At 74.6% G+C, this 53,793-nt stretch carries 63 protein-coding genes (2 of these 63 cut by a window edge); 34 read left to right on the forward strand and 29 right to left on the reverse strand.

What is annotated here, in order from left to right; genetic code table 11:
* The 5 genes in view from paaE to paaA are tightly spaced (at most 31 nt apart) and all read right to left on the reverse strand, a layout consistent with a single transcriptional unit that may run on beyond the window.
* Positions 1-808, reverse strand: partial view of a 1,2-phenylacetyl-CoA epoxidase subunit PaaE gene (gene paaE, locus WCD58_RS28210; RefSeq protein ID WP_337706443.1) — the 5' portion only. 296 nt of this gene lie to the left of the window's left edge; the window shows 808 of its 1,104 coding nt (coding positions 1-808); it begins with the start codon at positions 806-808; the stop codon falls past the left edge of the window.
* Positions 808-1,311: a 1,2-phenylacetyl-CoA epoxidase subunit PaaD gene (gene paaD / locus WCD58_RS28215; protein ID WP_337706444.1), complete on the reverse strand. Its 504-nt coding sequence runs from the start codon at positions 1,309-1,311 to the stop codon at positions 808-810. Before paaD ends, paaE begins: the two co-directional genes overlap by 1 nt.
* Positions 1,305-2,231: a 1,2-phenylacetyl-CoA epoxidase subunit PaaC gene (gene paaC, locus WCD58_RS28220; protein WP_337706445.1), complete on the reverse strand. Its 927-nt coding sequence runs from the start codon at positions 2,229-2,231 to the stop codon at positions 1,305-1,307. Before paaC ends, paaD begins: the two co-directional genes overlap by 7 nt.
* A complete protein-coding gene (paaB, locus tag WCD58_RS28225) occupies positions 2,231-2,584 on the reverse strand; it encodes a 1,2-phenylacetyl-CoA epoxidase subunit PaaB (RefSeq protein ID WP_337706446.1) in 354 nt (117 codons plus the stop codon). Before paaB ends, paaC begins: the two co-directional genes overlap by 1 nt.
* Before the next feature lie 31 nt (positions 2,585-2,615).
* Positions 2,616-3,590 (reverse strand): 1,2-phenylacetyl-CoA epoxidase subunit PaaA, encoded by a 975-nt coding sequence (gene paaA, locus WCD58_RS28230; RefSeq protein WP_337706447.1) that lies wholly within the window; start codon positions 3,588-3,590, stop codon positions 2,616-2,618.
* Positions 3,591-3,865: 275 nt separating this feature from the next.
* Between paaA and WCD58_RS28235 the strand changes: the two genes are divergently transcribed.
* Positions 3,866-4,402 carry a GNAT family N-acetyltransferase gene (locus WCD58_RS28235; RefSeq protein WP_337706448.1) on the forward strand — a complete coding sequence of 179 codons (537 nt, stop codon included), beginning with the start codon at positions 3,866-3,868 and terminating at the stop codon, positions 4,400-4,402.
* On the opposite strand, the gene WCD58_RS28240 is transcribed toward WCD58_RS28235, so the two are convergent.
* A complete protein-coding gene (locus tag WCD58_RS28240; protein ID WP_337706449.1) occupies positions 4,354-4,575 on the reverse strand; it encodes a hypothetical protein in 222 nt (73 codons plus the stop codon). The two genes, WCD58_RS28235 and WCD58_RS28240, sit on opposite strands and share 49 nt — an antisense overlap.
* A 10-nt stretch (positions 4,576-4,585) precedes the next feature.
* Entirely contained in the window at positions 4,586-5,248 is a 663-nt protein-coding gene (locus WCD58_RS28245) for a TetR/AcrR family transcriptional regulator (protein WP_337706450.1), read from the reverse strand.
* Positions 5,249-5,524: 276 nt separating this feature from the next.
* Here WCD58_RS28245 and WCD58_RS28250 point away from each other — a divergent pair, with 276 nt between their 5' ends.
* From WCD58_RS28250 to WCD58_RS28260, 3 genes are all read left to right on the forward strand, one after another.
* Entirely contained in the window at positions 5,525-7,102 is a 1,578-nt protein-coding gene (locus WCD58_RS28250; RefSeq protein WP_337706451.1) for a class I adenylate-forming enzyme family protein, read from the forward strand.
* 193 nt (positions 7,103-7,295) lie between these two features.
* Positions 7,296-8,024: an alpha/beta fold hydrolase gene (locus WCD58_RS28255; protein WP_337706452.1), complete on the forward strand. Its 729-nt coding sequence runs from the start codon at positions 7,296-7,298 to the stop codon at positions 8,022-8,024.
* A 164-nt stretch (positions 8,025-8,188) separates the two neighbouring features.
* Positions 8,189-8,356, forward strand: coding sequence for a hypothetical protein (locus tag WCD58_RS28260; protein WP_337706453.1), 168 nt, complete (start codon positions 8,189-8,191; stop codon positions 8,354-8,356).
* Between the two features lie 26 nt (positions 8,357-8,382).
* Here the strand turns inward: WCD58_RS28260 and WCD58_RS28265 are convergent, their stop codons facing one another.
* The gene (locus WCD58_RS28265; RefSeq protein ID WP_337706454.1) at positions 8,383-9,180 is read right to left on the reverse strand and encodes an enoyl-CoA hydratase/isomerase family protein; all 798 of its coding nucleotides are present in this window, start codon (positions 9,178-9,180) and stop codon (positions 8,383-8,385) included.
* 90 nt (positions 9,181-9,270) lie between these two features.
* Between WCD58_RS28265 and WCD58_RS28270 the strand changes: the two genes are divergently transcribed.
* Entirely contained in the window at positions 9,271-10,323 is a 1,053-nt protein-coding gene (locus tag WCD58_RS28270) for an NAD(P)H-dependent flavin oxidoreductase (RefSeq protein ID WP_337706455.1), read from the forward strand.
* A gap of 10 nt (positions 10,324-10,333) precedes the next feature.
* On the opposite strand, the gene WCD58_RS28275 is transcribed toward WCD58_RS28270, so the two are convergent.
* Positions 10,334-11,116 carry a class I SAM-dependent methyltransferase gene (locus WCD58_RS28275; protein ID WP_337706456.1) on the reverse strand — a complete coding sequence of 261 codons (783 nt, stop codon included), beginning with the start codon at positions 11,114-11,116 and terminating at the stop codon, positions 10,334-10,336.
* Positions 11,117-11,229: 113 nt separating this feature from the next.
* On the opposite strand from WCD58_RS28275, the gene WCD58_RS28280 reads away from it, so the two are divergent.
* From WCD58_RS28280 to WCD58_RS28290, 3 genes are read left to right on the forward strand one after another with little or no spacing between them, the layout of a single operon-like run.
* Positions 11,230-11,583 (forward strand): hypothetical protein, encoded by a 354-nt coding sequence (locus WCD58_RS28280; protein WP_337706457.1) that lies wholly within the window; start codon positions 11,230-11,232, stop codon positions 11,581-11,583.
* Positions 11,584-11,618: 35 nt separating this feature from the next.
* Positions 11,619-12,341 (forward strand): response regulator transcription factor, encoded by a 723-nt coding sequence (locus tag WCD58_RS28285; RefSeq protein WP_337706458.1) that lies wholly within the window; start codon positions 11,619-11,621, stop codon positions 12,339-12,341.
* Positions 12,338-13,687 (forward strand): sensor histidine kinase, encoded by a 1,350-nt coding sequence (locus WCD58_RS28290; protein WP_337706459.1) that lies wholly within the window; start codon positions 12,338-12,340, stop codon positions 13,685-13,687. Before WCD58_RS28285 ends, WCD58_RS28290 begins: the two co-directional genes overlap by 4 nt.
* On the opposite strand, the gene WCD58_RS28295 is transcribed toward WCD58_RS28290, so the two are convergent.
* Positions 13,653-13,934: a hypothetical protein gene (locus WCD58_RS28295; RefSeq protein WP_337706460.1), complete on the reverse strand. Its 282-nt coding sequence runs from the start codon at positions 13,932-13,934 to the stop codon at positions 13,653-13,655. The genes WCD58_RS28290 and WCD58_RS28295 overlap by 35 nt on opposite strands.
* A 117-nt stretch (positions 13,935-14,051) precedes the next feature.
* Between WCD58_RS28295 and WCD58_RS28300 the strand changes: the two genes are divergently transcribed.
* Both WCD58_RS28300 and WCD58_RS28305 read left to right on the forward strand, forming a co-directional pair.
* Positions 14,052-14,234, forward strand: a complete 183-nt coding sequence (locus WCD58_RS28300; RefSeq protein ID WP_337706461.1) for a MerR family DNA-binding transcriptional regulator — start codon at positions 14,052-14,054, stop codon at positions 14,232-14,234.
* Between the two features lie 94 nt (positions 14,235-14,328).
* Positions 14,329-14,631, forward strand: coding sequence for a hypothetical protein (locus WCD58_RS28305; RefSeq protein WP_337706462.1), 303 nt, complete (start codon positions 14,329-14,331; stop codon positions 14,629-14,631).
* On the opposite strand, the gene WCD58_RS28310 is transcribed toward WCD58_RS28305, so the two are convergent.
* The 3 genes from WCD58_RS28310 to WCD58_RS28320 all read right to left on the reverse strand — a co-directional run bounded on the left by WCD58_RS28310 (position 14,615) and on the right by WCD58_RS28320 (position 17,414).
* Positions 14,615-15,343 (reverse strand): HAD family hydrolase, encoded by a 729-nt coding sequence (locus WCD58_RS28310; protein ID WP_337706463.1) that lies wholly within the window; start codon positions 15,341-15,343, stop codon positions 14,615-14,617. The two genes, WCD58_RS28305 and WCD58_RS28310, sit on opposite strands and share 17 nt — an antisense overlap.
* A gap of 336 nt (positions 15,344-15,679) precedes the next feature.
* A complete protein-coding gene (locus WCD58_RS28315) occupies positions 15,680-16,594 on the reverse strand; it encodes a sulfite exporter TauE/SafE family protein (protein WP_337706464.1) in 915 nt (304 codons plus the stop codon).
* Between the two features lie 277 nt (positions 16,595-16,871).
* Positions 16,872-17,414, reverse strand: a complete 543-nt coding sequence (locus WCD58_RS28320; RefSeq protein WP_337706465.1) for a hypothetical protein — start codon at positions 17,412-17,414, stop codon at positions 16,872-16,874.
* A 127-nt stretch (positions 17,415-17,541) separates the two neighbouring features.
* On the opposite strand from WCD58_RS28320, the gene WCD58_RS28325 reads away from it, so the two are divergent.
* Both WCD58_RS28325 and WCD58_RS28330 read left to right on the forward strand, forming a co-directional pair.
* A complete protein-coding gene (locus tag WCD58_RS28325) occupies positions 17,542-18,234 on the forward strand; it encodes a response regulator transcription factor (RefSeq protein WP_337706466.1) in 693 nt (230 codons plus the stop codon).
* Entirely contained in the window at positions 18,231-19,679 is a 1,449-nt protein-coding gene (locus WCD58_RS28330; RefSeq protein WP_337706467.1) for a sensor histidine kinase, read from the forward strand. Before WCD58_RS28325 ends, WCD58_RS28330 begins: the two co-directional genes overlap by 4 nt.
* Here WCD58_RS28330 and WCD58_RS28335 read toward each other — a convergent pair.
* Positions 19,669-20,382 (reverse strand): PP2C family protein-serine/threonine phosphatase, encoded by a 714-nt coding sequence (locus WCD58_RS28335; RefSeq protein ID WP_337706468.1) that lies wholly within the window; start codon positions 20,380-20,382, stop codon positions 19,669-19,671. The two genes, WCD58_RS28330 and WCD58_RS28335, sit on opposite strands and share 11 nt — an antisense overlap.
* Before the next feature lie 234 nt (positions 20,383-20,616).
* On the opposite strand from WCD58_RS28335, the gene WCD58_RS28340 reads away from it, so the two are divergent.
* The 4 genes from WCD58_RS28340 to WCD58_RS28355 all read left to right on the forward strand — a co-directional run bounded on the left by WCD58_RS28340 (position 20,617) and on the right by WCD58_RS28355 (position 22,840).
* Positions 20,617-21,054, forward strand: coding sequence for a DUF4333 domain-containing protein (locus WCD58_RS28340; protein WP_337706469.1), 438 nt, complete (start codon positions 20,617-20,619; stop codon positions 21,052-21,054).
* 83 nt (positions 21,055-21,137) lie between these two features.
* Complete coding sequence (locus WCD58_RS28345) at positions 21,138-21,866, forward strand: TSUP family transporter (RefSeq protein ID WP_337706470.1); 729 nt, start codon at positions 21,138-21,140, stop codon at positions 21,864-21,866.
* A 141-nt stretch (positions 21,867-22,007) separates the two neighbouring features.
* A complete protein-coding gene (locus WCD58_RS28350; protein ID WP_337706471.1) occupies positions 22,008-22,511 on the forward strand; it encodes an STAS domain-containing protein in 504 nt (167 codons plus the stop codon).
* Positions 22,512-22,516: 5 nt separating this feature from the next.
* Complete coding sequence (locus WCD58_RS28355) at positions 22,517-22,840, forward strand: hypothetical protein (protein WP_337706472.1); 324 nt, start codon at positions 22,517-22,519, stop codon at positions 22,838-22,840.
* Positions 22,841-22,847: 7 nt separating this feature from the next.
* Here the strand turns inward: WCD58_RS28355 and WCD58_RS28360 are convergent, their stop codons facing one another.
* The gene (locus tag WCD58_RS28360; protein ID WP_337706473.1) at positions 22,848-23,480 is read right to left on the reverse strand and encodes an L-threonylcarbamoyladenylate synthase; all 633 of its coding nucleotides are present in this window, start codon (positions 23,478-23,480) and stop codon (positions 22,848-22,850) included.
* 193 nt (positions 23,481-23,673) lie between these two features.
* Between WCD58_RS28360 and WCD58_RS28365 the strand changes: the two genes are divergently transcribed.
* Positions 23,674-24,180 (forward strand): hypothetical protein, encoded by a 507-nt coding sequence (locus tag WCD58_RS28365; RefSeq protein WP_337706474.1) that lies wholly within the window; start codon positions 23,674-23,676, stop codon positions 24,178-24,180.
* 17 nt (positions 24,181-24,197) lie between these two features.
* Positions 24,198-25,391, forward strand: a complete 1,194-nt coding sequence (locus tag WCD58_RS28370) for an amidase (RefSeq protein WP_337706475.1) — start codon at positions 24,198-24,200, stop codon at positions 25,389-25,391.
* Here WCD58_RS28370 and WCD58_RS28375 read toward each other — a convergent pair.
* A complete protein-coding gene (locus WCD58_RS28375) occupies positions 25,325-25,609 on the reverse strand; it encodes a DUF202 domain-containing protein (RefSeq protein ID WP_337706476.1) in 285 nt (94 codons plus the stop codon). The two genes, WCD58_RS28370 and WCD58_RS28375, sit on opposite strands and share 67 nt — an antisense overlap.
* A gap of 60 nt (positions 25,610-25,669) precedes the next feature.
* Complete coding sequence (locus WCD58_RS33755; RefSeq protein ID WP_373696299.1) at positions 25,670-25,978, reverse strand: putative leader peptide; 309 nt, start codon at positions 25,976-25,978, stop codon at positions 25,670-25,672.
* On the opposite strand from WCD58_RS33755, the gene WCD58_RS28380 reads away from it, so the two are divergent.
* The 5 genes from WCD58_RS28380 (at position 25,865) to WCD58_RS28400 (ending at position 30,840) form a co-directional block, all read left to right on the forward strand.
* Complete coding sequence (locus WCD58_RS28380; RefSeq protein WP_337706477.1) at positions 25,865-27,709, forward strand: alpha/beta hydrolase; 1,845 nt, start codon at positions 25,865-25,867, stop codon at positions 27,707-27,709. The genes WCD58_RS33755 and WCD58_RS28380 overlap by 114 nt on opposite strands.
* On the forward strand, positions 27,706-28,482 hold the full coding sequence (locus WCD58_RS28385; protein WP_337706478.1) for a CPBP family intramembrane glutamic endopeptidase: 777 nt from the start codon (positions 27,706-27,708) through the stop codon (positions 28,480-28,482). Before WCD58_RS28380 ends, WCD58_RS28385 begins: the two co-directional genes overlap by 4 nt.
* Positions 28,483-28,508: 26 nt before the next feature.
* Complete coding sequence (locus tag WCD58_RS28390) at positions 28,509-29,549, forward strand: magnesium and cobalt transport protein CorA (RefSeq protein WP_337706479.1); 1,041 nt, start codon at positions 28,509-28,511, stop codon at positions 29,547-29,549.
* Positions 29,546-30,310, forward strand: coding sequence for a class I SAM-dependent methyltransferase (locus WCD58_RS28395; RefSeq protein WP_337706480.1), 765 nt, complete (start codon positions 29,546-29,548; stop codon positions 30,308-30,310). The genes WCD58_RS28390 and WCD58_RS28395 overlap by 4 nt, the downstream gene beginning before the upstream one ends.
* Before the next feature lie 110 nt (positions 30,311-30,420).
* Positions 30,421-30,840, forward strand: coding sequence for a hypothetical protein (locus tag WCD58_RS28400; protein WP_337706481.1), 420 nt, complete (start codon positions 30,421-30,423; stop codon positions 30,838-30,840).
* Here the strand turns inward: WCD58_RS28400 and WCD58_RS28405 are convergent.
* A complete protein-coding gene (locus WCD58_RS28405) occupies positions 30,825-31,115 on the reverse strand; it encodes a DUF1540 domain-containing protein (RefSeq protein ID WP_337706482.1) in 291 nt (96 codons plus the stop codon). The genes WCD58_RS28400 and WCD58_RS28405 overlap by 16 nt on opposite strands.
* 289 nt (positions 31,116-31,404) lie before the next feature.
* Between WCD58_RS28405 and WCD58_RS28410 the strand changes: the two genes are divergently transcribed.
* Genes WCD58_RS28410 through WCD58_RS28430 form a run of 5 tightly spaced genes read left to right on the forward strand, consistent with a single transcriptional unit; the run spans position 31,405 to position 37,259 of the window.
* The gene (locus WCD58_RS28410; protein WP_337706483.1) at positions 31,405-33,783 is read left to right on the forward strand and encodes a xanthine dehydrogenase family protein molybdopterin-binding subunit; all 2,379 of its coding nucleotides are present in this window, start codon (positions 31,405-31,407) and stop codon (positions 33,781-33,783) included.
* Entirely contained in the window at positions 33,780-34,688 is a 909-nt protein-coding gene (locus WCD58_RS28415) for a 5-oxoprolinase subunit B family protein (protein ID WP_337706484.1), read from the forward strand. The genes WCD58_RS28410 and WCD58_RS28415 overlap by 4 nt, the downstream gene beginning before the upstream one ends.
* On the forward strand, positions 34,685-35,659 hold the full coding sequence (locus tag WCD58_RS28420; RefSeq protein ID WP_337706485.1) for a 5-oxoprolinase subunit C family protein: 975 nt from the start codon (positions 34,685-34,687) through the stop codon (positions 35,657-35,659). The genes WCD58_RS28415 and WCD58_RS28420 overlap by 4 nt, the downstream gene beginning before the upstream one ends.
* An 11-nt stretch (positions 35,660-35,670) precedes the next feature.
* Positions 35,671-35,913, forward strand: coding sequence for an acetyl-CoA carboxylase (locus tag WCD58_RS28425; protein ID WP_337706486.1), 243 nt, complete (start codon positions 35,671-35,673; stop codon positions 35,911-35,913).
* A complete protein-coding gene (locus tag WCD58_RS28430; protein ID WP_337706487.1) occupies positions 35,910-37,259 on the forward strand; it encodes an acetyl-CoA carboxylase biotin carboxylase subunit in 1,350 nt (449 codons plus the stop codon). Before WCD58_RS28425 ends, WCD58_RS28430 begins: the two co-directional genes overlap by 4 nt.
* Here the strand turns inward: WCD58_RS28430 and WCD58_RS28435 are convergent.
* A complete protein-coding gene (locus WCD58_RS28435; protein WP_337706488.1) occupies positions 37,219-38,076 on the reverse strand; it encodes a methyltransferase domain-containing protein in 858 nt (285 codons plus the stop codon). The two genes, WCD58_RS28430 and WCD58_RS28435, sit on opposite strands and share 41 nt — an antisense overlap.
* Before the next feature lie 41 nt (positions 38,077-38,117).
* On the opposite strand from WCD58_RS28435, the gene WCD58_RS28440 reads away from it, so the two are divergent.
* Together WCD58_RS28440 and WCD58_RS28445 are read left to right on the forward strand one after the other, a co-directional pair.
* Positions 38,118-38,501: an MmcQ/YjbR family DNA-binding protein gene (locus WCD58_RS28440; protein ID WP_337706489.1), complete on the forward strand. Its 384-nt coding sequence runs from the start codon at positions 38,118-38,120 to the stop codon at positions 38,499-38,501.
* A gap of 112 nt (positions 38,502-38,613) precedes the next feature.
* Positions 38,614-39,039, forward strand: coding sequence for a hypothetical protein (locus WCD58_RS28445; RefSeq protein ID WP_337706490.1), 426 nt, complete (start codon positions 38,614-38,616; stop codon positions 39,037-39,039).
* On the opposite strand, the gene WCD58_RS28450 is transcribed toward WCD58_RS28445, so the two are convergent.
* Genes WCD58_RS28450 through WCD58_RS28465 form a run of 4 tightly spaced genes read right to left on the reverse strand, consistent with a single transcriptional unit; the run spans position 39,040 to position 42,283 of the window.
* Entirely contained in the window at positions 39,040-39,804 is a 765-nt protein-coding gene (locus tag WCD58_RS28450; RefSeq protein WP_337706491.1) for a LamB/YcsF family protein, read from the reverse strand. It abuts the gene before it with no gap.
* Positions 39,805-39,819: 15 nt separating this feature from the next.
* Positions 39,820-40,635, reverse strand: coding sequence for an SDR family oxidoreductase (locus WCD58_RS28455; RefSeq protein WP_337706492.1), 816 nt, complete (start codon positions 40,633-40,635; stop codon positions 39,820-39,822).
* Positions 40,636-40,676: 41 nt separating this feature from the next.
* Entirely contained in the window at positions 40,677-41,000 is a 324-nt protein-coding gene (locus tag WCD58_RS28460; RefSeq protein WP_337706493.1) for a winged helix-turn-helix transcriptional regulator, read from the reverse strand.
* Positions 40,997-42,283 (reverse strand): aminotransferase family protein, encoded by a 1,287-nt coding sequence (locus WCD58_RS28465; RefSeq protein ID WP_337706494.1) that lies wholly within the window; start codon positions 42,281-42,283, stop codon positions 40,997-40,999. The genes WCD58_RS28460 and WCD58_RS28465 overlap by 4 nt, the downstream gene beginning before the upstream one ends.
* A 295-nt stretch (positions 42,284-42,578) precedes the next feature.
* On the opposite strand from WCD58_RS28465, the gene WCD58_RS28470 reads away from it, so the two are divergent.
* Positions 42,579-42,983: a DUF7711 family protein gene (locus WCD58_RS28470; RefSeq protein ID WP_444876330.1), complete on the forward strand. Its 405-nt coding sequence runs from the start codon at positions 42,579-42,581 to the stop codon at positions 42,981-42,983.
* A gap of 114 nt (positions 42,984-43,097) precedes the next feature.
* Here WCD58_RS28470 and WCD58_RS28475 read toward each other — a convergent pair whose 3' ends face one another.
* From WCD58_RS28475 to WCD58_RS28485, 3 genes are read right to left on the reverse strand one after another with little or no spacing between them, the layout of a single operon-like run.
* Complete coding sequence (locus tag WCD58_RS28475; protein WP_337706496.1) at positions 43,098-44,321, reverse strand: metal-dependent hydrolase family protein; 1,224 nt, start codon at positions 44,319-44,321, stop codon at positions 43,098-43,100.
* A gap of 22 nt (positions 44,322-44,343) precedes the next feature.
* The gene (locus WCD58_RS28480; RefSeq protein ID WP_337706497.1) at positions 44,344-45,108 is read right to left on the reverse strand and encodes an alpha/beta fold hydrolase; all 765 of its coding nucleotides are present in this window, start codon (positions 45,106-45,108) and stop codon (positions 44,344-44,346) included.
* Between the two features lie 11 nt (positions 45,109-45,119).
* Positions 45,120-45,992 carry a fumarylacetoacetate hydrolase family protein gene (locus WCD58_RS28485; RefSeq protein WP_337706499.1) on the reverse strand — a complete coding sequence of 291 codons (873 nt, stop codon included), beginning with the start codon at positions 45,990-45,992 and terminating at the stop codon, positions 45,120-45,122.
* A 120-nt stretch (positions 45,993-46,112) separates the two neighbouring features.
* Between WCD58_RS28485 and WCD58_RS28490 the strand changes: the two genes are divergently transcribed.
* On the forward strand, positions 46,113-46,790 hold the full coding sequence (locus WCD58_RS28490) for a FadR/GntR family transcriptional regulator (protein WP_337706500.1): 678 nt from the start codon (positions 46,113-46,115) through the stop codon (positions 46,788-46,790).
* Between the two features lie 17 nt (positions 46,791-46,807).
* On the forward strand, positions 46,808-48,433 hold the full coding sequence (locus WCD58_RS28495) for a phytoene desaturase family protein (protein ID WP_337706501.1): 1,626 nt from the start codon (positions 46,808-46,810) through the stop codon (positions 48,431-48,433).
* A 97-nt stretch (positions 48,434-48,530) separates the two neighbouring features.
* On the opposite strand, the gene WCD58_RS28500 is transcribed toward WCD58_RS28495, so the two are convergent.
* A complete protein-coding gene (locus WCD58_RS28500) occupies positions 48,531-50,867 on the reverse strand; it encodes a thiamine pyrophosphate-binding protein (protein ID WP_337706502.1) in 2,337 nt (778 codons plus the stop codon).
* A gap of 127 nt (positions 50,868-50,994) precedes the next feature.
* On the opposite strand from WCD58_RS28500, the gene WCD58_RS28505 reads away from it, so the two are divergent.
* The gene (locus tag WCD58_RS28505) at positions 50,995-51,468 is read left to right on the forward strand and encodes an Lrp/AsnC family transcriptional regulator (protein WP_337706503.1); all 474 of its coding nucleotides are present in this window, start codon (positions 50,995-50,997) and stop codon (positions 51,466-51,468) included.
* Between the two features lie 46 nt (positions 51,469-51,514).
* On the opposite strand, the gene WCD58_RS28510 is transcribed toward WCD58_RS28505, so the two are convergent.
* Entirely contained in the window at positions 51,515-52,987 is a 1,473-nt protein-coding gene (locus tag WCD58_RS28510) for an aldehyde dehydrogenase (RefSeq protein WP_337706504.1), read from the reverse strand.
* 25 nt (positions 52,988-53,012) lie between these two features.
* A protein-coding gene (locus WCD58_RS28515; RefSeq protein ID WP_337706505.1) for a hydroxymethylglutaryl-CoA lyase crosses the window boundary here: on the reverse strand, positions 53,013-53,793 show its 3' portion. It continues 107 nt past the right edge of the window; the window shows 781 of its 888 coding nt (coding positions 108-888); the start codon falls outside the window, past its right edge; its stop codon occupies positions 53,013-53,015.

Here is a 53,793-nt window from a genome sequence, read left to right on the forward strand (position 1 = left end):
TGTCGTCCTCGGCGCGGTGCACCTCGGGCGGCGGCTCGTCGACGTAGAACAGCTCGCGGTGCACGCGCCGGCGCTCGACGTCGAAGCCGGTGATCACCTCGGTCGCCGCCTCGACCATGCCCAGCGGCCCGCACAGCCACCAGTGCGCGACCTCGCCGACGGGCACCAGCGCGCCGACCAGCGTGCGCAGCCGCTCGGCGTCGAGCCGGCCGTTGAACAGGTCGGCGGCGGTGGGCTCGCGGGACAGCACGTGCACGAGCTGCAGGCGCGGGCCGTGGCGGTCCTTGAGGTCGGCGAGGTCCTCGCCGAACATCACCGTGTCGCTGCGGCGATTGCCGTAGAGCAGCGTCACCCGGGTGTCGCGGTACGCGGCGAGCACGGTGGCGGCGATCGAGAGCACCGGCGTGATCCCGGAGCCCGCGGCCACGAGCACGTGGTGCTCGCCCGGTGCGACCTCCGGGCTGAAGCGGCCCTGCGGCGGCCCGACCTCGAGCTCGTCGCCGGCGGCGAGCCGGTCGACCAGCCAGGTGGAGAACAGCCCCTCGTCGACCCGGCGCACGCCGATGCGCGGCGCGGCGCCCTCGGGCGCGCAGATCGAGTACGAGCGCCGCTCCTCGCCGTCCTCGGTCGCCAGGCGCAGCGTGAGGTACTGGCCGGCGCGGAAGCGGTAGTCGTCGTCGAGGTGGTCGGGGACGTCGAAGCGCACCGCGACGGCGTCGTCGCAGAGGCGCTCGACGTCGGCGACGCGCAGGCGGTGGAAGCCCGGGACCGCGTCGGCGGTGACGGTGTCGGTCAGAGCGGCCGTCATCAGATCTCCTTGACGTGCTCGAACGGCTCGCCGCACGACCGGCAGCGGCGCAGCGCGGTGCAGGCGGTGGGCCCGAAGCGGGAGGTCTCCTCGGTGTCCGCGGCGCCGCACTGCGGGCACGCGACCGTGCGCGACGGGGCGACCAGCGTCAGCGGCACCGGGCCGCCCGCGGGGCGCGGCCCGAGCCGGCCGGGCGGGGCGACGCCCGCCTCGGCGAGCTTGCGGCGGCCCGCGTCGGAGATCCAGTCGGTGGACCACGGCGGGCTGAACGTGGTGCGGACGTCCACCCGCGCGTGCCCGGCGTCGCGCAGCGCCCGGCGCACGTCGGCGCGCATCTCGTCGAGCGCGGGGCAACCCGAGTAGGTCGGGGTCAGCGTGACGACGACCGTCCCGTCCGCGGTGGTCTCGACGCCGCGCAGCACGCCGAGGTCGGCGAGGGTCAGCATCGGCATCTCGGGGTCGACGACGTTCTCGGCGGCGTCCCGGGCCGTTGCCGTCACCATGTCGCCTCCGGGTGCGCGCGGGCCAGCGACTGCATGACGGCGAGGACGGTGCCGAGCGACTCGGTGTGCACGCCGTCCCGGCCCCCGCGCCCGCCGACGAGGCCCACGGCGGGGCGCTCGGGACGGGTCAGCGTCGCGGCCGGCAGGACCTGCTCGAGCACGGCGTCGACGTCGGCGCGCAGGGCGGCCGGGTCGACGGCGACGCCCGCGTCGGCGAGGCGGCGCTCGACGTCGTGGGCGAGGAACAGCTCCTCGACGAACGGCCACACCGCGTCGAGGCCGGCCTGCATGCGGGCGTGCGAGAGCTCGGTGCCGTCGCCGAGGCGCAGCGTCCACTGGGCGGCGTAGTCGCGGTGGTAGGTCAGCTCCTTGACGGCCTTGCCCGCGACGGCGGCGAGCACCGGGTCGCGGCTCCCCGCGAGACGCTGCATGAGCGCGAGACGCCAGCTCGAGAGCACGAGGATCCAGGCGATCGTGCGGCCGAAGTCGCCTGCGTCGCCGGCGTCGGACTCGACGAGCGTGACGTTGCGGAACGCGCGGTCGTCGCGGAAGTAGGTGAGGACGTCCTCGTCGTCCTGCGGGCCCGCGCGGAACGGGTCGGCGGCGCCGAGGTGCCCGGCGCGCGAGAGCAGCACGCGCGCCTGCCCGAGCAGGTCGAGCGCGATGTTCGCCAGCGCGACGTCCTCCTCGAGCTCGGGGGCCTTGGCGGTCCAGCCGGCGAGGCGCTGGGAGGCGATCAGCGCGTCGTCGGCGAGCATGAGGCAGTAGGCCGCGAGGTCGTCGCGGTCGACGCCGTCGGGCACCGGCGCGTCGATCTCCGCGGTGCCGGCGTCGAACCCGGTGCCGAAGGCCCAGCGGCCGTCGTCGTCGGCGGTCGCGAGGGCGTCGTAGACGTTCTCGTCGTGGTCGTCGCTGTGCATCAGAGGTGGGGGACGTCGTCGGGGATGTCGTAGAACGTCGGGTGGCGGTAGACCTTGTCGCCCGACGGCGCGAAGAACGGGTCCTTCTCGTCCGGGCTGGACGCGGTGATCGCGTCGCCGCGGACGACCCAGATGCTCACGCCCTCGTTGCGGCGCGTGTAGAGGTTCCGCGCGTTGTGCAGGGCCATCGTGTCGTCGGGCGCGTGCAGCGACCCGACGTGCACGTGGTTGAGCCCGCGCTTGCCGCGGACGAAGACCTCGTAGAGGGGCCAGGTGGCCTTCGGGGCGCCGCTTCCGAGGTCGCGGGCGGGGTCGCCCTCGACGTGCGCGGTGGTGTCGTCGGCCATACTCATGATCCAGCTCCGCTGCGCTCCGTGTCACGGCTCATGCTGCCGCCTCCTCCTTCGCGCGCCGTTCCTGCTTGGCGGCGTACGCCGCCGCGGCGTCGCGCACCCACTGGCCGCCCTCGTGGGCGGCGCGGCGGTTCTGCAGACGCTGGGCGTTGCACGGCCCCGCACCCTTGACGACCTGCATGAACTCGTCCCAGTCGATGTCGCCGAAGTCGTGCGCCCCGCGCTCGGCGTTCCACCGCAACGCCGGGTCCGGCAGCGTGACGCCGAGCGCCTCGGCCTGCGGGACGGTCATGTCGACGTAGCGCTGGCGCAGCTCGTCGTTGGTGTGGCGCTTGATCCGCCAGGCCATCGACTGCTGGGTGTTCGGGGAGTCGCCGTCGGCGGGGCCGAACATCATCAGCGACGGCCACCACCACCGGTCGACCGCGTCCTGGACCATCGCGCGCTGCGCCTGCGTGCCGGCCATCAGCGTCATCAGCAGCTCGTAGCCCTGGCGCTGGTGGAACGGCTCCTCCTTGCAGATGCGCACCATCGCCCGCGCGTACGGGCCGTAGCTCGAGCGGCACAGCGGGACCTGGTTGACGATCGCGGCGCCGTCGACCAGCCAGCCGATGACGCCGATGTCGGCGAACGTCAGCGTCGGGTAGTTGAAGATCGACGAGTACTTCTGCTTCGAGTCGATCAGCTTATCGGTGAGCTCGCCGCGGTCGACCCCGAGCGTCTCGGTCGCCGAGTACAGGTAGAGCCCGTGGCCGGCCTCGTCCTGGACCTTCGCGAGCAGGATGGCCTTCCGCCGCAGGCTGGGGGCGCGCAGGATCCAGTTGCCCTCGGGCTGCATCCCGATGATCTCGGAGTGCGCGTGCTGGGCGATCTGGCGGATGAGGGTCTTGCGATAGCCCTCGGGCATCCAGTCGCGCGGCTCGATCCGGCCCTCGGCGGCCACCGTGCGGTCGAACTCCGCCTCGAGGTCTGCCGTGTCGACGCGCTGGTCCTCGGTCACCGTCATCGGTGGCCACCTCCGTACCGAATGTTCGTTCGGTTGTGATGGTGACGCACGAGGGGCCGACTCCGCAACCGTCCGGCGGGGTGGACCGCTCGCCCGGGGGAGCGCGCGCGTGCGCCTCGGCGTCGAGCGAGGGACGCCCTGGGTGCGTGGCAGGCAGCGAGGGACGCCCTCGCGCCGCCGGGGCCTGCGCCTCGGCGTGGAGCGAGGGACGCCCCGGCTGCGTGGGACGCAGCGAGGGACGCCCTCGCTCCTCCCCGGCGGGCATGATCGCCGGCATGGACGTGCTCGCGAGGCTGGGGAACGGGCTCACCGTGCGCCGGGCGGGGGCCGACGACCTGCCCGCGCTGGTCGGGCTCATCGCCGCCGATCCCGTGAGCGCGGGTCGGGGCGACGCCGTCGACGACCTCGCGCCCTACGCCGCGGCGTTCGCCGAGATCGACGCCGACCCCGCCCACCTGCTCGTCTGCCTCGACGAGGCCGACGGCACGACCGTCGGCACCACCGTCGGCACGCTGCAGCTCACGGTGCTGCCGAACCTCGGGCGGCGGGGGACGCGGCGCGCGCAGCTCGAGTCGGTGCACGTCGACGCGCGGTGCCGGGGCCGCGGGTACGGCGGGCTGCTGGTGGGCTGGGCGGTCGAGGAGGCGCGGCGCCGCGGGTGCGGGCTCGTCCAGCTCACGAGCGATACCTCACGCGCCGACGCGCACCGGTTCTACGAGCGGCTCGGCTTCACCGCGAGCCACCAGGGCTACAAGATGGAGCTTCAAGCAGGACCTGACGTCCCGTCGATGAGCTCGTCGAGCGTGACGTAGAGGCCCGGCTCGCCGGTCCGTTCGCTGCGCTCCACCGCCGCGCGAGCCCGCGCCGCGATGCGCCCGATCTCGTCGGCCGCGACCACGCGGGTCTGCAGCACGGCGCCGTCGCCGTCGGTCAGGGTGACCGCGACGAGGCCGGTCTCAGGCTGCTCGGAGAACTCCAGCGGCACGTCGCCGAGCCTAGGTCGGCCGGCCGCCGGGCGCAGGGCTCTGGGCGAGCAGACCTTCGAAGGCCATGCGGTCGACCTCGGCGACCAGGTCGGACACGTCGACGCGTCCCGGGCGGTACCACTCGACGAGCGAGTTCACGAGACCCGAGAGCAGCCGGGCGCCGACGGCCGGGTCGATGCCGGCGCGCAGCTCGCCGGCGGACGAGGCCTCGCGCACCAGGGCGGCGATGGCGGCGTCGAACTCGCGGCGCCGGGCCAGCGCCCACCGCTCGGTCTCGGTGTTGCCGCGCAGGCGCAGCAGCAGCGTCACGTGCGGCAGCTCCGCGACCAGCACCTCGACCTGGCGGCGCACGATGTGGCGCAGGCGCGTCAGCGGGCTGCCCGTCGACGCCGCGGGCTCGTCGAGGATGCCGAACAGCCCGTCGAGCGCGCGCTCGAGCGCCGCGCGCAGCAGCGCCTCCTTGCCGCGGACGTGGTGGTAGAAGGACGACTTCGTGATGCCGGCGGCCGCGGAGAGGTCCTCCATGCTCGTGGCGTCGTAGCCGCGCTCGTTGAACACCCGCGCGGCGACCTCGACGAGGCTCGACGGGTCGTACGTCGGCCGGGACCGCCGCTCCCGCGCGGCGCCCGCCGGTCGCTCGTCCTCGCGGGCGGGGGGACGGGTGCCGGTCACGCGGGGGAATCTACGTCCCCGACCGCGTCGGAAGGCCAGAGGCAAGCCGGGTGATCGCGCGCCGTGGTGTCGACCGAAGGGTCCCTTCGGTCGGAGAGATCGGCGAGGGGCGCCCGTCGCCGGAACACCGGACCTGGCGCCGGAGGCTCCGCACGCCGCATCCTCGTTCCTGGCCGCGTGGGGCGGGTCACTGCTACCGTCGAGCCGACCGAACGATCGTTCGAGCCAATCCTGTTGATACTGCGCCACCACGCAGCGTGTTCCCCGGAGTGTTCGATGACGACGCCCGAGACCCTCCACGACCTCGCGCCGGCGGGCGACGCGGGCAACGCGACGCGCACCATGGGCGCGCCGCTGCGCCGCGCCCTCGCCACCGCCCGCGAGCGCACGGCCGTGGTGTGCGGCGAGCAGACGGTCACCTACGGCGAGCTCGCCGAGCGCATCGCGCGCCTCGGCGGGCTGCTCACGCGTCTGGGGCTCGGGCCCGGCGACCGCGTCGGCGTGCTCGGCGCGAACTGCCACCGCTACCTCGAGCTCTACCTGGGCCTGCCCAGCCACGGGCTCGTCATCGTCCCGCTGAACGTGCGTCACACCGCCGCCGAGCGCAGCTACGCGCTGCGCGACGCCGGCGCGCGCGTGCTGTTCGCCGACCGCGCGCTCGACGGCCTCGACCCCGACCTGCGCGTCGTCGACACGAGCACCGAGTACGACGCCCTGCTCGCCGACGCCGAGCCCACCCCGCCGCTGCGCGAGCCCCGCGAGCACGACCTCGCCGGCATCTTCTACACCGGCGGCACCACGGGCGCGGCGAAGGGCGTGATGCTCACGCACGGCAACCTCGTCGCCAACGCCTTCCACTTCATGGCGTGCTGGCCGTTCACCGCGGACACCCGCTGGCTCGTGGTCGCGCCGATGTTCCACGCGGCGGGCACGATCGCGGCGCTCTCGACGGTCTGGGCCGGCGGGACGCAGGTGATGTGCCCGGCGTTCACGCCCGACGGCGTCCTCGACCTCGTCGAGCGCCACGGCGTCACCGCGACGCTGGTGGTGCCGACGATGATGGACGCGCTCGCCGCCGAGCAGGCCGCCCGGCCCCGGACGGTGTCGAGCCTGCGGTGGCTCTCGCACGGGTCGTCGCCCGCCGCGGTCGAGCTGCTGCGCCGCACCCACACCGCGTTCCCGGACGCCGAGATGCTGCACATCTACGGGCTCACCGAGACCTCGCCGATCGTCACCCTGCTGCCCGGCGAGCAGCACCTGCTCGACGTCCCGCAGGCGCGCTCGTGCGGGCGGGCCGCGGTGGGCGTCGAGGTGGTCGTCGTCGACCCGGCCGACCGCATCCCGCTCCCGCCGGGGACGGTCGGCGAGGTGCTGATCCGAGGCGCCAACGTCACCGCGGGCTACTGGAACAAGCCCGAGGAGACCGCGACGGCGCTGCGGGACGGCTGGTTCGCGTCCGGGGACCTGGGCCTGCTCGACGACGGCGGGCACCTGTTCCTCGTCGACCGCGCCAAGGACATGATCGTCTCGGGCGGCGAGAACGTGTACAGCGCCGAGGTGGAGAACGCGCTGTTCGCGCACCCGTCGGTGGTCGAGGTGGCCGTGTTCGGCGTGCCGCACGAGCGCTTCGGGGAGTCGGTGCACGCCGTGGTCGTCCTGCGCTCGCAGCCCGACGACGCCGACGCCTTCGCCGAGGAGCTCGTGGCGCACTGCCGCCGGACGATCGCGGGCTACAAGGTCCCGCGCAGCATCGAGACCCGCGTGGAACCGCTGCCGAAGTCCGGTGCGGGGAAGATCCTCAAGCGGGAACTGCGCGCCGTGTTCTGGTCGGAACGGGAGTCGCAGCTGACGTAGGCCCGGCGTTCCTGCAGCGAACGGGCGGTTCGCTGCTTCTCCGCGCCCGACGTCCCTGTTCGTGCCTCGAAGTCGTTCGCGCGGGGGCTACGCGCCGTGTTCCGGACGCTACGGGAATCGGAGCAGACGTGAGATCACGTCGCTGCCTAGGCTCGATTCGCAGGAACGGTGACGACGAACTGCGGGAGCACAGATGCCGGAAGTGACGATTGTCCTGGTTCACGGAGCCTGGGCGGACGGTTCGAGCTGGAACCCGGTCGCGCGGGAACTGCGGAACCGCGGATTGTCGGTGCTCACGCCGCCGAATCTGTTGCGCGGGGTGAACACCGATGCGCCCTACGTGACCTCGTTCGTCAAGCAGCGCGTCAGTGGCCCCGTCGTCCTCGTGGGCCACTCGTACGGCGGCTTCGTCGTCACGAACGCCGCCGCCGGCGCCGGTGACGTGCGCGCCCTGGTCTACGTGGACGCGTTCATCCCCGACGCGGGGGAGACGGTGTTCCAGATCCTGGGTGGGTCGGGGTCCGCGCTCGACGTCCCGGATCCCACCACCGTCCTCGATCTCGCCGGATATCCGGGCGCGCCCGAGGGCGACGTCGAGGCCTTCCTCAAGCCCGCCACCGTCCACAACTCGTTCGCCCAGGATCTGCCCGAGGACGATCGGTGGCGGATCGTCGAGAGTCAGCGTCCGATCACGCTGGGTGCGAATGTCACGCCGGGAACGGAAACGGCGTGGAAATCGCTGCCGAGCTGGACCGTCGTGGGCACCGAGGACCTCGTCATCCCGCCCGGCACGCAGCGCCGGATGGCCGAGCGGGCGGGATCGACGATCACCGAGGCGCCCGGCTCGCACGTCTCGATGGTGTCGCACCCCCAGGTGACGATCGACGCGATCCTCGCCGCCGCGGAGAAGGCCGGCGGCTGAGCAGGACAGACAGCGCCCGGCTGTCCGGACGGAGACGATCGCCGTGCCGGTGAGCGGGGAGCGGGCCCGCTCGGCCGCCCGCGGGCGCCGTCCGGCGTCACGCTGATGAGCCGGGCCGCTCCGGCCCCGATACTGCGGGCTCCGACAGAAGGAGACCCGACACGATGCTCGCCATCGCCGCGGCGGTCCTGTTCCTCATCGCGCTGATCTTCGAGGTGTCCGGCTTCGTGATCAGCGTGTTCACCCCGACCGTGCTCCTCACGCTGGGAGCCATCTGCATCGCGCTGCACCTCGCCGGCATCGGCCACCGCCGGAGAGCGCCGTTGCGCTGACCCGGGGGCGGGCGCCCGCGGGCTGCTCACTTCCCGGTGAAGGTCGGCTTCTCCTTCGCCAGGAAGGCTTCGACGGCGTTGCGGTGGTCCTGCGTCTTCGCGAGGCGCGACTGGGCCGCCCCCTCGTGTTCGAGCACCGTCGGCAGCGACGACACCGTCCCCAGCGCGATCGCCGTCTTGATCTCCGCGTAGGCCGCGGTCGGGCCGGAGGCGAGCTTGCGGGCCAGGGCGAGCGCCTTGTCGTCGAGCTCCTCCGCGGCGACGACCTCGCGCACGACGCCCCAGTCGCGCGCGGACTCGGCGGTGAACGTGTCGCCGAGCATGAGCAGGTCGGTGGCCCGGGAGGCGCCGACGGCGTGGGCGAGCGTCGCGGAGAGCCCGGAGTCGCCGCCGAAGCCGATGCCGGCGAACGCCGTCGCGAACCGCACGCCGGCCGCGGCGAGGCGCAGGTCGCAGGCCAGCGCGAACCCGAGGCCGGCGCCGACGCAGGTGCCGCCGATCGCGGCGATCGCCGGCTTGGGCATCGTCGCGAGCGCCGAGGTGATGCGGTTGTAGTGCTCGGGCACGGTGCGCATGGCGTCCGGGTCGCCCGAGCGGAGGGTCTCGGCGTGCTCGCCGAGGTCCTGCCCGACGCAGAACGCGGGCCCGGCGGCGGCGAGCACCACGGCGCGCACGGCGTCGTCCTGGGCGACCTCCTCGAGGGCGTCGCGCAGCGCCACCTTGAGCTCGGTGGTCAGCGCGTTGCGACGGTCCGGGCGGTTCATCCGCACGACCGCCACGGCCGCCTGGTCGTCACGGGTCACCACGACCGCGTCGCTCGTCATCGAACGCACTCCTCTCCGGCCCCGGTTCCTCCGGGCGCGGGGATCATGCTGCCCTCCCTCCGGGGGTGGGGACAGGGGCAGGGTGTGGCCATGACGACGATCTCGACGCGGGTGACCGCGTTCTCCGAGCGCTACGGGCTCGAGGTCCCGATCCTCCAGGCGCCGATGGCGGGCGCGTGCCCGCCGGACCTGGCCGTGGCGGTCGCGGAGGCCGGTGGGATGGGTGCGTCCGGGGCGGTGCTCGACAGCCCGGCGAAGATCGGGGACTGGGTCCGGCGGTTCCGCGAGGGCTCGTCGGGCCCGCTGCAGATGAACCTGTGGATCCCCGACGCGCCGCCCGCCGGGGACGGCGGCGAGGCGGCCGCGCGCGGCTTCCTGGAGCGGTACGGCGCGCCCGGCGAGCCCGCCGGGCCGCCGCCGGTGTTCGCCGAGCAGGTCGACGCGCTGATCGCGGCCGGCCCGACCGTGATCTCGTCGATCATGGGCGTCTACGACGCGCCGACGGTCGAGCGCATTCACGCCGCGGGCATCGCCTGGTTCGCGTGCGCGACCGCGCTCGACGAGGCGCTGGCCGCGCAGGACGCGGGCGCGGACGTGGTGGTCGCCCAGGGCATCGAGGCCGGCGGGCACCGCGGGACGTTCGACCCCGTCGCCGCCGAGTCCACCGGTGTCGGGCTGCTCGCGCTCGTCCCGCAGCTCGCGGACGCGCTGACGGTGCCGGTCGTCGCCACCGGCGGGATCACCGACGGCCGCGGGGTCGCGGCCGCGCTGACCCTGGGGGCGAGCGCGGTGCAGGTCGGGTCGGCCTTCCTGCGCGCGCCGGAGACCGGGATCGACACGGACTGGTCGGCCGCGCTCGGCGCCGCCGCCCCCGAGAGCTCGGTCCTCACGCGGGCCTACTCGGGGCGACCCGGCCGCGCGCTGGCGACCCCGTACGTCCGGGCGTGGGTCGAGGCCGACGTGGCGCCGGCCCGGTACCCGGTGCAGCGCGCGCTGGTCGGGGAGTGGCGCCGCGGTCGGGCCGGCGGTGTCGACCCCGTGAACCAGTGGGCGGGGCAGGCCGCCCGGCTCGCGCGCCCGGAACCCGCCGGCGTGATCACCCGGGAGCTGTGGCACTCGGCGCGGGAGCTGCTCGGGCTCTGAAGCCGGACGGTCAGGGCACGCGGGCGACGAGCGTGATCACCGGCGGCCGGTAGGGCGCCATCACCGGGGCGACCGCGGCGACCGAGGCCCGTCGCAGCTCCGCCCGCTCGCCCTCGGGCAGCGCGGCCAGCCACGCGGCGACGTGGGCCTGGCCGAGGCGGTAGTCGACGAGGTCCTCCGCCCGCTCGACCCCGACGTCGGCGACGCGCTCGGTGACGACGACGTCGGCCAGACCGGCGGCATCGACGGCGTCGCGCATGGCCGTCACGTCCCCGAGCAGCGGCGCCTGCACCGTCGTGAGGTGCGCGTACCAATCGGGCGGCGTGAACCCGGCGTCGGCGACGACGGCGTCGATCCGGTCGCGCACCGAGCGATGCGTCGTCCCGGCCGCGGGCGACGTCGCGAGGACGGCGCCGCCGGGCCGCGTGACGCGGGCGAGCTCGCGCAGCGCGGCGGTCGGGTCGTCGACGTGGTTGAGCACGAACGCCGCGACCGCGTCGTCCACGCCGTCGTCACGCAGCGGGAGCGCCTCCAGGGCGCCGGCGGCCGAGGGCGGGCGGTGCGCGGCGTCCCAGGCGAGCATCGCGGGCGAGTAGTCGATCGCGACCGGGCGCGCCCCGGCCGCGCGCAGGGCCGTCGACGCCAGGCCCGTCCCGGCGCCGGCGTCGAGCACCCGACGGCCCGCCAGCGGGTGCGGGGCGGCGGCCACGAGCTGCGCCGCGAGCGGCCCGTAGACCCGCGCGGCCCCGGTCGCCCACCCCGGTGCCGCGTGCGCGTAGCGATCGACGGTCATGCCCTCACTGTTCCCTCAGAGACGCCACAGAGCTGCGTCACCCCCGGTCAGCAGAGTGATCTCCGTGAGGCGGCCGCCCCGATGGGCCGCCCGGACGCCGAGGAGATCGATCGATGGACTTCCGCCGCCTGCCGGTGCTCGCCGGACCGGTCCTGGCCGGGCTGCTGGTGCTCGGAGGGTGCGCCGGCGCCCCCGAGACGCCGGCCGCAGCACCCTCGCCCGCTGCCGTCTCCGCGCCCACCGGAGCCGGCGGGCAGGCGCCGTGCACCACGCGGCTGCGGCCCGGCGGCGCCACCGGTGGCGGCGGGCTGACCCTCACGCCCGAGGTCCAGGCCGAGATCGAGCGGCTGCGCCAGGTGCCGGGTGCGGGCGCGGAGGCGACGCCGCCGAACCCGGAGCTCGCGTCCCGCCTCGCGGAGGTCGGCGCCCGCGTCGAGCGCGCCGCCCAGCCCTGCGCGGACCGCTGACCGGGGCGAGGAGCCGCCCGGCAGAATCCGCGACCATGACCCACCCGTCCGCGCCGGACCTCCTGGTCGTCGACGACGACGCTGACGTCCGCGCGTCGCTCGAGCGCGGGCTGCGGCTGTCGGGCTTCGCGGTCCGCTCCGCGCAGGACGGCCCGGGCGCACTGCGGGCGGTGCACGAGCGTGTCCCGGACGCCGTGGTCCTCGACCTCGGGCTGCCGGGCATGGACGGGGTCGCCGTGGTGACCGCGCTGCGGGCCATGGACCACGACGTCCCCGTGTGCGTGCTCTCGGCGCGCGACACGGTCGACGATCGCGTCGTCGGGCTCGAGGCGGGTGCCGACGACTACATGGTCAAGCCGTTCGCGCTCACCGAGCTGGTCGCCCGGCTGCGGGCGCTCCTGCGGCGCGGGACCCGGGCGGCTCCCGCGGCGCCGACCGGGGGCAGCTCCGAGAGCGACGTCGTCGCGGCCGGGCCGCTGCGCATCGACCTCGCGCGCCGCACGGTGCACGTGGGCGAGCGGTCGGTCGAGCTGACCAAGCGCGAGTACGAGCTGCTCGTCGTGCTCGCCCGCAACGCCGACGTCGTGCTGACCCGCGAGCGGCTGCTCGAGCTGGTGTGGGGCTACGACTTCGCCACCGACACCAACGTCGTCGACGTCTTCGTCGGCTACCTGCGTCGCAAGCTGGAGGCCGACGGGACGCCCCGCCTCGTGCACACGGTGCGCGGGGTCGGGTTCGTGCTGCGGGAGAGCGGGTGAGACGCCGTTCGGCGGCGGGTGCACCCCGGCGCTCCGCGTCGCTGCGCCTGCGTGTCGCGCTCGCGTCGGGGCTCGCGTCCCTGGTGGTCGTCGTGCTCGTCGGCGTGCTGGCCTCGGTCCTGCTGACGCGCGAGCAGACCGACCGGCTCGACCGCAGCCTCGTGCTCGGCGCGCCCGAGGTGCTGGGGACGTTCGCGTCGACGCGTGCCGACGTGGCCGTCACCCTGCGCGGCCCGATGGGGACACGGCGGGTCAGTGGCCCCGAGCTGCCGGCCTCACCGCTGGGCATCCCGACCTCCGTGGAGGTCGGCGGCGTCCCGTACCGGATCCGCACCGCGCCCGGACCGACGCCCGGCGTGCTGGTCACGGTCGGGGCGACCGAGGACGACACCCGCGCGCGGGTGGCCGAACGCCGGCGACTGGTCACCGTGCTCGGTGTGGTGGCCGTGGCGCTCGCGGCGGGGCTCGGCTGGGTGTTCGCGGGACGCGCCGTGCGTCCCCTGGGCCGGCTGATCGCGCAGGCGGCGACGCTCGACCAGGCCGCGGCCGACCCGACCGAGCCGCCTCCGACCGTGCGCGCCGACGGGTCCCGCGAGTCCGAGGAGCTCGCCGAGGCGTTGTCGGCGATGCTCGCCCGCCTGCACGCCGAGCAGGAGCGCAGCACCGCCTCGTTGCACGCCGCCCGGGACTTCGCCGCGGCCGCCCGCCACGAGCTGCGCACACCGCTGACCGCGATGCGCACCGACCTCGAGGTGCTCCGGGCGCACCCCGACCTGCCCGAGCGCGACGAGGTGCTCGCCGACGTGCTGCGCGCCCAGGCCCGCGTCGAGGCGACGCTGTCCGCACTCGGCCAGCTCGCCGCCGGGGACCTGCCCGAGGCGACCGACCGGGACGCGATCGGGGTGGCCGACCTGCTGCGGCTGGCCGCCGAGGACGCACGGCGCGCGCACCCGGAGCTGGAGGTCGTGGTGGACGAGCCGGCGGCCGGGACGGCGGGTGCGGTCCGGGCCTCGCTCGAGGGGCTGCGGATGGCGCTGGCGAACACGGTGGTCAACGCCGTGCGGCACGGGGGTGCGGGGAGCGTGCGGCTCGGTGCGCACACCGGGGAGGACGGCGGGGTCGTGCTCACCGTGGACGACGACGGGCGGGGACTGCCCGCCGACGAGCGGGAGGCCGTGCTCGGGAGGTTCGTGCGGGGGAGCACCGCGGGCGCACCGGGCTCGGGGCTGGGTCTGGCGCTGGTCGCCCAGCAGGCGGCGCGGCACGGGGGGCAGGTACGTCTGGGGGAGTCGCCGACCGGGGGGCTGCACGTCAGCCTCGCGATCGGTCCGGATCGAGCTGGGTGACCAACCGGAGGTCCCACGCCTCGGGCCACGGCGTGGGCCGCCGGACCCGCTCGTAGATCCAGGCGGTGAACCCCTCAGCGACGAGGGCCCGCGCGAGCTCCACCAGCCCGGCCAGGTCGTCGGAATCGTGCTGCTCGTGGTCGTTGCGGGCCGGGGTGTGCAGCGGCCCGCGGAACCGCCGGGCGTCCAGCCGGTAGCGCCGGGGACCGCCCGGCCCGGGTAAGAGTCTGTCGTCGGTGTCGCGCATGTCGTCGACTGTAGCGGCGTCGGCGACATCAGCGACAGTGGTGTCAGCAAGGAAAGTGGCGGCACTGGCGTTGTCCACGTCTTTCGGACGACAGCGGCGACACCTAGGGTGACCGGCATGCCGCCGTCCGATCTGGTGTCGACGCCCGAGGCCGCCAAAGCGCTCGGGGTCAGCGCGCGCACCCTGCAGCGCTACGTGACGCAGGGCCTGGTCACCCCGGAGATCACGCTCCCGTCGGGGCAGTACCGGTGGAACGTGGCCAAGCTGCGCCGGCAGATCGGGATCGCCGAGGAGGGCTGAGCGAGCCGGCGGGCCGCTCCGCCGCCCCGAGCCGGCCGCCGATGTCGGTGGGCCCGTCTAGCGTCGACCCCGGTCACGACGAGGGGAAGACGCCATGATCGAGCGCGAAGCGGTGCCGTCCGGGCCGTTCCAGACCGAGCCGTTCGACCTCGGTCGGTTGCTCGGCGCCGGGGCCGCCGGCGACGAGGTCGTGCGCCGCAGCGAGCGCTGGCTCGTCGGCGTGCTCGGCGAGGCCGAGGTGGAGCTCGGCGCGGCCGACCGGGAGATCGCCGCGCTGCTCGCCGCCGACGGCTGGTCGGTGGCCCAGGTGGTCGGGGGCTGGGTGCGGCGTGCCGGGCGGGAGCCGGTGCCCGTCGCGCGCGAGCTGGTCGCGCCCGGCGTCACCCGCGTGGGCTGAGCAGCGCGAGCACGTCGCCGAGGCCGCGCTCGCGCTCCCGCTGCTCGCCGGCGAGCACGAACGCCCGCAGCCCGGCGGCCGCGGCGCCCCCGTCGCGGCGGGGGTTGTCGCCGACCATCAGCGTCCGGCGCGGGTCGACGCCCAGGCGCGCGCAGGCCGTGCGGAAGAGCTCCGGCGCGGGCTTCTCGAGCCCCTCCTCGCAGGAGAGCACCCAGGTGCCGACGAGCCCGTCGAGGCCGGCGGCCCGGGCGTGGCCGCGGATGTCCCAGCCGATGTCGCTGACGACGCCGACCGGGACGCCCCGGTCGGCGAGGGCCTGCAGGAAGGGGCCGGTGTCGGGGTAGGGCACCCACGAGTCCTCGGCGACCACGCGCGCCTGGGCGGCGGACTCGATGCCCTGCAGGTACGCCACCCGCGAGAACCACGCCAGCATCGCGCGGCGGTGGGCGTCGGCGTCGAGGTCGCGGCCCTCCTGCGCGGCGGCGACCTCGGGCTCGGCGGCCGCGGCGTCGAGGGCGGCGAGCACGGCCTCGGGGTCGTCGAGCGCGCGGCCGGTGTCGTCGGCGATCCGCCGCAGCCACTCGTCGGTCGGGATCATGCGGAACAGCGTGTTGCTGAAGTCGCAGAGCACCGCCTCGAGCGGCGGCATCGGCGCGGCCCGGTCCTCGGCGGACGGGCGGTAGGCGGCGGGGAGGTCGAACAGCGCGCGCACGCCGACATGATCGCCCTCGTCGGGGGCGGGGCTCGCGGGCGGGGCTCGCGGGCGGTTACGGCGTGCTGCGTGGAGATCAGGAGCGTCGTGGTGCACCGCCGGCGCGTGCGAGCGGTGGATGACGACGCCCGTGATCTTCGGGGCGGAGGCGGCGAGGCGCGCCGCGTCGGGTGGTGCCGGCGCGCCGGGACGAGCGAAGGGCCCCCTCGGTCGATCTAGTCGACCGAAGGGGCCCTTCGCTCAGTTCGGGGACGCGAGCCGTCCCCCCTTGCGGTTCCGGCGAAGGGCTCCCCTCGCCCGTCTACGCGAGCGAAGGGGCCCTTCGGTCGGGAACCGTCAGGCCGTCGACGCCGGGGTGCCGTCTTCCTCGACCACCGCGGGTTCGGCGAGGGCGCGCTCGCGGCGGGACGTGCGGACCGCGAACACGATGGCCCCGATCCAGAGCACCGCCAGCACGATCAGGATCGGGACCACGACGCTCGAGGGCACGTCGATGCCGTTCAGGAACGTGCGCGTGTTGGTGATGATGATCAGGCCGCCGGCGGCGGTGCCCAGGACCCGGGCGGGCAGCAGGCGGACGATGTAGGCCGCGAACGGGGCCGCGATGACGCCGCCGACCATCAGGGCCAGCACGACCGTGAAGTCGATCTCCTCCTGCCCCAGCGCGAACAGGAAGCCGATGCTGGCGGCGAGGGCGACGACGAACTCGGAGGTGTCGACGGAACCGACGACCTTGCGCGGCTCGAGACGCCCCGAGGCGAGCAGACTCGACGTCGCCACCGGGCCCCACCCGCCGCCACCGGAGGCGTCGAGGAAGCCGGCGACCAGCCCGAGCGGGCCGAGGAACTTGCCGCCGGGGCGCGGGCCCGACACCACACGCTTGGCGATCGCCCTGGAGCTGAACCGCAGCAGCACGTAGACGCCGAGCAGGAGCAGGACGAGCGCCATGTAGGGCTCGGCGTCCTCGGTGAGGTTGACGAGCACGTAGGCACCGAGCACCGCGCCGATCGCGCCGGGCAGCGCGAGGATGCCGACGACGCGCCAGTCGACGTTGCCGAAGCGCCAGTGCGACGCACCGGACGCCAGCGTGGTGCCGACCTCGGCGAGGTGGACGGAGGCGGAGGCGATGGCGGGCGCCGTGCCCGCCGCGAGCAGGACCGACGTCGAGGTGACGCCGTAGGCCATGCCCAGCGAGCCGTCGACCAGCTGGGCGATCAGGCCCGCGAGGGCGAAGAGCAGGAACGCGCGCACAGGGGATTCCTCGGGAGGTGGCGGGAGCGAGCCCGCGCGCCCGCGTTCCGGGGCACGTCAGGACCCGGCCGGGGTGCGGACCCGCGACCGGACGAGAGGTGGACGGTCAGCGGCGGGGCGTGCGACACCCGGCCGAGGAGACGCGGAGGAGATCCACGTGCGCACGGCGCACCAGGACGACCCCCGCCTCGGACATGGGACTCATGGTCACACGTCGGCGTGACAACCGACAGCGATCGTCCTCACCGCAGTGACGGTCGCCACACCGACGGGACGCTCAGCCGGGTACGCCGGGCTGGGCCGGCTGCGCCGGCGCGGGCTGTGCCGGCTGTGCGGGCTGACCCGGCTGTGCGGGCTGACCCGGCTGGCCCGGCGCCTGGGCCGCCCCGGGCACCGTCTGCACCGTCGCCCCCGGCGCCACCTGCACCGTCGCGCCGGGCTGGACCTGCACGACGATCGGGCCGGATGCGCCGCGCCCACCCCGCTCCTCACCGCGCGGCGGCCCACCAGGCCCACCAGGCCCACCGGGCCCCCCGGGTCCACCGTGCGGGCCGCGCCCCTCGGCGCTCGTCCCCGGCCCACCCCGGGGCCCGTCACCGCGCGGACCGCCGCCCACCGTGGCCGCCAGCACCGCGCCCGTGAGCAGCACGCCGATCACCAGACCGACGACGCCGGCCACGACGACCGCGGTGCGCCGCGTCCAGCCGGACGGGCGGGTGGTCCGCTGCCACCGGGTGGGAGGCCCCGAGGGGTTCCCGGACGTCGGCCGGGTCGGGGGGTCCTGCTCGGGCACGCCGGACTGCGGGTCCTGATCGCTCATCGTCGGTGTCTCCACTCCTGGTCGGGGACCACCGACGATGGGCACGGCGCCTGAACCGGACCTGAATCCCGTGAGAGCCGGCCGGGTCTTCAGCGACGGTTCAGGACCGGCGGGCCAGGATCCGGGCGTGACCGGGACCTGGGGCACGGCGGCACGCGTGGTCGTCGTCGAGGACGAGGCGGCGATCCGCGAGTCGGTGGTGGACGCGCTCGCCGACGCGGGTTTTCGCGTGGTCGGGCGCGACGACGGCGCCGGGCTCGAGGAGCTGCTCGACGGCTTCCGCCCCGACCTCGTCGTCCTCGATGTGATGCTGCCCGGCCGCGACGGGTTCGCGCTGCTCGACGTGGTGCGGGCCCGCAGCGACGCCGGCCTCGTGCTCCTCACCGCCCGCGACGCCCTCGCCGACCGCCTGCACGGCCTCGACGGCGGCGCCGACGACTACGTCGTCAAACCGTTCCTGCTCGCCGAGCTCGTGTCGCGGGTGCGCGCGGTGCTGCGACGGCGCGGTCGGGTGCCGACGGCGATGACGATCGGCGACCTCGTCGTCGACGACGAGGCGGGCACCGCCACGCGGGCCGGCGCCGTCCTCGACCTCACCGCCACCGAGCTGCGCCTGCTGCGCTATCTCGCCGAGCAGCGCGGGCGGACCGTCACGAAGAACCAGATCCTCACGCAGGTGTGGGGCTACGACGCGTACGACCCGAATCTCGTCGAGGTCCACGTGTCGGCGCTGCGCCGCAAGCTCGAGGCGCACGGGCCCCGGATCGTCCACACCGTGCGCGGCCTGGGCTACGCCCTCAAGCCGGGGGAGGGGGCGTGACCGGGAGCCTGCGCGAGCGCTGGACCTCCGGGCGCTCGCTGCGGTTCCGTGTCACCGCGCTCGTGCTGCTCGTCGTGGCGCTGGCGCTGGTCGTCATCGGCGTCGCCGTCGACCTCTCCCTCGACGCGCAGCTGCGCCGCGACCAGCAGAGCCGCCTCGACGACCGCGCGGCCCGCGCCGGACTGCTCGTCGCGTCGGGGACCACCGGCACCGCGCTGGTCGACGCCGTCGACGGCCAGGGCATCCGCGCGGTCCTGCTCGACGCGTCGGGCCGGCGCGTCGTGGCCCCCGCCGACGACCCGGGCCCGCCCGGCCGTCCACCGCGGGCGGGTCCCGGCCACGGACGCCCGGGCGGCCCGGACCTCGCGCGCACGGTGACCGTCCCCGACGGCACGCGGCTCCTCCTCAGCGTCGTGCCCGGCGAGAACGACGCGGTGCTCGCGCGCCTGCGCGTGGTGATGACCGGCGTCGGGGCGATCGGTCTCGGGGTCGTCGCGGTCGCGCTGCTCGCCGTGGTGCGGGTGGCGCTGCGCCCGCTCGACGACATGACGGAGCTCGCCAACGACATCGCCGCCGGCGACCGCGGCCGGCGCCTGCACCCCGAGCGCACCGACACCGAGCTCGGGCGCACCGCCGCCGCCTTCGACGGGATGCTCGACGCGCTGGAGACCGCGCAGGTCCGCGCGGAGGACGCGGCCGCCGAGGCGCAGCGGTCCGAGGCGCGCACCCGGCGCTTCCTCTCCGACGCCGCCCACGAGCTGCGCACCCCGGTGACCGGCGTGCAGACCCTGGCGGAGTCGCTGGTCCGCCACCCCGACGCCGACCTCGCCCGGCGCGAGCGGATCGCCACCACGCTCGTGCGCGAGACCCGGCGCGCCGGCGCGCTCGTCGCCGACATGCTCGAGCTCGCCCGCATCGAGGACGGCGCCCCGCTGGAGCGGCGCGAGGTCGACCTCGCCGAGCTCGCCGCGGCCGAGGCCGAGCGCACGGCCCTGCTCGCGCCGGCGCTGACGGTGCGGGTCGAAGGGCCGCCGACCCGCGTGTGGGCCGACCCGTCGCGGGTCGCCCAGATCCTCGCGAACCTCCTCGAGAACGCCCGCCGTCACGGCCCGGCCGGAGGCACCGTGCGCCTCGAGGTCGGCACCGACGGGGACCAGGGGCGGCTCGACGTCGTCGACGACGGGCCCGGTATCCCGGAGCAGGACCGGGAGCGGGTGTTCGACCGGCTCGTCCGCCTCGACGACGCCCGCACCCGCGACGCCGGCGGCGCCGGGCTCGGCCTGCCGATCGCCCGGGCGCTGGCCCGTGCCCACGGCGGCGAGCTGCGGGCCGTGGACAACGACACCGTGCACAACGACACCGTGGACAACGACACCATGGACAAAGACACAGTGGCGAACGACCGCGGCGCCCGCCTGCGCCTCACGCTCCCGCTCAGCCCGTGACGACCAGAGCCGTCGCGTTGTCGCCGGTCCCGGCGGCCGCGGCGATGCCGACGATCCGCTCGGCGCGCTCCGCGGCGCTCCCGCCACCGGCGAGCGCCGCCGCCAGGTCCGGCGTCGCGACGCTGCGGTGCACGCCGTCGCTGACGAGCAGGAGCGTGCCCGGGTCGTCGACCACGGCGACGCCGACCTCCTGCGGGCGCGCGGTGCGGGTGCTCACCGTGAGCACGTGCTCGAGGCGCGGGTGCACGGTCAGGCCGCGGGCCCGCAGCGCCGCGGCGACGGTGTGGTCGGCGGTCAGGCTGCGCAGCGAGCGCCCGTCCCAGGCCAGCGCCCGGCAGTCGCCGACCCAGGCGAGGCGCCAGCGCGGGTCGTCGGCACCGGGACCGAGGGCGATGACGGCCGCCGCGTCGCCCGGGACGAGGTCGTGGGCGCTCGTGAGGAGGTCGTGGGCGGCGAGCACGGCGACGTCGGGGCGGCCCTCGAGCGCGGCGACCCGCACGGCGTGGTCGGCGACGAGCCGGGCCGCGAACCCCGCGGCCGCCGAGTCGCCCACGCCGTCGGCGACGGCGACGGCGAGGCGCCCGGTCGCAGATCGGTAGGACGTGGCCGCGTCCGCCTGGTGGCGCCGCGGGCCCTGTCGCGAGGCCCACCCCTCGGGCCGGTCGTCGTGCGAGGGGCGGTCGACGGTGGCGGCGGCGTTCACGGCGTCCTCCTCGCTGGGCCGGACCCCTCGCGGCGTCCTGGTCCCAGGCTCGGCGCCGACCCTGTTCTCCGGCTGTGAGAAGCGTGAGGACTGTGGCGACATCATGAGATAGCTCTGATGGAGTAGTGATGCCTCTTGTTCGTCGCTCTCCGTGTTCTATGCTCTGCTTCACCCGCCGAGGAGCACGCCGCGCTCCGAAGGGGTCCCCTCGACTCGCGATCCCAGGAGTTCCCCATGTCGCAGCAGGCTCCGCCGCCCCCCGCCGGCTACCCGTACCCCCCGATGCCGCAGGGGCCGGCCGGGATGCCCTACGGCGGCCCACCCTCCGCTCCGGGATACGGCGGTTACGCTCCGCCACCGCCCGCGCCGAAGAGCAAGGTGCCGAAGATCATCGGCATCGTCGTCGGCGTGCTCGTCGCGCTCGCGGTGGGCGGCTTCGCGCTCCTGGTCGCGTTCGGCAACCCGGTGGTGACCGCCGACCAGGTCGAGGCGCAGATCGCCCAGCAGTACGAGGTCGCCCCGAGCCAGGTCAGCTGCCCCTCGTCGCTCGAGGGCGAGGTCGGCGCGACGATCACGTGCACCGGCACCGACGCGGGGCAGACCACGACGCTCCTGGTGCAGGTCACCAGCGTCGAGGGCGAGACGGTGAAGTTCAGCATCACTCCGCAGTGACCCTCGCAGTGACACACGCCCTGCACACGGACGCTGACCCACGGTCATCATGACCGCATGACGCCGCCGTCCCCATCGCGCCCGTGAGCGCGGCGGGGACGGCGGCGCTCGTCGTGGGCCCGGTCCTGCTCGGCGCGGTCACCCAGCGCACGACCGGGCTGGGCCTCGCGCTGGTCGGGGGCCCGTTCCTCGTGGCGATCCTGGGCCCGCGCGACGGGGTGTCGTTCGGCAACGCGCTGCAGGTCGTGCTGTGCCTGATCGTCCTCGTCCGGACGCACCGGGGTGTGGACGTGCGGGCGGCCGGCCTGCTGCTGGCCGGCGCGGTCGTCGCCGTGCCGCTCGGCGCGCTCGTCGTCGACGCCCTGCCCGAGGGGCCGCTGCTGGTCGTGGTGGGCCTGCTCGCGCTGGGCGCCGTCGCGCTCTCGCTGGTGCCACGGCTCGGGGCCTGGCTCGACGGCACGCCGGGCGCGGTGGGCGCGGGCGCCGTCGCCGGCTTCGTCAACGTCACCGCCGGGGTCGGCGGCCCCGCGCTGTCGGCCTTCGCGCTGGCGCGGCGCTGGAGCATCGAGGTCTTCGTCCCGACCGCCCAGGTCGTCCTGCTGGTCGTCAACCTCGTCGCGCTCGTGAGCAAGGGCGTGCCGTCGCTCGGCGGTGTCGTCTGGGGCACCGGGCTCGCCGGGATCGCGGTGGGCGTGGTGCTCGGCGACGTCGTGCACCGGCGCCTCTCGGCGGAGACGGCCCGCCGGGCCGTCGTCGTGCTCGCCCTCGTCGGGGCACTCGCCACGGTCGTCCGGGGGCTGCTGGTGCTCTGAACGGACCCACTCCGGCGGGTGATCACGTGATCGCCCACGGTGGACAGCCCCGACGATCACGGGCACAGTGATGGGAGCCACCCGCAGCTTCACCCCTTCGAGGCCCGCGGACGACGCCTTGTTGGAGAGGTGGCTCCCGCCATGATGGCGCCCCGTACCGACGGTCACGACGCGCCCCTGCGCTCGTTCCCCGTCCTCGACGGCGACGGACGACTCGTCCCCGACGGCTCCCTGGTCGCGGACCTCACCGTCGCCCCCACGCAGCCCCGCCGCGGACTCGTGCTCGTGCGCGTCCTCGGCGAGGTCGACATGCTCACCGCCCGCCACCTGCGCGACGTCCTCGACGGGGCGATCGCCGCGGTCGCCGCGGAACGCGACGGCGGGTCCGACGGCACCCCGGTCGGCGATCCGCCGTCGGTGGTCTGCGACCTCGAGGGCGTCACGTTCCTCGGGGCCTCCGGCCTCGACACGTTCGCCGCGGTGCACGAGACCGCCGTCGAGCGCGGCGTGCACCTGGTGCTCGTCGCCGCACACCGCACGGTGGTGCGCCCGCTGCACCTCACCGCGCTCGACCGCCGGCTGACGGTCACGGCGGCGCACCCGGCGGTCGGGCGCCACGTCCTCGCCGGCCGGGACACGCGGTGACCGCGGTGACGCGCCCGGGGACCGAGCCGGCCCCGGGCCAACCGCCCGAGCTCGGCGCGGCGATCCGCACGGCGCTGGCGCACCTGGCCGACCTCACCGACCCGTCCCCCGCGGTCCTCGACGGGCGGCTCGACCAGATGCTGCGGGCCGCCGTCGGCGCGCACACGGCGCGGGGTCCCGCACCGAAGGGCGACGGGCAACGGTCCGCGCTGGACGAGGTGGCCGTCGCGACACGGACCGCGTGCGCCCACCTCGCCGCCCGGGAGCTCGAGGACGCCTACCTGGCGCTGCGCGCGGCCGCCGACCGGATGCCGCGCGTCGCGCCCTGAGGGTCCCTCACCACTCGAAGCCCTCGCCGGCACCCTGCCGGATCAGCTCGGGCTCGTCGCCGGAGAGGTCGATGACCGTCGTCGGCTCGGTGCCGCACTCGCCGGAGTCGAGGATCGCGTCGAGCTGGTGGCCCAGCCGCTCGTGGATCTCCCAGCCCGACGTCATCGGCTCCTCGGTGTCGGGCAGCAGCAGGGTCGACGACAGCAGCGGCTCGTCCAGCTCCTCGAGCAGCGCGTCGACCACCGGGTGCTGCGGGATGCGCACGCCGACGGTCCGCTTCTTCGGGTGCATCAGCCGGCGCGGGACCTCCTTGGTCGCCGGGAGGATGAACGTGTAGCAGCCCGGCGTCGCCGCCTTCACCGCGCGGAACACCGGCGTGGAGATGCGGACGAACTGCCCGAGCTGCGCGAAGTCCCGGCACACCAGGGTGAAGTGGTGGCGGGCGTCGAGCCGGCGGATGGTGCGGATGCGCTCGAGCCCCTCGCGGTTGCCCAGCATCGCGCCCAGCGCGAAGCACGAGTCGGTGGGATAGGCGATCAGCCCGCCCTCGCGCAGGAGGTCCACCGTCGCGCGGATCGCGCGGCGCTGGGGGTTGCGCGGGTGCACCTCGACCCAGCGTGCCGTCGTCGTCGCCGCCATCGGCGCAGCGTAGGAGCACGGGCGGGTGACGCGGAACTCCCGGGACACGGCGAGTACGGATCGGGTGGGTTGAGGTCGGCCGGGGCGGGGCACTCCGAGCTGTGCCGTGACCTGAACGAGACCTACCGCGAACGGGATCGAGACCCCGAGCCGCCAGACGGAGCACGACGGTCACGCCGGAGGAGGAACTCTGATGGGTGTCCACCGCATCGACGACACGCTGACCCTTCCCCGCGTCCTCGGCCGCGGGGCCGTCGCCACCTCGGCGGCACTCGCGCTGGCCGGGTCGGGTGCCGGGCTCGCCCTGGCGACACCGGGGCACGACCACGGCGACGACGGCGACAGCTCGGCGTCGCACCACTCCTCGGGGGACTCCGCGAGCTACGCGTCCTCGTCCGACGGTCACAGCTCCGCCACGATCTGCGACACCGGCGACGGCAGCGGCCTCGTCGGCGGCCTGCTCGGCGACCTGGGCCTCGACGAGAGCACCCGCGACCAGGCCCGGTGCGACGACCAGGGCTCCGGGCACTCGTCGTCCGACGGGAGCGACGCGGACCCGGGCCGGCAGCAGGCGGGGTCCTCGGGCTCCTCGAGCTCCTCGGGCTCCTCGAGCTCGGCCCAGCGCACGCCGCAGGCCGACCCGCGCAACGAGCCGCCGGAGATCGGCCAGACGAAGGTCCTGCGCATCCCCATGGGCTGAGGGTCAGACTGCCCGCCGTGGACTCCGCGGATCTCGTCAGCCCCTGGCGCCTGGCCGATGCCCACCACGGCGGCGAGGTCGCCCGGCGGCGTATCGGGCAGCTCGACGACCGGGTGCGCGCCTGGGTCGCGCTGCTCGACGACCCGTCGTCGGGCGCCGGGCCGCTCGCCGGCGTCCCGGTGGGCGTCAAGGACATCATCGACGTCGCCGGGCTCCCGACCGTCTGCGGCTCGTCGACCCGCGCCGGCGCCCCGCCCGCAACGACCGACGCCGCGATCGTCCGCCTGCTGCGCGAGGCCGGCGCGGAGATCGTCGGCAAGACCGTGACCACGGAGTTCGCCTGCCTCGACCCCGGTCCGACGCGCAACCCCCACGACCTCGCCCGCACCCCGGGCGGGTCCTCCAGCGGGTCCGCGGCGGCGGTCGCGGCCGGCATGGTGCCGCTCGCGCTCGGGTCGCAGACCGCGGGCTCGGTGGTCCGTCCCGCCTCGTTCTGCGGGGTCGCCGGCCTCGCGGTCACCCGCGGCACGCTCTCGACCGCGGGCGTGCAGCCGCTCGCCCCGGGTCTCGACACGCTCGGTCTCCTCGCGGCGACCGTCGAGGACCTCGCCGTCGCCTACGGCGCCCTCGGCGGCCCGGAGGCGGAGCCGGCCACGCCCCGCCTCTTCGCCTGGGACGGCACCGAGGTCGCGGACGTGTCGCCCGCGATGCGCGAGGCCCACGCCCGCGCGGTCGATCGCGCCCGCGGACGGGGCGCACCGATCGGGACCTGGGACGTCGACCTCCGGCAGGCCGTCACCGACCACCACACGGTCATGGCCGCGGAGGCGGCGGACGTGGTGCCGGCGGTGCCCGGGCTGGGCGAGCGGCTCACGGCGATGCTGGCGGAGGGCCGCGCGGTGACCCCGTCGGCGCTCGCCGGCGCCCGCGAGCGCGCCGACGCCACCCGCGCCGCCGCCCTCGCGCGCCTCGAGGACGCCGACGCGGTGGTCGTCCCGGGCGCGCTGGGCGTGGCGCCGCTCGCGACCGAGGGCACCGGCGACCCCGTGCTCTCCCGCCCCTGGCACCTGCTCGGTCTGCCGGCGCTCGCCGTCCCCGGCGCGCGCGACGCGGCGGGCCTGCCGCTGGGCCTCGCGCTGATCGGTCACCCCGACCGCGAGGACGCGCTCCTCTCGGCGGGCTGCTGGCTGGAGTCGCTGCTCCGGAGCTGAGCGCCGCGGTGCGACCGCCGCACGCCCTCGACGGCGGTCGCGGCGCACCCGAGCATCAGCGCACCGGACACCAGCGTGACGAGGACGGTGGCGGTGCCCGCCGGCACCAGCGCCAGCGGCACCAGCCCGACGAGGAACAGGGCCAGCGACAGGCGGAACCACGCGAGCAGGGTGCGCTCGCTCGCGAGGGCCCAGCGGACGTCGGGTGACGGGGACACGGCGTGGTTCTCCCGGGCGGAGGGAGGAGCGCGTGCGGGACGGCCGCGCGACGCGCCTGTCTAGGCCGGGCGGCAGATCGCGCTGGCGACACGCGCGAGGTCCACGTGGCGACGGGCCACGAGTCGCAGGCGCAGCGCGGGCACGCCTGCGAGCGTGCCACGCGGTGCCGGAGCCGACCAGGGGCCGCCGAAGATCACGCCGGCGACACGGCGCGGCGCGTGTACCGGCTTGCGTCGCGCGGGAAGCTGGGACCCGTGGCGGACCGCGAGACCCGGGCGACGGCTCGGGATCCGGACTCGGGGAGTGCGGAGACCGGTCTCGACACCGAGTTCCAGCGCGAGTTCGAGGAGGAGCTCGAGCACCACCACCTCTGGCACCGCGACGATGCGCGCCACCACTTCGGCGGCGACTCCCCGCTGCTGTCCCCGCGCCTGGCGCCGCTCGTGCGCTACGTCCCGCGCGCGCACCCCGCGGGCTTCGTGCTCGGCACCGCGTTCGCGCTGATCTCGCTGACCCCGTCGCTGATCCCCCGCGACTACCTCTTCCAGGGCCTCGCCACCGGCATCTCGGCCGGGCTGGGCTACGGGCTCGGCGTGGCGTTCGCGTGGCTGCTCGGGCGCACGGCGCGCTGGACCCACCTGACCGACCGCGTGCAGCGCGCGACCCCGCAGTGGTTCACGCCGGGCACGTGGGTCGTGCTCGTGGTGACGGCGGTGGTCGCGCTGTTCTGGATGCTCCTCGCGGGCGCGGCGTGGCAGCGGCAGGTCGCCGCGCTCATGGGCATCGACCAGCCGACCACCGACGGATGGCTGCGCGCCGGCCCGGTGGCGATCGTGGTGGCCGGGCTCATCGTCGGCTTCGGCCGCGGGGTGCGCTGGCTCGCCGGCCGTGCCGCCGACCTGCTGCGGCGTCGGGCCCACCTGCCCGCGCAGGTCGCGACCGTGCTCGGCACGGTGATCGTGGTCGTCCTGGTCGCGACGATGATCGACACCCTGGTCCTGCGCACGGGCCTGCGGCTCGCCGACGCCGCGTTCGGCGCGACCAACTCCTCGACCTACCCCGGCGTCGTCGCCCCGATCTCGCCGCTGCGCTCGGGCTCGCCGCCCTCGCTGGTGCGGTGGGACACCCTGGGCCGCGAGGGGCAGGACTTCGTCGCGGGCGGGCGGTCCCTCGCCGAGCTCGGCGAGGCCTCGGGGCGCGCCCCGGTGCCGCCGATCCGGGCCTACGTCGGGCTGATGTCCGCGCCGGGCCCGCAGGAGCGCGCCGCGCTCGCCGTCGCCGAGCTCGAGCGCACCGGGGCGTTCGGGCGCGACGTCCTCGCGCTGGTGACCACCACCGGCACCGGGTGGATCGACGACCCGGTGGCCGACTCCCTGGAGATGATCTGGGGCGGGAACACGGCGATCGTCGCCACGCAGTACTCCTACCTGCCGAGCTGGCTGTCGTTCCTCGTCGACCGCACGCGCGCCGAGGCCGAGGGCCGGGCGCTGTTCGACGCCGTGCACGCCCGCATCGAGGCGCTGCCGCCCGACCGGCGCCCGCGGCTGATCGTGTTCGGCGAGAGCCTCGGGTCGCAGGGCTCGGAGGCCGCGTTCTCGAGCCTCGCCGACGCCCGGGCGCAGGCCGACGGTGTGCTGTGGGTCGGCCCGCCGAACTCCAACCGGCTCCACGCCGAGCTCACCGCCCGCCGCGACCCCGGGTCGCCCGCGGTCCTCCCGGTGGTCGACGGCGGCCGCGAGGTGCGCTTCGGGTCGACCGCGGAGGACCTGACACGTCCACCGGGAGTGTGGTCTCCACCACACGTGGTCTACCTGCAGCACGCCTCCGACCCGATCGTCTGGTGGACCCCGACGCTCCTGTGGCAGCGACCGGACTGGCTCGACGAACCCCGAGGTCGGGACGTGTCCGAGGCCGTCGACTGGTACCCCGTCGTGACGTTCTGGCAGGTCACCATCGACCTCACCAACTCGCTGTCGGTGCCCGACGGGCACGGCCACCAGTACCGGAAGGTCATGGTGGGCGGCTGGCTCTCCGTGGGTACGCCGCCGGGGTGGACCGATGCGGACACGCGGAGAGTGGCAGGCATGCTGGGCGTGTGACCGCTCCCCAGCACACGGCCACGCCCGGCTGCCCGCCGTCCGACACCGCGGACGGAGCGCACGGAACGGACGCCGAACCCGCCGAGAAAGTCACCCACTGGCGACGGCTCGCCCCGCCGGCCGTCGTCGCCGTCCTCCTGCTCGCGTGGAGCAACCTCGCTCTCCCGGCCCTGCCCGCCGACCCCGTGCTCAAGGCCGTCTTCAACGTCGGCGGCGTCGCGGCGATGGTCACCGTGGCGCGCCTGCTCGGCCTGACCTGGAAGGACCTCGGCATCGGCCGCGGCACCTGGGGCGCCGGGCTGCGCTGGGGCGGCGCGGCGATCGGCGTCGCGGTGCTCGGCTACGGCGGCGTCCTGATGATCGCGCCCGAACTGCTCGAGAACCCCCAGCTCGCCGGCGCCTCGCCCGGATCCCTGCTGCTGCGCGGCCTGGTCCTCATCCCGCTGGGCACCGTGCTGGCCGAGGAGCTCGCGTTCCGCGGCGTCCTGCAGGGCCACTCCGTGCGCTCGCTGCCCGCCCGCGTGGCGCTCAGCGTCACCGCGGTGGCGTTCGGCCTCTGGCACCTCACCGTCGCGATGGGCCCGTCGGCGGTGCCGCTGCCGCCGACCCTGCAGTGGACGTCGGCGCTCGCGGTCCTCGCCGTCACCGTCGTCGGCGGCCTCGCGCTCGGGTGGCTGCGCCACCGCACCGGCTCGGTGCTCGCCCCGATCGGGCTGCACCTGGGCACCAACGCGGTCGGTCTCGTCGCCGCGGGGGTCGCGCTCGCGCACTGACGGCGGGCACACGGGACACTGTCCCGATGACCGTCGTCGACAACGCGGTGTACGTCCAGGGCGAGCGCGACAGCGAGCCCGAGACGCTGGACCGCACCCTCGCGATGCTGCGCGGCGGCGACGTCGAGCGGGACATCGCCGCGGACCGGGGCTTCGCGTGGATCGGCCTGCTCCGCCCCGACCAGGAGGAGCTGGACCGGCTGGCGCGCGAGCTGTCGCTGCCCGCGCTGGCCGTCGAGGACGCGGTGCACGCCCACCAGCGCCCCAAGCTGGAGCGCTACGACGACGTCGAGTTCGTGGTGCTGCGGCCCGCCTGGTACGTCGACGAGGACGAGGACGTCCAGGTCGGCGAGATCCATCTCTTCCTCGGGCCCGACTTCGTCGTCACCGTGCGGCACGCCGAGAAGCCCGACCTCTCGCCGGTGCGCGCGCGGCTCGAGGACGACCCGCACCTGCTGGCCCAGGGCCCGCGCGCGGTGCTCTACGCCGTGCTCGACCGCGTCGTCGACGACTACCTGCCCGTCGTCCGCGGCCTGCGCCACGACATCGACGAGATCGAGACCCAGGTGTTCGGCGGCGACCCCAGCGTCTCCCGGCGGATCTATCAGCTCTCCCGCGAGGTCATCGAGCTCCAGCGCGCGGTCGACCCGCTGCGCGACGTCCTCGACGGCCTGCTCGGCGACTCCGACTACGACCCCGGGCAGGCCCTGCACCGCGGGCTGCGCGACGTCGCTGACCACCAGGCGCAGACCAGCGAGGCCGCCGACAACTTCCGCCAGCTGCTCGGCAACATCCTGCAGGTCAACGCGGCCCTGGTCGGCCAGCGGCAGAACGAGGAGATGCGCCGGCTCTCCGAGACCAGCCTCGCCCAGGGCGAGGAGGTCAAGAAGATCTCCTCGTGGGCGGCGATCCTGTTCACCCCGTCGCTGATCGGGGCCATCTACGGCATGAACTTCGAGCACATGCCCGAGCTCGCGTGGGCCCTGGGCTACCCGTTCGCGCTCAGCCTCATGGTGCTCGCGTCGCTGACGCTCTACCTGGTCTTCCGCAAGCGCGGCTGGCTGTGACCCGTCCCGAGCGCTCGCGCTCGTTCGGCGCCGCCGCGGAGGACTACGACCGCCTCCGCCCGGCGCCGGTCCCCGCCGCCCTGCGCTGGCTGCTGCCGTCGTCCGAAGTGACGGTGCTCGACCTCGGAGCCGGGACGGGGCTGGTGTCCCGCTCGCTGGCCGCCGCGGGTGTCGCCGACGTCGTCGCGGTGGAGCCGGACGACGCCATGCGCGCAGTGCTCGCCGCCCGCAGCCCCGGTGCCCGCGCGCTGGCCGGGACGGCCGAGGACATCCCGCTGCCCGACGCGTCGGTCGACGCCGTCCTCGCCTCGTCGGCCTGGCACTGGTTCGACCCGGACCGGGCGACCGCCGAGGTCGCCCGCGTGCTGCGCCCCGGCGGCGTGCTGGGCCTGCTGTGGAGCTTCGCCGACCCGGCGACGGACTGGGTGGCCGAGCTGCGCCACCTCCAGCGCGCCGACGACGCCGGGAACGAGGACTCGACGTCGGGCGTGCGTGCCGGGTTCGCGATCGACCTGCCCGACGGCGCGCCGTTCGGGGCGGGCTCCTCGGAGGTCTTCCGGCGCCGGACGTGGATGGCCGCCGACGACGTGGCGGCGATGCTGGGGACCTACTCGACGGTGCTGACGCTGCGGCCCGAGGAGCGGGCGGAGGTGCGCCGGGCGGCCCGGGAGGTGATCGCGCGGCGGGTCGGCACCGACCCGGTGCGGGTGCCGTTCGCGACGGCGGTCTGGCGCGCCACCCGTCTGGCTTCGGACATCTGAGCGAGATCCGCGCGAGTCGCTCACCCGCCCTCGACGGAAGCGGCCAGGCGAGGTTAGCCTCCCCTCACTACGGCACGGAGCTCGCGCCGACTGTTCGAGGAGGCCCGGCGATGACGCTGCGACTGCCCACGGCCGAGGTGACCGTGCTGCTCGGCGAGCCGATCGTGCGTCGCCGGCTGATGGCGATGTTCGACGACTCGTCGTCGGCGATCCGGCGGGTCACGGTCGACCCGACGTCCGGCGTGACGGAACGGCGCCGCCGCCTCGAGGAGGCCGGCGACGCCGCGATCGTGCTGGTGGACCGGGTCACCGACGGGCTCGACGCCACCGGGCGCCGCGCCGTGCTCGGCGTGCTCGCGGGGCTGGCGGCCCGGGGTGCCGCGGTCCTGGTCGACGACGACGACAGCGTGGCCGCCCTCGCCGTCGCCGACGGGACGCTGCGCGCCGACCCCGTGCGCGGGCTCGTGGTGGAAGCCCTCGGGGCCGCGGGGTCGGTCGCGCCGCTCGAGGAGCTCTACCGCGCCTCGTAGGTCAGGCAGTCGGCGACGTCCTTGCCGGGTCCGATCTTCACCGACGAGGCCGTGCACTCGAGCTTGTCGTTGAACTTGCACTCCGAGCGGTGGCAGGCGCCGACGACGCCGTTGCCGTCCACGCCGCCGCGGAACGAGATCTCCACGAAGGTGCCGCACGCGGCGTTGTCGCCGGCGATGGTGATCGCGCCCGCGTGGCAGGACGATCCCTCGTTGTAGGAACAGGCGGTCACCGAACAGTTCTGCACCTGGGGCAGGCTCTGGGCTGCGGTCATGGCGACGATCGTGGCGGCTCGACGGGGCCTCCCGCCACGCAGCGAAGGCTGCCCTGAGCAGGGCCGATGCCCCTGGCGGCCGACGGCGACCAGGGAGGATGACAGCGACACCCGTGGCAAACAAGGTGTAATGTGACGACGGTCACACTAGCTGGCACCCGTCCGGGCCTGTCGAACCAAGGATGTCCTGTCCTCACCGGCACGCGGAGATCACGGGTCTTCCCAGAACGGATCAAACGGTCCACGGTGACCCACACCACCACCGCCGCCGTCGAGGGGAGCGCCCCCGGTGACCGAGACCGTCCCGAAGCCGACCACCCACGTCGGACAGAGCCTGCCGCGAAGGGAGGACGAGGCCCTCCTCACCGGCCGGGGCACCTGGACCGACGACATCGCGCCGCTCGGCACCGTCCATCTCGCGCTGGTGCGCAGCCCCGTGGCGCACGCCCGGATCACCGCTGTCGACACGACGGCCGCCCGGGAGCACGCCGGCGTCGTCGCGGTCCTGACCGGCGCCGACGTGGCCGGCGACTTCGCGATCGGCATCCCGTGCGGCTGGCCGGTCACCGAGGACATCCTCGTCCCCGACCACTTCCCGCTCGCCCGCGAGGAGGTCAACCACGTCGGTGACGCCGTCGCGGTCGTGGTCGCCACCGATGCGGCGGCGGCCCGTGACGCGGCGGAGCTCGTGGTCGTCGACTACGACGAGCTGCCCGCGGTGGTCGACGTCGAGGCGGCCCTGGCGCCGGACGCGCCGCTGGTGCACGAGGAGTTCGGCACCAACCACTGCTACACCTGGCCGCTCGCGGTCGGCGACGTCGACGCCGCGCTCGCGCAGGCCGACGTCGTGGTCGAGGGCCGTTACCTGCAGCAGCGGGTGATGGCCTCGCCGATGGAGCCGCGCGCGGTCGTCGTCACCCCCGACGCCGTCGGTGGCGGGTTCACGATCCACACGTCCACCCAGGTGCCGCACTTCGTGCGCGACCTCCTGGCGCTCATGACCGGCATCTCGGACACCAAGATCCGTGTCGTCGCTCCGGACGTCGGCGGCGGCTTCGGGGCGAAGCTCAACGTGTACGCCGAGGAGGCGCTCGCGCTCGTGCTGGCCCGGCGGCTGCGCCGTCCGGTGAAGTGGACCGAGACCCGCTCCGAGCACCACATCGCGACCACCCACGGGCGCGGTCAGGTCCAGTACATGACCGTCGGGGCCACCCGCGACGGGAAGATCCTGGGGATGAAGGTCCGCCTGGTCGCGGACATGGGCGCCTACCTGCAGCTCCTCACGCCGGGCATCGCGGTGTTCGGGGCGTTCACCTACTGCGGGCTCTACGACTTCGGCGCCTACGACTTCTCGTGCCAGGGCGTGTTCACCAACCTCACGCCCACCGACGCCTACCGCGGCGCCGGGCGCTCCGAGGCGGCCTACGCCCACGAGCGGGTCCTCGACGACCTCGCCCGCGCGCTGGAGATGGACCCCGCCGAGCTGCGGCTGCGCAACCTGCACCCGCCGTTCGACGAGCCGCGCACCGTCCCCTCCGGTGTGCAGTACGACTCCGGCGACTACGAGAAGGCGATGCGCCGGGCCCTCGAGCTCGTCGACTACGACGACCTGCGCGCCGAGCAGGCCCGCCGCCGCGCCGACGGCGACCCCGTCGAGCTGGGCATCGGGATCGGCAACTTCACCGAGTCCGGCGGGCTCTCGCCCTCGAAGGTCGCGGCCGGGGTCCGGCTGCAGAGCGGGGGCTGGGAGGCCGCGACGGTGCGGATGACCACCGCCGGGCGCGCCGAGGTCGTCACGGGCACGAGCCCCCACGGGCAGGGCCACGAGACGGCGTGGGCCCAGATCACGGCCGACTCCCTCGGCATCGACCCGGCCGACGTCGAGGTGTTCCACTCCGACACGATGATCGCGCCGTTCGGACGCGACACCTACGGCTCGCGCAGCCTCGCGGTCGGGGGGTCGGCGGTGTACGGGGCGGCGGAGAAGGTCGTCGACAAGGCCCGCAAGATCGCCGCGCACCTGCTCGAGGCGTCGGAGGACGACCTGCAGTTCGTCGGCGGCACCTTCTCCGTCGCCGGCACCTCCGGGCCCTCGATCACCATCCAGGAGGTCGCCGGCGCGGCGTCGCTGGCCGCCGACCTGCCCGAGGGCATGGAGCCCAACCTCACCGCCGACCACCACTTCGACCCGCCGAACTTCACCTGGCCGTTCGGCACGCACATCGCGGTCGTCGAGGTCGACACCGAGACCGGCCGGACCACGGTGCGACGCTTCGTCGCGGTCGACGACTGCGGGCGCATCGTCAACCCGCAGATCGTCGACGGGCAGCTCCACGGCGGGATCGCCCAGGGCATCTCGCAGGCGCTCTACGAGCACGCCACGTTCGACGAGGCCGGGCAGCCGACGGCCGCGACGCTCGCCGACTACGCGGTGCCCGCGGCCAGCGACCTGCCGGGCTTCGAGCTCGACCAGACCGTCACGCTCTCGCCGACCAACCCGCTCGGGGCCAAGGGCATCGGCGAGTCCGGCGCGATCGGGTCGTCGCCCGCCGTGGTGAACGCGGCGATCGACGCGCTCGCCGCCCGCGGGGTCACCCACCTCGACATGCCGCTCACGCCGCAGCAGGTCTGGCGTGCCGTCGCGGACGCGGCCAGGGTGACCTCATGAGCGCGGGGACGGAGACGGACACCGAGACGCGGTACGACTACGGCGGCGACGAGTTCGTCTACGTCGAGCTGTCACCGGCGATGAGCCTGCCGGTGCACTTCACCTCGCTGGGGATCACGCGGCGGCTCGCCGAGGAGGCGATCCCCGGGGTCGAGGAGATCGCGCCGTCGAACGCGTCGTACATGGTCCGCGTCGATCCGGACCGGCTGCACCCGCGCGACCTGGTCCGCGAGCTGCAGCGCATCGAGGAGGAGGTCGGCGGGCACTCGGACGACCTCACCGTCGCCACCCGCATCATCGACGTCCCGATCATGCTGAACGACCCGTGGACCCACGAGGTCCTCATGAAGTTCCGCGACCGCCACCAGGACCCGAACGGCACCGACCTCGACTACGGCGCCCGGATCAACGGCTACTCGTCGACCGAGGACTTCATCGACGCGCTGGCCGCGTCGCCGTACCTCGTGACGATGATGGGCTTCGTGCCCGGGCTGCCGTGGTGCTTCCAGCTGGTGCCCCGGGAGCGGCAGGTCGAGGTGCCCAAGTACGTGCGCCCGCGCACCGAGACCCCGGAGCGCGCCTTCGGGTTCGGCGGCGCGTTCGCCGTGATCTACCCGGTGAAGGGCGCCGGCGGGTACCAGCTCTTCGGCTCGGCGCCCGCCCCGATTTTCGACGGCGAGCAGCGCCTGCCGGACTTCGCCGAGAACGACTCGGTGGTGTTCTTCAAGCACGGCGACGTCATCAACTACCGGCGCGTCGACCAGGAGGAGTACGACGACGTGCGCGCGCAGGTCGACGCCGGCACGTGGCGGTACTCGTTCAAGGAGCTGGAGTTCTCGCCGAGCCGGTTCCTCGCCGACCCGGACGGCACCAACGCGGCGATGAAGGAGGTGCTGTACGGGTGAGCATTCTCGTGCGCGATCCCGGGCTCGAGACGACGGTCCAGGACACCGGACGGCTCGGCTACTACAGCATCGGCTTCCCGCCCTCGGGCGCGCTGGACTCGTTCGCCTACCACGTGGGCAACGCGCTGGTCGGCAACGCGCCGGGCGCCGCGTCGCTGGAGGCCGTCTACCTCGGCCCGACGCTGGAGTTCACGCAGGACACGGTGATCGCCGTGACCGGCGCCGACATCCCGGCGTCCGTCGACGGCGAGGAGATCCCGCTCTGGGAGTCGGTGGCGGTCTCGAAGGGCTCGGTCCTGACGTTCGGGCAGCTGCGCGGCGGCGCCCGCCCGTACGTCGCCGTCGCCGGCGGCATCGACGTGCCGCTGTACTACGGCAGCCGTTCGACCTACACGCTCGTCGGCATCGGCGGGTTCGAGGGACGGGCGCTGCGGGCCGGCGACGAGCTCGCGATCGGCGACGACGCCCGCGACCCGAAAGCCGGGCGGCGGCTCGACCCCTCGGACGTCCCGGTGCACCCGTCGACCGCCGAGGTGCACCTGCTGGTCGGCCTGCACAGCTACCGGCTCACCGAGGACAGCCTCGCGCGGTTCACCGACACCGAGTGGAAGGTGACCCCGGACGCCAACCGCGTCGGCTACCGCTTCCGCGGCGCCGAGCTGGAGTTCGTGCCCCGCGAGCAGCCCTTCGGCGCCGGCAGCGACCCCGCCAACGTCACCGACTGCGGCTACCCCGTCGGATCGGTGCAGGTGCCCGGCGGCGTCGAGCCGATCGTGCTGCTGCAGGACGCCGTCACCGGCGGCGGCTACGCGACGCTCGGCACCGTCGTCTCCGTCGACCGCGACCGGCTCGCCCAGACCAAGACCGGCGACAGGACGCGCTTCGTGCCGGTCGACCTCGACGGCGCGCTGACCGTGCGCCGCGACCGGCACGCCGCGCTCGACCGCATCCGTTCCGCACTCGCGTCCTAGGAGGACATTCGGTGGGCAGTCACAAGATCACGTCACGCACGCCCGGCGTCTTCTACCACCGGCCCTCGCCCGACGCCGATCCGTACGTGACGGAGGGCGCGGCCGTGTCCGAGGGCGACACGGTGGGCCTGGTCGAGGTCATGAAGACGTTCCACGAGGTCAAGGCGGACGCGGCCGGCACGGTCTCCGCGTTCCTCGTCGAGAACGAGGACGAGGTGACGATCGGCCAGGACCTGGTCGAGCTGGAGACGTGAGCCTCTCTTCGGTTCTCGTCGCCAACCGCGGCGAGATCGCCCTGCGCGTCGTGCGGGCGTGCCGGGAGCTGGGGATCCGCGCCGTCGCCGTCTACTCGGACGCCGACGCGTCGGCGGCGCACGTGCGGATGGCCGACGACGCGGTGCACCTCGGGAAGTCGGCGGCGTCGAAGAGCTACCTCAACGCCGACGCCGTGCTCGAGGCGGCGAAGTCCGCGGGGGTCGACGCGATCCATCCCGGCTACGGCTTCCTGTCCGAGCGCCCGGCGTTCGCCGCCGCGGTCGAGGAGGCGGGGCTCGTGTTCGTCGGCCCGCCGTCGTCGGTGATCGCGACGATGGGGGACAAGGCCGCGGCCCGCGCACTGGCCCGGTCGGCGGACGTGCCGGTCGTGCCCGGGTCGGACGAGGTGTCCTCGGTCGACGAGGCCGTCGCCGCGGCCGACGAGGTCGGCTACCCGGTGCTGGTCAAGGCGTCGGCGGGCGGGGGCGGCCGGGGCATCCGGCCCGCCGCGACCGCCGACGAGCTGCGCGAGGTCGTCGTGGAGGCGCAGCGCGAGGCGGCGTCGGCGTTCGGCTCGGACGCCGTCTACGTCGAGCGCGCGCTGCAGGGGCCCAAGCACGTCGAGGTGCAGGTGCTCGCCGACACCCACGGCACCGTCGTGCACTGTTTCGAGCGGGAGTGCTCGCTGCAGCGGCGACGGCAGAAGATCCTCGAGGAGGCGCCGGCGCCCGGGCTGTCGCCCGAGATGCGGTCTGCGTTGTGCGACGCGGCGGTCCGGCTCTCGCAGGAGGTCGGCTACGTCGGGGCGGGCACGGTCGAGTTCCTCGTCGAGGGTGAGGAGTTCTTCTTCATCGAGATGAACACCCGCATCCAGGTCGAGCACCCGATCACCGAGTGGGTCACGGGCCTCGACCTCGTCGCCGAGCAGCTGCGGATCGCCGGCGGAGCGCCGCTGTCGGTGGCCCAGGACGACATCGTGTGCCGCGGGGCGTCGATCGAGTTCCGGGTCAACGCCGAGGACCCCGACCAGGACTTCCTGCCCTCGCCCGGTGCCGTGGAGGGTCTGGAGCTGCCGGGCGGGCCCGGGGTGCGCGTCGACACCGCGCTGATGGCGGGCGACGTCGTCCCGCCGTTCTACGACTCGCTCGTCGCCAAGCTCTCGGTGTGGGCGCCGACCCGCGAGGACGCGCTGGCCCGCGGGCGGCGGGCACTCGCGGAGTACCGCGTCGACGGCCTCCCGACGACCATTGGCCTGCACCGGCGCCTGCTCGACGAGCCGGCCGTGGTCGACGGGAGCTACGACATCACGACGCTGGAGACGTGGCTGGCGGGACGCTCGCCGTGAACAGGTAGTAGCCGATCGCCCCGAAGAGGCGCCCCTCGCGGTGGAGCGTCTCGATGGTCGACGTCCAGCGGCGGCCGGCGTCCGCGTCGATCGCGCCCGCGGTGGCGGCGGCCGTCCCGATGCCGGCGAAGTACTGGGCGGCGAGGTCCGGGGAGAACACGACCATCCGGCTCTCGATGGCGACGTCGGTGAGCCCGAGCGCGGTGAGGTCGGTGCGCAGGTCGCGCACCAGGCGCGGGTTGACGACGGCGGTGTCGGCCTCGTGGGCGAGCACGGCGCGGACGAGCCCGGCGTCCGGGACGTTGACGGTGTTGGTGTCGAAGTCCGGCTCGATGACGGCGATCCGCCCGCCGGGACGGGTCACGCGCGCGAGCTCGGCGAGCGCGCGGCGGGGTTCCCGGAGGTAGATGAGCACGCGTTCGGCGCGGGCGACGTCGACGGCGTCGTCGGGGAACGGCAGCGCCTCCGCGTCGCCGGGGACGAGGTCGACGTCGAGCCCGGCCGCGGCGGCGCGGCGGCGGGCCTCGGCGATGAAGTCGTCCGACAGATCGATCCCGGTCACCGCGCCGCCGGGCTGCACCAGCCGGGCCAGCCGGAGGGTCTCGAGGCCGAACCCGCACCCGACGTCGAGGACGTGGCGGCCCGGGCCGGTCTGCGTGCGCTCGATCGCGAGGGCCTTGAGCTCGCGCAGGAGCGGCAGCCGGTCGAACGCCTCGAGCGCCGCGACGTACGTCGACTCGGCGGAGTGGTCGATGTCGGTGAAGTCGTGCAGCGAGATCGCCGGTGCGGCGGGCTCGGGGGTGTCCTGTGCGGTCACGGCGCCTCCTCGGTGACGTGGATCACGCTAGCGTGATCGGGGTGGGCACGGATCTCCTCCTGGACGGTGTGCGGGCGATCTGCCTCGCCCTGCCCGCGGTCACCGAGGCGCCCACGCACGGCGCGCCGACCTGGTTCGTCCGCCGCCGGTCGTTCGTGAAGTTCGTCGACCCCGCGGAGCACCGGCTCGATGAGCCGCACGTCGCCCTCTGGGCCGCCGCACCGCCGGGAGCCCGCCACGAGCTGACCGCCGCCGACCCGGACCGGTTCTTCGGCCCCCGCTTCGGCGGGCGGGACTGGATCGGGATGCGCCTCGACCACCCCGACGGGCCGGGGTGGGACGAGGTCCGCGAGGTCCTCGTCGACGCCTACCGCCAGGTCGCCCCGCAGAAGCTCGTCGCCCGGCTGTCCGGCCCAACCGACTAGAACCGAAGGACCTATCTCGTCGGCGAAATCGCTCACGGTATGGAGTCGACGCCGCGCCTCGCGCACACTCGGTCAGAGGGTGATGACACCCCGTGCGCAGCGAGGAGACGCCATGTCGCTCCAGAACCGTGCCTACGACTCCGGTCAGCTGAGCGGCCCGCGCCGGCCCGAGCACCGCGCGGGCGTCGTCAACTCCCACGGCCCCGGCGTGCAGGCCATCCGCCGGGACATCCTCGAGGGCGAGCAGATCTACGGCATCTTCGGCAACCGGCAGGGACCGATCGCCCTGGTCGGCGTCACCAACCGCCGTGTCCTGTTCATGGACGCGGTCTACGACGACGGGCGCGTCGCGCTCACGTCCGTGCCCCTGCGGCAGATCGTCAGCTGCTCGTACATCACGACCACCGACCAGCCGGTCACCGAGGCCACCGTCGTCGGGATCAAGGTCGGCCGGAACATGTTCGAGGTCGCCTGCGTCTCGCCCGAGGAGGCCCAGGACGTGCACGGTCTGATCATGTGGCACCTGATCGGGCTGTAGTCAGCCCCGCAGCAGCGACACCGCCGGGACCTTCTCCACGCCGAGGCTCTCGAAGCGCCGCACCAGCGTCTCGCAGATCTCCACCGCGTTCGGCCGGTCGCCGTGCAGGCAGATGGTGTCGACCTCGACGTCGAGGTGCTTGCCGGAGTTCGACGTCACGTGGCCCTCGAGCAGGTCGACGGCCTGCTGGGCGACCGCGTCGGGGTCCTTCGCCTTCGGCTCGGGCTCGACGATGATGTGGCCCTCGTCGTTGTACTCGAGGTCGGCGAAGCCCTCGCGGGCGACGGTCGCGCCGAGCGAGCGGGCGAGCTCCGCGGTCGGCCCGGCGAGCCAGAAGATCAGCAGGCCGGGGTCGAGGCGCAGGACGGCCTCGGTGATCGCCGACGTGATCTCCGGATCGGTCAGCGCCATGCCGTAGAGCGCGCCGTGCGGCTTGACGTGCACGACCTCGGCGCCCTCCGCGCGCGCCGTCGCCTGCAGGGCACCGGTCTGGTAGAGCACCAGCTGGGCGGCCTCGTCGGGACGCAGCGCCATCCGGCGGCGCCCGAAGCCGACGAGGTCGGGGAGCCCGGGGTGGGCACCGATCGCGGTCCCGGTCGCGACGGCCGTGCGCACCGACTCGCGCATCGTCACCGGATCGCTCGCGTGGTAGCCGCAGGCCACGTTCACCGAGGTCACGTGGGCCATCAGCTCGCTGTCGTGCCCGAGCTTCCAGCGTCCGAGGCTCTCGCCGGCATCGGCGTTGAGGTCGACCCGTGTCTGCATGGGGTCAGTGTCCGCTCAGAACGCGCCCAGGTGAACCTCCGCCCACTGGCGGAACGAGCGGGCCGGCCGGCCGAGAAGATCGGGGACGGTGGTCGTCACGTGGCCGTCGTCGTACTCGCCGCCGCGGAAGAAGCGGAAGAAGGCATCGACGTAGGGCGCCGGCATCGCCGCGGTCATCCGCTCCCGCGCGTCGTCGTCGGGCTCCGGCTCCAGACGGACGTCGCGGCCGAGGAGCTCGGCGAGCACGGCCAGCCGCTCGGCGGGCAGGGTCACCTCGGGACCGGTGAGGCGCAGGCTCCGTCCGGCGAGGCCGGGGTCGGTGAGCGCCCGGGCGGCCACCGCCCCGATGTCGGCGGGGTCGATCACGGCGACGGGGACGTCCGCGAACGGCTCGCGGACGACGTCGTCCAGCGGCGCCCACCCCAGCGCGTTCGACATGAACCCGCTCGGGCGCAGCACCGCCCACTCCAGCCCGGAGTCGCGCACGGCCGCCTCGGAGACGACGTTGAAGCGGGTGACGACGTTGTCGAGGTCGCCGCCGACCACCGCGCCCGTGGAGAGCAGGACGACCCGGCGCACGCCGGCGTCGCGCATGTCGGCGAGCAGCCCGGGCACGTCGGGGTGGCCGGCGGGCAGGAACACGGCGCCGACGCCGGACCACAGCTCGCGCACTCCGGCCCGGTCACCGAGGTCCCCGATCACGGGGACGGCGTCCCCGACCCTCGCTCCCCGTCGCGAGAGGGCGCGGACCTCGACGCCGTCGAGCGCCCGCACCACCTCGGACCCCACGTTGCCCGTCGCCCCGGCCACCAGCACGGTCTCGATGTCCATGACCGTGATGGTGGGCGTCGCGAGGGAACCTCGAGGTGCCTTCAGGCCAGCTCCTCCGCGTGCTCCTCGGCCCACGCCGTCAGCGCGGTGAGCGGACCGAGGAGCGAGACGCCGAGGTCCGTCAGCCGGTACTCGCCGCCGCGCGTCGCGGGTCTCTCGACGAGCCCGGCGCCGGCGAGGCGCCGCAACGTCTGGGTGAGCATCTTCTTGCTGATCCCGCCGGCCCGGGCGAGCAGCGCGGAGTAGCGCCGCGGACCGTGGGCGAGCCCCACCACGACGACCACCGACCACGTGTCGGCGATCAGGTCGAGCGCGGTACGCGCCGGGCAGTCGGCGAGGAAGACGTCGGGCGCCGGCGTGCTCACGCGCCCGGGGCGGCCGGGACCGGCGTCTCGACGGGCAGGTCGTCGAGCCCGGCGTGGATCGCCTGGGCGAGCAGGTCGATCTCCTCCTGCCCGACGGTCAGCGGCGGCGACACGGCGACGCCCTTGCCGAGCCCGCGGACCAGCACGCCCGCCTTCCGCGCGGCACGCAGCAGGACGTTCGGGGCGTCGGGGACGCCGTCGAGCACGTCCTGCTCGAGCTCCACCGCGGCGAGGAACCCGAACCCGGCGCGCACCTCGTGGACGTAGGGGTGCGAGGTCAGGGGCGCGAGCGCCTCGAACAGGGGCATCTCCAGCTCGCCGCCGCGCGCGATCAGCCCCTCGCGCTCGTAGATGTCGAGCGTCGCGAGCCCGGCGGCGCACGCCGTCGGGTGGCCCGAGTAGGTCGGGCCGTGCCGCAGGGTCCGCTCGCCCGGGGTGCTCCACCACGGCGCGGCGACCTCGCCGGAGGTGATCACACCGCCGAGCGGGAGGTAGCCGCTGGTCACGCCCTTGGCGAAGGTGATCATGTCGGGCCGGATGTCGCCGAAGCGCTCGATGCCGAACCAGGTGCCGAGGCGCCCGAACGCGCAGATCACCGCGTCGATGACCAGCAGCACCCCGTGGCGCCGGCACAGCTCCGCGACGCCCTCGATGTAGCCGTCGACGGGCAGGTGCACGCCGCCGGCCCCCGTGACGGGCTCGATGACGAACGCCGCGATCCGCTCGGGGCCGACCTCGGCGAAGACCTTCTCGACGCCGTCGAGGTCGTGCAGCGGGGCGACGGAGTTCTCGCCGGCGAGCACGCCCCAGCCCTCGCGGTTCGGCGGGATGCCGGTGATCGAGGTCCCGTAGCCGTGGGTGCCGTGGTAGCCGGTCTCGCGGGAGATGACGTGCACGCGCCGGCTCTCGCCCCGCGCCTGCCAGTAGCCGCGCGCGATCTTGATGGCGGTGTCGATGCCGTCGGCGCCGCCCGACCCGAAGAAGACCTTCGCGTCGTCGACGGGGGCGAGGTCGGCGAGGCGGTCGGCGAGCTCCAGGGCCGGGCGGTTCGCGATGTCGGCGAAGCACGAGTACGACTCGAGCTTCGTCATCTGGGCCATCGCGGCCTCGGCGATCTCGCGGCGACCGTGGCCGACGTTGCAGTACCAGAGGCTCGCGCAGCCGTCGAGGTACCGCCGGCCGGCCTCGTCGTAGATCCAGGGGCCCTCACCGCGATCGACGACGAACTCGTGGCCGTCCACGGCCGCCATGTCGGAGAACGGATGCCACAGGCGGGTGCTCATGGGCCGGATTGTCGCGCGCCGGGCGTGGTCGGCGGCACCCCGAACAGCATGATCGCTGCAGGTGCTCCTCGCGGTCGACGTCATCGCCCCGGCGGAGCACCCGGGTGGATCACGGCCCGCGGCAGGGGGTGCCGCGCTGCCGGGCGCTCGGCGGTCGCACCCGGCGCCCCTGCTGAGGATGATCCGTCCAGGTGCTCCGACGACCTGATGTCATCGGGTCGACGGAGCACCTGGAGCGATCATGCCGCCGTGACGCTCGGAGAAGGGGCGCGATGAAGCAGGGAACGCCGAAGAGCTGCCGTGGCTCGCGCGGCATCCCGAGGGCGAGCGGGTGGCCGACGTCCTGCGACTGGGGAAGCGGCCGCTGATGTGGTCCTGCCGACCAGCTGCCGGGCCGGCGTGGAACGCCCGGCACCGCCGGGTGGTGCGCTTCTGGATCGACGGCGACGGCGTCGACGAGGAGATGCTCGACTCTCTCCGTCGACGAGAGCCGGCGGTCTCCGAGCCCTCGCTCGAGGAGTGGCGGGCGCAGCTCAGGGACGAGCGCGTCATCGCCGACCGGCACCTGCGCACCGTGCTCGACAGCTATCACGAGCCGGCGTGGCGTCGGGAGCACAAGGGTTACGGTCGGTACCCGGAAGACCATCTCTGGTTCGCCGCGCAGGGCCTCCGGGAGATCGACGACGCTCTCGGCGACTGAGGACCGGTCGGCTCCGACGAGAACGCTTCGAATCCCGAAGCACTTCCCCGAAAGAGAAGCCCGCCTCGACAGCTGAGCACCCTAAGGGGCCCTTCGCTCAGCCACCACCGGCGATCACGCCGCGGCGTCCTCCTTGTGGAACCGCCCGTCCTTCATGATCGCGTTGAGCTTGCTGCGGTCCTGGAGGACGCGGATGTCGGCGAGGGGGTCGCCGTCGACGAGGATCAGGTCGGCGAGGTAGCCGGGGGCGACCTCGCCGAGCTCGTCGGGGCGCAGCATGATCTCGCCGCCCCAGGCGGTCGCCGAGATGATGGCCTCCATGGGCGTGAAGCCGAGGCGCTCGACGAAGTGCTCGAGGTCGCGGGCGTAGGTGCCGTGCGGGGTCCAGGCGAAGCCGTAGTCGCCGCCGGGCAGGAGCTTGATGCCGCGCCGGTGCATCTCGCGCAGGCCGTCGGTCGCCATCTCCAGTTCCTTCTTGTAGCCGACGGCCTCGGCGGCCTCCTGCGGGAACCCGAACGCCTCGGCCTCGTAGAGGGTCGCGATCAGCCAGTTGATGCCGGGGGCGACGAACACCCAGTCCTTGTTCGCCTCGAGCATGTCCATGCCCTCGGCGTCCGTGAACGAGGCGTGGTAGACGATGTCGACCTTGTTCCGCAGGCACATCTTCACGCTCTCCGCGGAGCGGGCGTGCGCGCAGACGCGCTTGCCCCGGCGGTGGGCCTCGGTGACGGCGGCGGCGACCTCCTCGTCGGAGAAGTAGGTGTCCTCGGCGCGCTGGGTGCCGGTGATCTCCTCGCCGGTCATCGACAGCTTGATCTGGTCGACGCCCAGGTCGATGAGCTCGCGCACCGCGAGCCGCATGCCCTCCGGGCCGTCCGCGAACTTCGTGATCGACTTGATGAGCGCTCCGCCCGTCACCGCGATCTCGGGCCCGTTGGCGAGGTAGCGCGGGCCGGGGATGCGCCCGGCGTTGATCGCGTCGCGGCACACCACGTCGAGGCGTTCCTTCGCCGACGCGGCGCCCAGGCACATCGTGTAGCCGGAGTCGATGTACGTCTTCGCCGACTCCATGGAGAACAGCAGGTGCTCCTCGACGGGCATGGTGCCCAGCCCGTCGAGGTCGGCGGAGTTGTTCCAGCTGAAGTGGGTGTGCGCGTCGCAGAGCCCCGACATCAGCGTGCGGCCGCGGCCCTCGACCACCTGCGCGCCGTCGGCCCTGGCCGCGTCGACCGCGCCGACGGCGGTGATCCGGTCGTCCTCGACGAGCACGTCGCCCGGGTAGGGCTCGGCGCCCGTGGAGTCGAGGATCGAGACGTTGTGGAACAGGACCTTGGACATGCCTGCCTCCAGGGCTGTGGTGTCAGAAGAACTTCAGGAGGTGGTCGGTGACTTCGTGCGGCTTCTCGAGCGCGGTCCAGTGCCCGCAGTCGTCGAAGACCTCCACGACGGCCGAGCCGTGGGCGTCGGCGAGCGCGCGGGTGACGGCCGGGGCGCCGACGCCGTCGTCGGCGCCGGTGAGCAGCAGCAACGGGAGCGCCGGGTCGATCGGGCCGGGATCGGTGGCGCCGGCGAGCGCCTCGCAGGACCGGGCGTAGCCCTCCGGGTCCTGGCGCAGGACGAGCTCGCGCACGAACGCCGCCGTGGCCGGGGCGTCGCGGCGCGTCGCCTCGGCGGTCGCGTTCGTCATCACGCCGGTCGCGACCGCGGGCAGCTCGCCGGCCCGGACCTTCGCGGCGCGGTCGTGCTGGCCCTGCTGCCCGGCCTCGGGCAGCGGGGCGGGGACGGCGCCGAGCAGCCCCAGGTGCGAGACGAGGTCGGGGCGCCGGGCGGCGAGGGTGCGCACGGTGATCGTCCCCATCGAGTGCCCGACGACCCGCGCCGGGCCGGCGTCGAGCGCGTCGAGGAGGGCGGCGAGGTCGTCGGCGAAGCCCTCGATCGACAGGGCGCCGGTGGCCGGTGAGCGGCCGGAGCCCTCCATGTCGGGGCGGATCACGCGGAACCGCTCGGCGAGGGCGGCGACCTGCGGCTGGAAGAAGTTCGCCGTGCCGCCGAGGCCGTGCACGAGCAGGACCGCCGGTCCGTCGCCGTCGACCTCGACGGCCAGTTCCTTGCCGTTGACCTGCAAGGGATCACCTTTCATCGGATGGTGTTGCGGAGCGCGCCGAGCCCCGTGACCGCGCACTCGACGACGTCGCCGGGACGCAGGAAGCGGGGCGGGTCGAAGCCGAGGCCGACGCCGACGGGGGTGCCGGTGGCGATGACGTCGCCGGGCAGCAGGGTGATCCCCGCGGAGATCACGCGGATCAGCTCCGGCACGTCGAAGATCAGGTCGGCGACCGGCGCCTTCTGCCGGGGCTCGCCGTTGACCGTCGAGGAGACCTCGAGCGCGCCGACGTCGGGGACCTCGTCGGCGGTGACCGCCCACGGCCCCATGGGCGCGTGCGTGTCGAGGGACTTGCCCAGCAGCCACTGCTTGTGGTCGCGCTGCACGTCGCGGGCGGTGACGTCGTTGACGATCGTGTAGCCCCAGACGTGGCGCATCGCGTCCTCGCGGGAGATGCCACGCCCGCCCGGGCCGACGATGACGGCGAGCTCGGACTCGTAGTCGAGCTCGGAGGTCACCGCCGGGTGCGCCTCGACGTCGTCGAACGGACCGGTCACCGCCGTGGTGGCCTTGGAGAAGACGATCGGCTTCTCGGGCAGGTCCTCCGAGCGCGCCGGGGTGTCGTAGCCCGAGCGGCCGAACTCGGCGACGTGCTCGCGGTAGTTCTTGCCGACGGCGAACAGGTCGCGCCGCGGCACGGGGATCGGTGCGCGGAGCCGGGCGCCGGGGACGGCGGGGAGGTCGCCGGCGGCCGCGACGCGGGGACCGAGGCGGTCCCAGTCCTGGACGATCGCGAGGAGCGGGACCTCGCCCACGACCGGGGTCAGGTCGCGCACCGTCGTGTCGTCCTCGTCGAGCCGACCGACCGCCTCGCGGCCGTCCGCCACGAACGTCACCAGCTTCATCGACTACTCCGAACCAATATGAACCAATCGAGGTGTGTGGTGGTTCACCTCGTCGCGATCCGACCGTAGAACGGGGTGTGCGGCGCAGCCAAGAGAACTATTGGTCTAGTATTGGTCGGCGTGGACGCTCCTGTCGTGGCCCGGCTCCGCGGCCTGCTCAACGACGCGGTCGCCGACGGCTCGCTCGGCACCGGGTCGAAGATCCCGACCGAGCGCGCGCTGAGCGACACCCTGCAGGCCTCCCGCACGGCGGTCCGGGGCGCGCTCGCCGAGCTCGAGCGCGAGGGTCGGATCACCCGGCACGTCGGGCGGGGCACCTTCCTCGCGGAGCTGGAGGGCGAGGCGTACCTGCCCGACGCCGCGCGCACGCCGCTGCAGACGAGCCCCGCGGAGATCATGGCGACGCGCCTCGTGCTCGAGCCCGAGATCGCCGCGCTCGCCGCCCGCCACGCCACCCAGAGCGACATCGAGCACGTCGGGCACTGCCTGCGCCGCGGCGACGCCACGACCACCTACGAGGAGTTCGAGGCGTGGGACTCCGCGCTGCACCGGGCGATCGCGGCGGCGGCGCACAACGGGCTGCTGCTGCGCCTGTTCGACACGATGAACGCGGCGCGCGACCTGCCGGTGTGGGGCAGCATCAAGCGGCGCTCGGCGTCACCGGAGCGCCGCCGCGGCTACGAGCGGTGCCACGGCGAGATCGTCACCGCCCTGCGCGACCGCGACCCCGACGCCGCCCGTGAGCACATGCGCGCCCACCTCGTCGACGTCCGGACGAACCTGCTGGGACCGCACTGAGCGGGCATCCTGCGCGCATGACCTCTGAGGGCGACACCGTCGACGCCGTCGTCGTCGGGGCCGGGCACAACGGGCTCGTGGCGGCGAACCTGCTGGCCGACCGCGGCTGGTCGGTGCGCGTGCTGGAGGCGTCCGACGCGCCGGGCGGGGCGGTCCGCACCGAGGAGATCACCGCGCCGGGCTGGCGCAGCGACCTCGGCAGCGCCTTCCACCCGATGGGCTTCGTGTCGCCGGTGCTGCGCGGCCTGGAGCTCGACGCATACGGGCTGGCGTGGCGCCACGCCCCGGCCGCGCTCGCCCACGTCCTGCCCGACGACCGAGGCGTGCTGATCTCCCGCGACCTCGACGTCACCGCCGCCTCGCTGGACCGCTTCGCGCCCGGCGACGGCGACGCGTGGCGCCGGCTGGCGGAGGAGTGGCAACGGCTGCGCGACCCGCTGATGGCCGCGTTCCTCGGGCCGTTCCCGCCGGTGCGCGACGCGACGACGGTGCTGCGGACCCTCGGCGGCCCGGAGGCGCTGCGGCTGGCGCGGCGAATGCTGCTGCCGGCGACACGGTTCGGCGAGGAGGAGTTCCGCGGCGAGGGCGCCCGCGTGCTCGTCGCCGGCAACGCCCTGCACACCGACCTCGCCGTCACCCAGACCGCGAGCACGGCGTTCGGCTGGCTGCTCTCGATGCTCGCCCAGGACGTGGGGTTCCCGGTGCCCTCGGGCGGCGCGCGGTCGATCACCGACGCGCTCGTGGCGCGCCTCGCCGACCGCGGCGGCACCGTCGACTGCGAGCGTCCGGTCACCCGGGTCCTCGTCGAGGGCGGGCGCGCGGTCGGGGTCGTCGACGCGGCGGGCGGGCTGGTGCGGGCGCGGCGTGCCGTGCTCGCCGACGTCCCGGCACCCGTGCTCTACGGCGACCTCGTCGGCCACGAGCACCTGCCGTCGCGGCTGGTCGACGACCTCGCGCGCTTCCAGTACGACGACGCGATCCTCAAGGTCGACTGGGCGCTGTCGTCGCCGATCCCGTGGACCGCGCCGGAGGCCCGGGAGGCGGGGACGATCCACCTCGGCGGCGACGTCGCCGGGCTCGTCGACTTCGGCGCCGACCTCGCCGCCGGCCGCGTGCCGAAGGACCCGTTCATGCTGCTCGGGCAGATGACCCTGTCCGACCCGCTGCGCTCGCCGCCGGGCACCGAGTCGGTCTGGGCGTACACGCACCTGCCCCACTCCCGGACGCTCACCGACGCGGAGCTCGACGAGCAGGTGCGCCGCATGACCGCGGTGATCGAGCGGCACGCGCCGGGCTTCGGCGACCGGGTCGTCGCGCGGGCCGTCTCCCGGTCCGGCGACCTGGAGGCCCGCAACCCGTCGCTGGTCCGCGGCGCGCTCATGGCGGGCACGGCCCAGATCCACCAGATGCTGGTGTTCCGCCCGACCCCCGGCCTCGGGCGCCCCGACACCCCCGTCGACGGGCTCTTCCTCGCCGGCGCCACCGCGCACCCGGCCGGGGCCGTGCACGGCGCGCCGGGGGCGAACGCGGCGCGGGCGGCGCTCGCCCGCGGCGGTCGCCTCGGGCCGGTGTACAAGGCGGGGATCCGGGCCGCGAACCGGCTGGTCTACGGCGCGCCCGAGGTCCGCGCGCCCTCGGGCTGAGCGAATCCCCGGCGTGTCGCGCCGGCGAGGATTGGCGATCCTGGCTTCTGACGCCAGCGATGCCGCATCGCTGGTACGCCGCGTGTGCCCCGGCGGGTCAGGCGAGGGCGGCGGCGACGATCGCGTCGCCGTCGAGGTGGTGGTGGGCCCACGAGTCGGCGAGGTCGGAGGACCGGCCGAAGTCCGTGACGCCCAGGTGCGCGGCGCGCCCGCCGTGCACCGAGGCCAGGAACGCCAGCGTGTGCGGGTGGCCGTCGAGCACCGTCACGAGCTTCGCCGCGCGGTCCGCGGGGAAGGCGGCGTCGAGGATCCAGCTCGGCGCGGACTCGGTGGGGCCGGTCGCCGCGGTGCGGGCGCGCAGGGCGCGGAAGAGCCGGTCCGGGCTCGTGACCACGACGACGTCGGCGCCGACGCCCTGCTCGGCGAGGCGTTCGGCGGCGGCGACGGCCTGGCCGACCAGCGCACCCATCACCGCGATCGTCACCTGCGGGGTGCCCGGCGCGCGGCGCAGCAGGTAGGCGCCGGCGACGACCTCGCGGCGGCGCCGGGCGCGCGCCGCGGGGTCGGACGGGACGGCGGCGAGGCTCTGGTCGACGGGCACGGTCGACAGGCGCAGGTAGGTCGACGAGCCGCCGGCGCGCCCGAGGCGGGAGAGCCCGTCGAGCAGGCACCAGGAGACCTCGACGCCGAACGCCGGCTCGAAGGCGACGCAGCCGGGCTGCTCCAGGCCGATCGAGGGCGTGGTGATCGACTGGTGCGCGCCGCCCTCGGGCGCCAGCGACACCCCGGACGGTGTGCCGACCAGGATCGACTGGCCGCCCGCGTACATCCCGAACGCCCAGGGCTCGAGCGCGCGGGAGACGAACGGGTCGTAGAGCACTCCGATCGGCAGCAGCGGCTCGCCCCAGCGCGACCAGGTGGCGCCGAGCTCGCCGAGCAGCCCGACGAGGTTGGTCTCGGCGATCCCGAGCTCGATGTGCTGGCCGCTGGGCAGCTCGTGCCAGTGCAGGATCGTCTCGGCGTCGTCGGCGAACCAGTCGCGGCGCTCGTGCGCCGACCACGACCCGACCTTGTTCAGCCAGCCGCCGAGGTTGGTCGACGACGTGACGTCCGGGCTGACGGTGACGACGCGGCGGGCGGCCTCGGGGGCGGTGCGGGTGAGGTCGAGCAGGGCGCGGCCGAGCGCCTGCTGGGTGTGGCCGGTGCCGGTGGGGGTGCGGTCGAGGTCGTCGGGGACGGCGGGGGGCGCGGTCGGCGTGACGGGCGTGCGGCGCAGGCGCTCCGCGGTCGTCCGGCACAGGTCGGCCGCGGGGCCGTCGGGCAGCGGGGCCCACGGGTCGTCGAGGTCCGTGCCCAGCCCCGTGGCGAGCGCGCGCATCTGGGTCTCGGTGAGCAGGCTGGAGTGGTTCTGCGGGTGCCCTTGCGTCGCGAGGCCGTAGCCCTTGACGGTGTAGGCGAAGATCACCGTCGGGCGGGTGTCGTCGATGGCGTCGTAGGCGTCGGCGAGCGCGCCGAGGTCGTGGCCGCCGAGGTTGCGGATGGCCGCGTGCACCGCGCCGTCGTCGACGTCCCGGAGCAGCGCGGCCAGCGCCTCGCCCTCGGGCCCGTCGCCGGGCAGGCGTTCCCGCAGCTGCAGCGGGGTGCAGCGCAGCAGCCGCTGGTACTCGGGGTTGGTCATCTCGTCGATGCGCCGGCGCAGGGCGTCGCCGCCGGGGCGGGCGTAGAGGTCGGCGAGCAGGCGCCCGTACTTGACGGTGATGACCTGCCAGCCCGCCGCGGAAAATAGCCCGTGCAGCCGGGTCGCGGAGATCTCGGGGACGACGCGGTCGAGGCTCTGGCGGTTGAAGTCGACGATCCAGCAGACCTCGCCGAGCTCGCGCACCATCGGGTCGAGCACGGCCTCCCAGACCGCGCCCTCGTCGAGCTCGGCGTCGCCGACCAGGGAGAACTGGCGCCCGGTGCCCGCCTTGCCACTGATGCCATCGGTGTAGCGGCGCGCGATCGTGCCCCAGATCGGAGCGGTGGCGCCGATGCCGACCGAGCCGGTGGAGTAGTCGACGGGGTCGGGGTCCTTCGAGCGCGACGGGTACGCCTGCAGGCCGCCGGCCTCGCGCAGGGTCGTCAGGTACGCCGGGTCGAGCTCGCCGAGCAGGTGGTTGATCGCGTGCAGCACCGGCGAGGCGTGCGGCTTGACCGACACGCGGTCCTCGGGGCGCAGGGTGTGGAACCACAGCGCGGTCATGATCGAGACGATCGACGCCGACGACGCCTGGTGCCCGCCGACCTTGAGCCCGCTCGGGTTGGCCCGCACGCGGTTGGCGTGGTCGATGATCGCGGTGGCGAGCCAGAGCACCCGGTCCTCCACCGCTTGCAGCGCGGCACGCTCCGGCTCCTCGCCGTGCAGCGGTGCGGGTGCGGGACGGGTGGATGTCATCGATGGCCTCCGGATCCACATCGGTGCCCGAAGCGTTCGTCATGGGGTCGAACTGCGCAAGCGCGACCGACGCGCGTGAGCACTATGGTCAGCCCGTCCGTGCCGCCGGCCGTGGGGAGTGAGCAGGATGGAACCCGTCGACGCCGTCGACGCGCGGCTGCTCCAGGCCCTCGGCGAGGAGCCGCGCGCCACGGTCGTCGCGCTCGCCGAGCGCCTCGGGCTCGCGCGCAACACCGTCCAGGCGCGCCTGACCCGCCTGGAGAGCCGCGGCGTGCTCGGCGACTTCGCCCGGCGCATCGACCCGGCCGCGCTCGGCCACCCGCTGCGCGCCTACGTCACCACGCGCGTCGACCAGCGCCGGCTCGCCGAGGTGACCCAGGCGCTGGCGCGGGTCCCCGAGGTGGTCGAGGTGGTGGGGCTCGCCGGCGACGACGACCTGCTCGTCCAGGTCGTCGCCCGCGACGCCGACGCGCTCTACACGATCGCGGGCAGCCTGCTCGCCGTCCCCGGCGTCGAGCGGACCTCCACCGCGCTCGTCATGCGCCAGCTCGTCCCGTTCCGCCTCGACCCGTTGCTGGAGCGATGCGCTGCGCGCACGTGAGTGATGTGGGTCGTCATGACGACCCGAATCACTCACCTGCGCAGCATCAGCCCAGGGTGAAGGGGTCGCGGGTACCGCCGGTGAGCTCGACCCACACGGCCTTGGTCTCGAGGTACGCGTCGATCCCGTGGACGCCGTTCTCGCGGCCGATGCCGGAGTCGCCGAAGCCACCGAACGGCACGCTCGGCGCGACGACCCGGTAGGCGTTGATCCAGACCGAGCCAGCCTTGATCTTCGCGGCCACCCGGTGCGCGCGGTGCACGTCCTTCGTCCACACCGCGCCGGCGAGGCCGTAGGGGGTGTCGTTGGCGAGCTTGATCGCGTCGTCCTCGTCGGTGAACGTCACCGCGGCGAGCACGGGGCCGAACACCTCCTCGCGGAACACGGTGTCGGTCGGCTTCACCGACAGCACGGTCGGCTGCACGAAGTAGCCGCCGAGCCCCTCGTCGGCGACCCCGCCGTAGGCCACCGTCGCGCCCTCGTCGCGCGCCGTCTGCAGGTAGCCGACCACCTTCTCGTACTGCATCTTGTTCGCGACGGGGCCCATCTCGGTCCCCTCGCCGAACGGGTCGCCGAGCTTGATCTGCGACGCCCGCTCCGCCACCAGCCGCACGAGCTCGTCGTGCACGTCCTCGTGCACCACCAGCCGCGAGCCGGCCATGCACGTCTGCCCGGTCGCGGCGAAGACGCCGGCGACGAGCCCGTTCGCGGCGGCCTGCAGGTCGGCGTCCGGGAACACGACCTGCGGCGACTTGCCGCCGAGCTCGAGCGTCGCGGGGTGCAGCTTCTCGGCCGCGGCCGCGGCCACCTTGCGCCCGGTCGCCGTCGACCCCGTGAACGCGACCTTGTCGACGCCGGGGTGTGCCGCGAGGTGCGCGCCGACCTCCCCGCTGTTCGCCGTCACCACGTTGACCACGCCGTCGGGGATCCCGGCCTGCTTGATCAGCTCGGCGAACCCGAGCGTCGAGCCCGGCGCGTGCTCCGACGGCTTGATCACCACGGTGCAGCCCGCGGCCAGCGCCGGCGCGACCTTCCAGCTCATCAGCAGCAGCGGGGAGTTCCACGGCGTGATCGCCGCGACCACCCCGACCGGCTCGCGGCGCGTGTAGACGAGGTAGTTCGGGTTCGGCGAGGGGATCTGCGCGCCCTCGATCTTGTCGGCGAGCCCCGCGTAGTAGTGGTACCAGCCGCCCAGGCCCTGGAGCTGCCCGAGCATCTCGCGGTAGAGCTTGCCGGAGTCGTTGACCTCCAGGCGGGCCAGCCGCTCGGCGTTCTCGCCGATCAGCTCGGCCAGCTTGCGCAGGCGCGCGGCGCGGGCGAAGCCCGTCATCTGCCCCCACTCGCCGTCGAGCGCGGCGCGCGCGGCGCCGACGGCGGCGTCGACGTCCTCGGGGCCGCCGTCGGGGATCTCGGCCCACGCCTGGCCGGTGTAGGGGTTCTCGGTGGCGAAGGTCTTCCCCGAGATCGCGCCGGCCGGCCTGCCGCCGATCAGCATGGACAGCTGTTCGAGCTCGCTCATCGATCGATCTCCTTGGCGTGGGTGGTCAGCCGGGGAACGTGCCGGCGCGCGGCAGCAGGGCGGGGACGGTGTAGCCGAGCTGGTCGGACAGGAAGCCGGCGATCGGCAGCAGGGCGTCGAGGTCGAGACCGGTCGGGTGGCCCATGCGGTGCAGCAGGTAGACGAGGTCCTCGGTGGCGATGTTGCCCGTCGCCGCCGGGGCGAAGGGGCAGCCGCCGATGCCGCCGTTGGACGAGTCGAGCCAGTCGGCGCCCGCCTCGAGCGCGGCGACGGCGTTGGCGAAGCCGGTGTTGCGGGTGTTGTGGAAGTGCGCGCGCATCAGCGCGTCCGGGGCCACCGCGCGGACGCCGTCGAGCAGCGTGCGCACCTGGGTGGGGACACCGACCCCGATCGTGTCGGCGATCGCGATCTCCTTCGCCCCGGCGGCCGCCCCGCGGCGGGCCACCTCGATCACCCGGTCCGGGTCGACCTCGCCGTCGAAGGGGCAGCCGAACGAGGTCGCGATCGTCAGCGACGCGAACAGGTCCCGCCCGGCCGCCTCGGCGAGCACCTCCTCGGCGACCTCGGTGAGCGCCTCGGTCGTGGAGTTCTGGTTGGCCTTGGCGAACCCGTCGGAGGCGGGGACGACGACGTTGACCTCGTCGACGCCGGCCTGCACCGCGCGGTCGTAGCCGCGCCGGTTGAGCACCAGCCCGATGTAGGAGACGCCGTCGGTCCGGTGGATCCCCTCCATCACGGCCTCGGCGTCGGCCATCGCCGGCACCAGCTTCGGGTGCACGAACGACACCGCCTCGATGCGCCGCGCG

It is taken from the genome of Actinomycetospora flava (assembly GCF_037400335.1).
Classification (GTDB): domain Bacteria; phylum Actinomycetota; class Actinomycetes; order Mycobacteriales; family Pseudonocardiaceae; genus Actinomycetospora; species Actinomycetospora flava.

Coding starts and splice junctions, on each gene's coding strand:
- WCD58_RS28340 (WP_337706469.1), top strand. CDS start 20,617: ATGTCGCAGCAGGCTCCGCCGCCCCCCGCCGGCTACCCGTACCCCCCG.
- WCD58_RS28255 (WP_337706452.1), top strand. CDS start 7,296: ATGCCGGAAGTGACGATTGTCCTGGTTCACGGAGCCTGGGCGGACGGT.
- WCD58_RS28465 (WP_337706494.1), bottom strand. CDS start 42,283: ATGAGCACCCGCCTGTGGCATCCGTTCTCCGACATGGCGGCCGTGGAC.
- WCD58_RS28405 (WP_337706482.1), bottom strand. CDS start 31,115: ATGACCGCAGCCCAGAGCCTGCCCCAGGTGCAGAACTGTTCGGTGACC.
- WCD58_RS28280 (WP_337706457.1), top strand. CDS start 11,230: ATGGACTTCCGCCGCCTGCCGGTGCTCGCCGGACCGGTCCTGGCCGGG.
- WCD58_RS28270 (WP_337706455.1), top strand. CDS start 9,271: ATGACGACGATCTCGACGCGGGTGACCGCGTTCTCCGAGCGCTACGGG.
- WCD58_RS28265 (WP_337706454.1), bottom strand. CDS start 9,180: ATGACGAGCGACGCGGTCGTGGTGACCCGTGACGACCAGGCGGCCGTG.
- WCD58_RS28390 (WP_337706479.1), top strand. CDS start 28,509: ATGACCGTCGTCGACAACGCGGTGTACGTCCAGGGCGAGCGCGACAGC.
- WCD58_RS28445 (WP_337706490.1), top strand. CDS start 38,614: ATGTCGCTCCAGAACCGTGCCTACGACTCCGGTCAGCTGAGCGGCCCG.
- WCD58_RS28455 (WP_337706492.1), bottom strand. CDS start 40,635: ATGGACATCGAGACCGTGCTGGTGGCCGGGGCGACGGGCAACGTGGGG.
- paaC (WP_337706445.1), bottom strand. CDS start 2,231: ATGCACAGCGACGACCACGACGAGAACGTCTACGACGCCCTCGCGACC.
- WCD58_RS28260 (WP_337706453.1), top strand. CDS start 8,189: ATGCTCGCCATCGCCGCGGCGGTCCTGTTCCTCATCGCGCTGATCTTC.
- WCD58_RS28495 (WP_337706501.1), top strand. CDS start 46,808: ATGACCTCTGAGGGCGACACCGTCGACGCCGTCGTCGTCGGGGCCGGG.
- paaD (WP_337706444.1), bottom strand. CDS start 1,311: ATGGTGACGGCAACGGCCCGGGACGCCGCCGAGAACGTCGTCGACCCC.
- WCD58_RS28350 (WP_337706471.1), top strand. CDS start 22,008: ATGATGGCGCCCCGTACCGACGGTCACGACGCGCCCCTGCGCTCGTTC.
- WCD58_RS28485 (WP_337706499.1), bottom strand. CDS start 45,992: ATGAAGCTGGTGACGTTCGTGGCGGACGGCCGCGAGGCGGTCGGTCGG.
- WCD58_RS28400 (WP_337706481.1), top strand. CDS start 30,421: ATGACGCTGCGACTGCCCACGGCCGAGGTGACCGTGCTGCTCGGCGAG.
- paaA (WP_337706447.1), bottom strand. CDS start 3,590: ATGACGGTGACCGAGGACCAGCGCGTCGACACGGCAGACCTCGAGGCG.
- WCD58_RS28305 (WP_337706462.1), top strand. CDS start 14,329: ATGATCGAGCGCGAAGCGGTGCCGTCCGGGCCGTTCCAGACCGAGCCG.
- paaB (WP_337706446.1), bottom strand. CDS start 2,584: ATGAGTATGGCCGACGACACCACCGCGCACGTCGAGGGCGACCCCGCC.
- WCD58_RS28235 (WP_337706448.1), top strand. CDS start 3,866: ATGGACGTGCTCGCGAGGCTGGGGAACGGGCTCACCGTGCGCCGGGCG.
- WCD58_RS28360 (WP_337706473.1), bottom strand. CDS start 23,480: ATGGCGGCGACGACGACGGCACGCTGGGTCGAGGTGCACCCGCGCAAC.
- WCD58_RS28365 (WP_337706474.1), top strand. CDS start 23,674: ATGGGTGTCCACCGCATCGACGACACGCTGACCCTTCCCCGCGTCCTC.
- WCD58_RS28320 (WP_337706465.1), bottom strand. CDS start 17,414: ATGAGCGATCAGGACCCGCAGTCCGGCGTGCCCGAGCAGGACCCCCCG.
- WCD58_RS28300 (WP_337706461.1), top strand. CDS start 14,052: ATGCCGCCGTCCGATCTGGTGTCGACGCCCGAGGCCGCCAAAGCGCTC.
- WCD58_RS28510 (WP_337706504.1), bottom strand. CDS start 52,987: ATGAGCGAGCTCGAACAGCTGTCCATGCTGATCGGCGGCAGGCCGGCC.
- WCD58_RS28275 (WP_337706456.1), bottom strand. CDS start 11,116: ATGACCGTCGATCGCTACGCGCACGCGGCACCGGGGTGGGCGACCGGG.
- WCD58_RS28450 (WP_337706491.1), bottom strand. CDS start 39,804: ATGCAGACACGGGTCGACCTCAACGCCGATGCCGGCGAGAGCCTCGGA.
- WCD58_RS28475 (WP_337706496.1), bottom strand. CDS start 44,321: ATGTCCAAGGTCCTGTTCCACAACGTCTCGATCCTCGACTCCACGGGC.
- WCD58_RS28505 (WP_337706503.1), top strand. CDS start 50,995: ATGGAACCCGTCGACGCCGTCGACGCGCGGCTGCTCCAGGCCCTCGGC.
- WCD58_RS28295 (WP_337706460.1), bottom strand. CDS start 13,934: ATGCGCGACACCGACGACAGACTCTTACCCGGGCCGGGCGGTCCCCGG.
- WCD58_RS28250 (WP_337706451.1), top strand. CDS start 5,525: ATGACGACGCCCGAGACCCTCCACGACCTCGCGCCGGCGGGCGACGCG.
- WCD58_RS28285 (WP_337706458.1), top strand. CDS start 11,619: ATGACCCACCCGTCCGCGCCGGACCTCCTGGTCGTCGACGACGACGCT.
- WCD58_RS28415 (WP_337706484.1), top strand. CDS start 33,780: ATGAGCGCGGGGACGGAGACGGACACCGAGACGCGGTACGACTACGGC.
- WCD58_RS28500 (WP_337706502.1), bottom strand. CDS start 50,867: ATGACATCCACCCGTCCCGCACCCGCACCGCTGCACGGCGAGGAGCCG.